Source organism: Streptococcus sp. 9903, assembly GCF_013276625.1.
Taxonomy (GTDB): domain Bacteria; phylum Bacillota; class Bacilli; order Lactobacillales; family Streptococcaceae; genus Streptococcus.
Map to the genome: position 1 here is coordinate 1 of NZ_VMLI01000016.1, position 57,671 is coordinate 57,671.

Genomic DNA, 57,671 nt, shown 5'->3' on the forward strand with positions numbered 1-57,671 from the left:
TACTTTGAGAAGTTAGCACTCAAAAAATGGCTGGGAAATTTAGGAAAAAACTAAGCACAATTAGATTTTTTGTGTTATAATATTCTGTGAATAGCTATGCCTATGTTTAGCTATGGAATAATACGAAGTGCGAAACTTGGAAGATAGAGAGGATGCGATGTAATGGCTAGAGAAGGCTTTTTTACAGGTCTAGATATTGGAACAAGCTCTGTCAAGGTGCTTGTAGCCGAGCAGAGAAATGGTGAATTAAATGTAATTGGCGTGAGTAATGCCAAAAGTAAAGGTGTAAAGGATGGAATTATTGTTGATATTGATGCAGCAGCAACTGCTATCAAATCAGCTATTTCCCAAGCAGAAGAAAAGGCAGGCATTTCGATTAAATCAGTGAATGTCGGCTTGCCTGGTAATCTTTTGCAGGTAGAACCAACTCAAGGGATGATTCCAGTAACATCTGATACCAAGGAAATTACGGATCAAGATGTTGAAAATGTTGTCAAATCAGCTTTGACAAAGAGTATGACACCTGACCGTGAAGTCATTACCTTTATTCCTGAAGAATTTATTGTGGATGGTTTCCAAGGGATTCGTGACCCACGTGGCATGATGGGGGTTCGCCTTGAAATGCGTGGCTTGCTTTATACAGGCCCTCGTACTATCTTGCACAATCTGCGTAAGACAGTTGAACGTACAGGTGTTCAGGTTGAAAATATTATCATTTCACCACTAGCAATGGTTCAATCAGTTTTGAATGAAGGTGAACGTGAATTTGGTGCTACAGTGATTGATATGGGGGCAGGTCAAACGACTGTCGCTACAATCCGTAACCAAGAACTCCAGTTTACCAATATTCTCCAAGAAGGCGGAGATTATGTAACTAAGGATATCTCTAAAGTCTTGAAAACTTCTCAGAAGTTGGCTGAAGGTTTGAAATTAAACTATGGAGAGGCTTACCCTCCTCTTGCAAGTAAAGAAACCTTCCAAGTAGAGGTTATTGGGGAAGTAGAACCTGTTGAAGTGACAGAAGATTACTTGTCAGAGATTATTTCTGCACGAATCAAGCATATCTTTGAACAAATCAAACAAGACTTGGAGAGAAGACATTTATTGGATCTTCCTGGTGGAATTGTTTTGATCGGTGGAAATGCTATTTTACCGGGTATGGTAGAATTGGCTCAAGAAGTCTTTGACGTTCGTGTCAAACTCTATGTTCCAAACCAAGTTGGTATTCGCAATCCAGCCTTTGCGCATGTGATTAGTCTATCGGAATTCGCTGGACAATTGACAGAAGTCAATCTTTTGGCTCAAAGAGCAGTCAAGGGTGAAGTTGCTCTGGCTCATCAACCAATTAGTTTTGGGGGAATGATTCAGAAAACAGCTCAGTTTGTACAATCAACGCCTGTTCAACCAGCTCCTGCTCCAGAAGTAGAGCCGGTGGCTCCTACAGAACCAATGGCGGATTTCCAACAAGCTTCACAAAATAAACCGAAATTAGCAGATCGTTTCCGTGGCTTGATCGGAAGCATGTTTGACGAATAAAGAGGAAAAATAAATTATGACATTTTCATTTGATACAGCTGCTGCTCAAGGTGCAGTGATTAAGGTAATTGGTGTCGGTGGAGGCGGTGGCAATGCCATCAACCGTATGGTCGACGAAGGTGTTACAGGCGTAGAATTTATCGCAGCAAACACAGATGTACAAGCTTTGAGTAGTACAAAAGCTGAGACTGTAATTCAGTTGGGCCCTAAATTGACTCGTGGTTTGGGTGCTGGAGGTCAACCTGAAGTTGGTCGAAAAGCTGCTGAAGAGAGCGAAGAAACATTGACAGCTGCTATCAGTGGAGCGGATATGGTCTTCATTACTGCTGGTATGGGAGGAGGATCTGGAACTGGAGCTGCTCCTGTTATTGCTCGTATCGCCAAAGATTTAGGTGCTCTTACAGTTGGCGTTGTAACACGTCCGTTTGGTTTTGAAGGAAGCAAGCGTGGACAATTTGCTGTAGAAGGAATCAATCAACTTCGTGAGCATGTAGATACTCTATTGATTATTTCAAACAATAATTTGCTTGAAATTGTTGATAAGAAAACTCCACTTCTTGAAGCTCTTAGCGAAGCGGATAACGTTCTCCGTCAAGGTGTTCAAGGAATTACCGATTTGATTACCAATCCAGGATTGATTAACCTTGACTTTGCCGATGTGAAAACAGTTATGGCAAACAAAGGGAACGCCCTCATGGGCATTGGTATCGGTAGTGGAGAAGAACGTGTGGTAGAAGCAGCTCGTAAAGCAATCTACTCTCCACTTCTTGAAACAACAATTGATGGAGCAGAAGATGTAATTGTCAACGTTACTGGTGGTCTTGACTTAACCTTGATTGAGGCAGAAGAGGCGTCACAAATTGTGAATCAAGCAGCTGGTCAAGGAGTGAACATCTGGCTCGGAACATCTATTGATGAAAGCATGCGTGATGAAATTCGTGTAACAGTTGTCGCAACAGGTGTTCGTCAAGATCGCGTAGAGAAGGTAGTAGCTCCACAAGCTAGACCGACTACTAACTACCGTGAGACAGTGAAACCAGCTCATTCACATGGCTTTGATCGTCATTTTGATATGGCAGAAACAGCTGAATTGCCAAAACAAAATCCACGTCGCTCGGAACAAGCTCAAGGATCTGCTTTTGGTGATTGGGATTTACGTCGCGAGACAATTGTTCGTCCGACTGATTCAGTAGTGTCACCGGTAGAACGCTTTGAAGCCCCAATTTCACAAGATGAAGATGAATTGGATACACCTCCATTTTTCAAAAATCGTTAAGTAAATGAATGTAAAAGAAAATACAGAACTTGTTTTTCGAGAAGTTGCAGAGGCGAGTCTGAATGCTCATCGCGAGAGTGGTTCAGTCTCTGTCATTGCAGTCACCAAGTATGTAGATGTACCGACAGCGGAAGCCTTGCTTCCGCTAGGTGTTCATCATATCGGTGAAAATCGTGTCGATAAGTTTCTAGAGAAATATCAAGCTTTAAAAGATCGAGATGTGACTTGGCATTTGATTGGTACCTTGCAAAGACGTAAGGTGAAAGATGTCATTCAATACGTTGATTATTTCCATGCCTTGGATTCCGTCAAGCTAGCAGAGGAAATACAAAAAAGAAGTGACCGAGTCATCAAGTGCTTCCTTCAAGTAAATATTTCTAAAGAAGAAAGCAAACACGGTTTTTCGAGAGAGGAACTGCTGGAAATCTTGCCAGAGTTAGCCAAACTAGATAAGATTGAATGTGTTGGTTTAATGACGATGGCACCTTTTGAGGCTAGCAGTGAGCAGTTGAAAGAGATTTTCAAGGCAACCCAAGATTTACAAAAAGAAATCCAAGAAAAACAAATTCCAAATATGCCTATGACCGAGTTAAGTATGGGAATGAGTCGTGATTATAAAGAAGCGATTCAATTCGGTTCCACCTTTGTTCGTATAGGTACAGCATTTTTTAAGTAGGAGAGAACCATGTCTTTAAAAGATAGATTCGATAGATTTATAGATTATTTTACGGAGGATGAGGATTCAAGTCTCCCTTATGAAAAAAGAGATGAGCCTGTGTTTACTCCAGTAAATTCTTCACAGGAACCGGCTCTCCCAATGAATCTACCTTCACAGTCTGCTGGTGCAAAAGATAGCAATATCACCAGACTTCATGCAAGACAACAGGAATTGGCAAATCAGAGTCAGCGTGCAACGGATAAGGTCATTATAGATGTTCGTTATCCTAGAAAATATGAAGACGCAACAGAAATTGTTGATTTATTGGCAGGAAACGAAAGTATCTTGATTGATTTTCAATATATGACAGAAGTGCAAGCTCGTCGTTGTTTGGACTATTTGGATGGAGCTTGTCATGTTTTAGCTGGAAATTTGAAAAAGGTAGCTTCTACCATGTATCTGTTGACACCAGTGAATGTTATTGTGAATGTAGAAGATATTCGTTTACCAGATGAAGAACAAAATGGTGAGTTTGGCTTTGATATGAAGCGAAATAGAGTACGATAATGATTTTTTTAATTCGTCTGATTTATAATGCAGTGGATATTTACTCCCTGATTTTGGTAGCCTTTGCTGTCATGTCTTGGTTTCCAGGCGCCTACGAATCAAGTTTGGGTCGTTGGATTGTAGCATTGGTAAAACCAGTGCTTGCTCCTTTGCAACGCCTGCCTTTACAGATAGCAGGTCTTGATTTATCTGTTTGGGTTGCGATTGTTTTGATTCGATTTTTAGGAGAAAACCTAGTCCGTTTTCTGGCGATGATAGGATGATAGGATGAATAAAGGGATTTACCAGCATTTCTCCATAGAAGATCGTCCATTTCTTGACAAGGGAATGGAATGGATAAAGAAGGTAGAAGATAGCTATGCTCCTTTTTTAACTCCTTTTATCAATCCTCATCAGGAGAAACTATTAAAGATTTTGGCCAAAACTTATGGTCTTGCTTGTAGCAGTAGTGGGGAATTCGTCTCGAGTGAGTATGTTCGAGTTTTATTATACCCAGATTATTTCCAGCCAGAGTTTTCAGATTTTGAAATATCTCTCCAAGAAATTGTGTATTCCAATAAATTTGAACACTTAACGCATGCTAAGATTTTAGGGACAGTCATCAATCAATTAGGGATTGAACGGAAACTTTTTGGAGATATCCTAGTAGATGAAGAACGGGCGCAGATTATGATTAATCAGCAGTTTCTTCTTCTATTTCAAGATGGATTAAAGAAAATTGGCCGTATACCCGTTTCGCTGGAGGAACGTCCTTTCACCGATAAAATAGATAAGCTAGAACAGTATCGAGAGCTGGATTTATGTGTGTCTAGCTTTAGATTAGATGTTCTTTTATCAAATGTTTTGAAACTATCTAGGAATCAAGCAAACCAGTTGATTGAAAAGAAACTTGTCCAAGTAAATTATCATGTGGTAGACAAATCAGATTATATTGTTCAAGTTGGAGACTTGATTAGTGTAAGAAAATTTGGGCGCTTGAGATTGCTTCAAGATAAGGGACAAACAAAAAAAGAGAAGAAAAAAATAACCGTCCAGTTATTATTAAGTAAGTGAGGAATAGAATGCCAATTACATCATTAGAAATAAAGGACAAAACCTTTGGAACTCGATTCAGAGGTTTTGATCCAGAAGAAGTCGATGAATTTTTAGATATTGTGGTTCGTGATTACGAAGATCTTGTTCGTGCGAATCATGATAAAGATTTGCGTATTAAGAGTTTAGAAGAGCGTTTGTCTTACTTTGACGAAATGAAAGATTCATTGAGCCAGTCTGTATTGATTGCCCAAGATACAGCTGAGCGAGTGAAACAGGCGGCGCATGAACGTTCAAACAATATCATTCATCAAGCAGAGCAGGATGCGCAACGCTTGTTGGAAGAAGCTAAATATAAGGCAAACGAGATTCTTCGTCAAGCAACTGATAATGCTAAGAAAGTTGCTGTTGAAACCGAAGAATTGAAGAACAAGAGTCGTGTCTTCCACCAACGTCTTAAATCTACAATTGAGAGCCAGTTAGCTATTGTTGAATCTTCAGATTGGGAAGATATTCTCCGTCCAACAGCTACTTATCTTCAAACCAGTGATGAAGCCTTTAAAGAAGTTGTTAGTGAAGTACTTGGAGAACCGATTCCAGCTCCAATTGAGGAAGAACCAATTGATATGACACGTCAGTTCTCTCAAGCAGAAATGGCAGAGTTACAAGCTCGTATTGAGGCAGCCAATAAAGAATTGGCTGAATTTGAAGCTCAGGCTAAACAGGGAGTGGAAAATCCAACTCCTGTAGTGAGTCCTCAAATTGAAGAAGAGCCTGCTCATCCAGTTGGTCCAATGTATGAAGAGCCAGAAGTAGCTCCAGTACATCCTTCGGCTCCAACACCAGCTACAGAAACATTTGATTCAGCACCAGGATTTGAAGCACCGCAAGAATCCGTTACAATTTTATAAGAAATATTCTGAGAACAATATCTTATCCTTATATTTCCAGCGAGCAGGAGATGGTGTGAGTCCTGTAATCCCTATTGATAAGATTATCCTCTCAAAAACTCAAGTCTGAATGGAGTAAGATTTGACGTTCCCCACGTTACGGGATAAGAGGGAGAAAGACTAAATCTTTTTCCGAATAAAGGTGGTACCACGATTTTCGTCCTTTTTGGCAGTCGTGGTTTTTAATTTGTTATTATTTATAAAGGAGATACCATGAAACTCAAAGATACCCTTAACCTTGGGAAAACAGCCTTCCCAATGCGTGCAGGCCTTCCTACTAAAGAGCCAGTTTGGCAAAAGGAATGGGAAGATGCAAAACTTTACCAACGTCGTCAAGAATTGAACCAAGGAAAACCTCATTTCACCTTGCATGATGGCCCTCCATACGCGAACGGAAATATTCACGTTGGACACGCTATGAACAAGATTTCAAAAGATATCATTGTTCGTTCAAAATCAATGTCAGGTTTTTACGCACCATTTATCCCAGGTTGGGATACTCATGGTCTGCCAATCGAGCAAGTTTTGGCAAAACAAGGTGTCAAACGTAAAGAAATGGACTTGGTTGAGTACTTGAAACTTTGTCGTGAATACGCTCTTTCTCAAGTAGATAAACAACGTGAAGACTTTAAACGTTTGGGTGTTTCTGGTGACTGGGAAAATCCATATGTGACTTTGACTCCTGACTATGAGGCAGCTCAAATTCGTGTATTTGGTGAGATGGCTAATAAAGGTTATATCTACCGTGGTGCAAAACCAGTTTACTGGTCTTGGTCATCTGAGTCAGCCCTTGCTGAAGCGGAGATTGAATACCATGATTTGGTTTCAACTTCTCTTTACTATGCCAACAAGGTAAAAGATGGCAAAGGTGTTCTAGATACAGATACTTACATCGTAGTCTGGACAACAACTCCATTTACCATCACAGCTTCTCGTGGTTTGACTGTTGGTGCAGATATTGATTACGTTTTGGTTCAACCTGCTGGTGAAGCTCGTAAGTTTGTGGTTGCTGCAGAATTGTTGACTAGCTTGTCTGAGAAATTTGGTTGGGCTGATGTTCAAGTCTTGGCAACTTACCGTGGTCAAGAACTCAACCACATCGTAACAGAACACCCATGGGATACAGCTGTAGATGAGTTGGTTATCCTTGGTGACCACGTTACCACTGACTCTGGTACTGGTATTGTCCATACAGCCCCTGGTTTTGGTGAGGATGACTACAATGTTGGTATTGCTAATGGTCTTGAAGTCGCAGTCACTGTTGACGAGCGTGGTATCATGATGAAGAATGCTGGTCCTGAGTTTGAAGGTCAATTCTATGACAAGGTAGTTCCAACTGTTATTGAAAAACTTGGTAACCTCCTTCTTGCCCAAGAAGAAATTTCTCACTCATACCCATTTGACTGGCGTACCAAGAAACCAATCATCTGGCGTGCAGTTCCACAATGGTTTGCCTCAGTTTCTAAATTCCGTCAAGAAATCTTGGATGAAATTGAAAAAGTGAAATTCCACTCAGAATGGGGTAAAGTCCGTCTTTACAACATGATTCGTGACCGTGGCGACTGGGTTATCTCTCGTCAACGTGCTTGGGGTGTTCCACTTCCAATCTTCTACGCTGAAGATGGTACAGCGATCATGACAGCTGAAACGATTGAGCACGTGGCTCAACTCTTTGAGGAACACGGTTCTATCATCTGGTGGGAACGTGATGCTAAGGACCTCTTGCCAGAAGGATTTACGCATCCAGGTTCACCAAACGGCGAGTTCAAAAAAGAAACTGATATCATGGACGTTTGGTTTGACTCAGGTTCATCATGGAATGGAGTGGTAGTAAACCGTCCTGAGTTGACTTACCCAGCAGACCTTTACCTTGAAGGTTCTGACCAGTACCGTGGTTGGTTCAACTCATCACTTATCACATCTGTTGCCAACCATGGTGTAGCACCTTACAAACAAATTCTGTCACAAGGATTTGCCCTTGATGGTAAAGGTGAGAAGATGTCTAAATCTCTTGGAAATACCATTGCTCCAAGTGATGTTGAAAAACAATTTGGTGCGGAAATCTTGCGTCTCTGGGTAACAAGTGTTGACTCAAGCAACGACGTGCGTATCTCTATGGATATCTTGAGCCAAGTCTCTGAAACTTACCGTAAAATCCGTAACACCCTTCGATTCTTGATTGCTAACACATCTGACTTTAACCCAGCTCAAGACGCAGTAGCTTACGATGAACTTCGTTCAGTTGATAAGTACATGACGATTCGCTTTAACCAGCTTGTCAAGACCATTCGTGATGCTTATGCAAACTTTGAATTCTTGACAATCTATAAGGCATTGGTGAACTTTATCAACGTTGACTTGTCAGCCTTCTACCTTGATTTTGCCAAAGATGTTGTCTACATCGAAGGTGCCAAATCATTGGAACGCCGTCAAATGCAGACTGTTTTCTATGACATTCTTGTCAAAATCACCAAACTCTTGACACCAATCCTTCCTCACACAGCAGAGGAAATCTGGTCATATCTAGAGTTTGAAGCTGAAGACTTTGTTCAATTGTCAGAATTACCAGAAGCAGAAACTTTTACTAATCAAGAAGAAATCTTGGATACATGGGCAGCCTTTATGGATTTTCGTGGACAAGCTCAAAAAGCCTTGGAAGAAGCGCGTAATGCAAAAGTTATCGGGAAATCTCTTGAAGCTCACTTGACAGTTTATCCAAATGAAGTTGTGAAAACTTTACTAGAAGCAGTAAACAGCAATGTAGCTCAACTTTTGATTGTGTCAGACTTGACCATCGCAGAAGGAACAGCTCCAGAAACTGCCGTTAGCTTCGAAGATGTAGCCTTTACAGTTGAACGTGCTGCAGGCCAAGTATGTGACCGTTGCCGTCGTATCGACCCAACAACAGCAGAACGTAGCTACCAGGCAGTCATCTGTGACCACTGTGCAAGCATCGTAGAAGAAAACTTTGCGGACGCTGTCGCAGAAGGATTTGAAGAGAAATAAGACTGAAAAGTCTCTATGCGTCTAGTATATAAAAATCAGTTATTCCAAGTTTATAATCTCTCTTGTGAGAGGCTAAAGTTTGATGAGAATTGGTTTTGCTAATACTAGAAGAAAGTAAGTATGCTAAAATTGCAAGATTGTTTTTCTTGCGATTTCTTAAACTAGTGAGGAAAAATAAACATTATGAGACAAACAAATGTTAGAGGAAACTTGTCCCTCCGTGGCTTTAGAAAATTAAGAACTGGTGCAATTGTTGCGACAGGTGTGATTCTACTGGGGCTAGGCTTTTTAGCTCCAACTGTATCAGCCAGTGAACAAGATGGTGTTTGGGTAGCCAGAACAGTTGAGGAAGTGAAAGCTGACCTTCAAAAAGAAGGTGATTTATTTAAGTATGTCATCAAGTGGGGAGATACATTAAGTGTTATCAGCGAAGCAAGCAATATCCCTGTAGATGTACTCCAAGAAATGAATCAAGCTTCAGGCAAGAATTTATTCTTACCGCACAATGAATTGTACTTTACCGAAGCTGAAACGGTTTCAGATACAGTCACAAAACACAAGATTGTCATCAAAGAAAGTGGTGCCAGTGGCGAAGTTCGCACTTACGAAGTCTTGCTCAAGAAAGATCAGGAAACAAAAGCTGTTACCTTTGAATTAACAGATGTTACTGAGAAAGTTGAAAAAATGGCTGTGAACTATAGCCCAGTCTATCAGCCTGTATCAGCACCAGTAGCACCAAAAGCAGAAGAGTCAACGACACTAGCACCGAAAGAAACCGCACCAGAGGTGGTAACACCAGCTAATCCAAAAGTAGAAGCTTCAACAGAACCAGCAGAACCAAAAGTAACAGAGCCAGAGGCAGCGAAACCAACTGAACCAAAAGTAGAAGCTCCAACAGAATCTTCTGAAGCTTCAGGAACTTCAGTAGAATCAACACCTGAAGGAACAGTGGAATCAGAATCAACTCCAAAAGAAACAGGTGAAGAAGAGAAACTAGCACCTAAAGAAGATGCATCAGAAGGAACAGTTTCAGAAGGAGCTACACTAGGTGCAACAGCAGCGGAAGGAAGTTCAGAAGCGACTCCAGGTTCAACAGAAGAAGCTTCAGGAACAACACCAAAAGCAGAAGAAAAAGACGAAGCGCCAGTAGACGATACAACTTCAAGTGAAGTAGGCAATGCAGCTGAAACTTCTGTTGAGGAGACAGGAAAACAAGATAGCATAACAAATGTACCGTCAGAAGAATCATCAGAATCAAGTTCAGCAGGAACAGATTCAACATCGGAAGCTGAAGAACTTGCAACTACGGAAACAGCATCAACCTCTACAAATGAGGATACTAACGAGGGTGAATCAGAAAAACCAGTAGCAGAAGAAACAACAGTCACAGAAGGACAACCGGCTACAGATAGTACGGATTCATCAAGTGCAACAAGTAATTCAGCTGACTCAAGTCCATCAACTGAATCAACAGCTCCAGAAGAAACACTTGCTACAACGGGAAATACTTCAAATTCATCAACAGACGTTACAACTAGCGCTGATTCAGGTGACTCAACTCCGTCAACATTGACCTCTGATGAAACAAAACCAGAAGAGGTAGCAAGTGAAGCTGAAGGAACAGAAGGGGGAGCTGAAGGAAAAGAACCGAAAGTAGAAGGGCAACCATCAGGTACAGAGTCGGCAACTCCAGAACAGTCTACAAATATTGAGGAAACAACAGAAAAGCAATCGGGGGATACATCAGAAAATTCAGGTGATAGTCTAGTATCAGATGAGCCAGCTGAGAGCTCAGGTATTTCAACATCTTCAGGAACAGAAGGGGCAGAAACGATAGATACAGAAACGACTTCAGATAAATCAGAAACACCGTCTCCAGCAGAAGAATCTGTTAAAGAAGAAAAGCAAGTTGATAAAAAACTAGAGCTTAGAAATATATCTTCTGTAGAACTATATTCTAAAGAAGGCGATAAGTATCGTCATGTACCTTCACTTGATTCTTTACCAAGTAATCCAGAAACTTACTTCATGAAAGTAAAATCAGAGAACTTTAAAGACGTGATGCTTCCAGTTAAAACCATTACTAATGATACTAAAGATAATAGAGCTGTTTATAAAATAGTAGCAAGTGCAAATAATCTGATACAGCATGAAAATAGTAATGTATTAGAAAATTATACTTATTATTTACCAAAAACTCAGCAAAGTGAAACTGGGGTATATACATCGTTTAAAAATTTAGTTGATGCAATGAATAGTAATCCTTATGGAGAGTTCCGTTTAGGTGCAACTATGGATGCTCGTGAAGTTGAACTTTCAGATGGTCAAGAAAGTTATGTGAAAAATGAATTTCATGGAACATTAGTAGGTACAAATAATGAGAAATATTATGCTATTTATAATTTGAAAAAACCATTATTTGGAGGATTAAATGGTGCTACAGTAGAAAATCTTTCACTAAAAGATGCCAATATTTCAGCAAAAGAAGATGCTGCAACAGTAGCTAAAGAAGCGAAAAATAGAACTGCAATCAGTAATGTTCATGCTGACGGAGCAATAGCTGGGGAACATGCAATAGGAGGATTAGTATCGCAAGTTAATAATTCTACTATTTCTAACAGTAGCTATACAGGTAGAATAACTAATACATATAACACAGTTGCTAGTTATCAAATCGGAGGTTTAGTAGGTAAACTTTCTGGTTCGAGAGGATTAATAGATAAGTCGTTCGCATCAATTGATTTAGCATCAAACGCAACTAAAGGGGATCAATCTATTGGTGGAATAGTTGGTGCAGTAGAAGATAGTGCGCTAATTAGTAATAGTTATGCTGAAGGAAATCTTAATAATGTGCAACGTTTTGCAAACGTTGGTGGAGTAGTTGGTAATCTTTGGGACCCAGTAGGCGGATTAGAAAAATCTGGTCGACTTTCTAATGTACTAAGCGACGTTAATGTTACGAACGGTAATGCAATAACTGGAAAAGATTTCACTAACATGCAAGCAAGTCATGTATATAGTAATAAAAATAATAAGGTTGTGAACGTAGTACAAGAAGATGATGAAATCTTAACTAAGGATTCTGATGTTCAAAGAGGAGAAGTATTAGAAGACGCACAAATAAAAGAGAAAAAAGCTGTTTTTGCATCTAAAAATACTATTAAAACAGAAGATTTTAATTTCTCTTCTAGATATGTAACTGACTATAAAAATCTTGAGAATGCTGATTCATCAAAAGAAAAAGTATATAAAAATATAGAAAAACTATTACCATTCTACAATAGAGAGACAATAGTTAAGTACGGAAATTTAGTAGAATCAAGTAGTAATCTTTATAATAAAGAATTATTGTCAGTAGTTCCTATGAAAGATAAAGAAGTGATTAGTGATATTAACAAAAATAAATCAAGTATAAATAAACTATTACTATATTACGCGGATAATACATCAGAGACCCTTAATGTAAATTATCAAACTGATTTTTCAAATGTAGCAGAGTATAGAATAGGTGATACAAACTTAATTTACACACCGAATACATTGCTTCACAATTATAAAAATATTTTAGATGAAGTATTACCAGCATTAAATAGTGTAGAATATAAATCAGACGCAATTAGAAAAGTGCTAGATGTTTCTAATAAAGTTAGTTTAACAGAGTTATATTTAGAAGAACAATTTAAGACTACTAAACGTGATTTGAGAGACAGTTTAACAAAACTTCTTACTGCAGATGCTGCAATAGCGGAAAATAACAATAAGGTAATAGATAATTATGTAATCGAGAAAATTAAAAATAATAAGGAAGCATTACTTTTAGGATTAACATATTTAGAGCGTTGGTACAATTTTAAATATGGTGAAACAAAAGCAAAAGATTTAGTTATGTACCACTTGGATTTCTTTGGTAAATCAAATAGTTCAGCGTTAGATAATGTTATTGAACTAGGTAAATCTGGATATAATAATCTATTAGCTAAAAATAATGTTATAACTTATAACGTATTATTAGCGAAAAATTATAAAACTAATAATTTATTTGATGCATTAGAAAAATATAGAAAAGTTTTTGTGCCAGATAAAACAAATAACGAATGGTTTAAAGAACAAACTAAAGCCTATATTGTAGAAGAAAAATCTACGATTAAAGAGGTAAGTGATAAACAATCAATAGCTGGTAGTCCGCAATCTATAGGCGTATATGATAGATTAACTAGCCCATCATGGAAATACCCAAGTATGGTATTGCCGCTATTAACATTACCTGAAAAATCGGTGTTTATTATAGCGAATATTTCGACAATAGGATTTGGAGCTTATGACAGATATAGAAGTAACGAACATCCAGCAGGAACTAATTTAAATAACTATGTTGAGACAAAAGCAAGAGAAGCGGCTGCTAGATTTAGAGATCATTATGATTACTGGTATAAAATCTTAGATGATAAAAATAAAGAAAAATTATATAGAAGTGTTCTAGTCTATGATGCGTTTAGATTTGGTGCAGATGATAAAGGAGAAAAAGATACATACCAAGCAACTTTTGAAACTGATCATCCAGCAATAAAACACTTCTTCGGTCCAGCAGGAAATAATGTTGTTCATAATTCTAATGGAGCATATGCTACAGGTGACGCATTCTACTATATGGCATATCGTATGCTTGATAAAGATGGTGCGGTAACTTATACACACGAAATGACACATAACTCAGATAGAGAAATTTATCTTGGAGGTTATGGAAGAAGAAATGGACTTGGACCAGAGTTTTATGCTAAAGGATTGTTACAAGCACCTGATCATCCATATGATCCTACTATTACGATTAACTCGATATTGAAATATGAAGAACCAGAAAATCCAACTAGACTTCAGGTAAAAAATCCTACGGAACGATTTAAAAATGCTGCAGACTTACAAAAATATATGCATAATATGTTTGACGTAATTTATATGCTAGAATATCTAGAAGGAAATGCTGTTGTTAACTTAGAGATTGATAAGAAAAATGAGTTGTTGAGAAAAATAGAAAATAAATTTGAAACAGATCCAGATGGAAGTAACACTTATGCAACTAATGTTATTCGTTATTTAACAGGTGAAGAGCTTAATAAGTTAAATTCATTTGAAAGTCTAATTGAAAATGATGTTATTACAAGAAGAGGATATGAAAACGGAAATGATAATACCTTTAAACGAAATGGCTATTATACAATTAAACTATTTTCACCAATATACGCAGCTTTAAGTAATAATAAGGGGACACCGGGTGATTTAATGGGACGTCGTATGGCGTTTGAATTGTTAGCTGCAAAAGGATTTAAAGATGGAATGGTACCATATATTTCTAATCAATATGCAGAAGAAGCAAAAGCAAATGGTCATGTTATTACATCATATGGTAAAGTAATTGGTAATGTAACTGATGATTTAGTACTTAAAAAAGTGTTTAATAATGAATATAAATCATGGGTTGATTTTAAAAAAGCAATGTATAATGAGCGAAAAGCTAAATTTAATAATCTAATAAGTATTAGCTTTTATAATCCAAATGTAAGTTTTTCAAGAAATAGTAAGGTAACAATAACAAATATTGACATGCTTCGTAATATGATAACTGATGCAGTTAAAGCTGATGCAGAGGATGAACTAGCGAAAATGTATCTTGAACATAATAGAGTTCATAAACTTAAACAAGCGATTTTTAAAGCTTATCTAGATCAAACTAATGATTTTAGAAGTTCAATTTTTGATGAGGAAAAATAAATTTACTAATTAGGGGTAGCACATGAAGATAGGTTTCGTTTCTTCATGTGTGAAACTCTTTCCTTTTTGGTTTTGACTAGCTTTTTTGTGAAAAATTGTGTAGAATAGAATAGATAAACGAGGGGAAACCTCGGAAAATTTAAAGGAGAATCCATCTAATGGTAAAATTGGTTTTTGCTCGCCACGGTGAGTCTGAATGGAACAAAGCTAACCTTTTCACTGGTTGGGCTGATGTTGATTTGTCTGAAAAAGGTACACAACAAGCGATTGACGCTGGTAAATTGATCAAAGAAGCTGGTATCGAATTTGACCAAGCTTACACTTCAGTATTGAAACGTGCGATCAAAACAACTAACTTGGCTCTTGAAGCTTCTGACCAATTGTGGGTTCCAGTTGAAAAATCATGGCGCTTGAACGAACGTCACTACGGTGGTTTGACTGGTAAAAACAAAGCTGAAGCTGCTGAACAATTTGGTGATGAGCAAGTTCACATCTGGCGTCGTTCATACGATGTATTGCCTCCAAACATGGACCGTGATGATGAGCACTCAGCTCACACTGACCGTCGTTACGCTTCACTTGACGACTCAGTTATCCCAGATGCTGAAAACTTGAAAGTGACTTTGGAACGTGCCCTTCCATTCTGGGAAGATAAAATCGCTCCAGCTCTTAAAGATGGTAAAAACGTATTCGTAGGAGCTCACGGTAACTCAATCCGTGCCCTTGTAAAACATATCAAAGGTTTGTCAGATGACGAAATCATGGACGTGGAAATCCCTAACTTCCCACCATTGGTATTCGAATTTGACGAAAAATTGAACGTAGTTTCTGAATACTACCTTGGAAAATAAAAAATTGTAAGTCTAGAATTGATTTCTAGGCTTTTTATGTTAGTATGGTAGTATGATAAGGAATAAAAAACAAGATTATGTACTGGCCTACAAGCAACCAGCGTCAACAACATATAAGGGCTGGGAAGAAGAGGCCTTACCGATAGGAAATGGTTCTTTAGGGGCAAAAGTATTTGGGCTTATAGGGGCTGAGCGGATTCAATTCAATGAAAAAAGTCTCTGGTCTGGAGGTCCACTTCCTGATAGTTCAGATTATCAGGGTGGAAATCTTCAAGAACAGCATAACTTTTTAGCTGAGATTCGGCAGGCTTTGGAAAAGAGAGATTACAATCGGGCTAAGGAACTGGCTGAACAGCACCTGGTCGGGCCCAAAACGAGTCAATATGGGACCTATCTGTCCTTTGGGGATATTTTCATTGAGTTCAGCCAGCAAGGTACGACTTTGTCTCAGGTGACGAACTATCAGAGACAGCTGAATATTAGTAAGGCACTTGCGACGACTTCTTATGTCTATAAGGGAACGAAATTTGAACGTGAAGCCTTTGCCAGTTTTCCAGATGATCTCTTGGTTCAGCGCTTTACTCAGGAAGGGTTGGAAACTCTAGATTTTACTATAGAACTATCCTTGACCCGTGATTTGGCTTCTGATGGAAAGTATGAACAGGAAAAATCTGATTACAAGGAATGCAAGTTGGATATTACTGATTCTCATATTTTGATGAAGGGGAGGGTTAAGGACAATGACCTGCGGTTTGCTAGCTGTTTAGCTTGGGAAACGGATGGAGACATTAGAGTCTGGTCAGATAAGATTCAGATATCAGGAGCCAGTTATGCCAATCTCTTCTTGGCGGCTAAGACAGATTTTGCCCAAAATCCTGCTAGTAATTATCGCAAGAAACTAGATTTAGAGCAACAGGTGATAGACTTGGTGGACACAGCTAAAGAAAAGGGCTATGCCCAATTGAAATCAAGGCATATTGAGGACTACCAAGCCTTATTCCAGCGTGTTCAATTGGATTTGGGAGCTGATGTAGACACATCCACTACAGATGATTTGTTAAAAAATTATAAGCCACAAGAGGGGCAGGCTTTGGAGGAGTTGTTCTTCCAGTATGGACGGTATTTATTGATTAGTTCTTCTAGAGACTGTCCGGATGCTCTACCAGCTAACCTACAGGGAGTCTGGAATGCGGTCGATAATCCTCCTTGGAATTCGGACTATCACCTGAATATCAACCTGCAGATGAATTATTGGCCAGCCTATGTTACCAATCTCCTAGAGACGGCCTTTCCGGTTATCAACTATATCGATGTTTTGCGTGTCTATGGTCGCATAGCGGCTGCAAGGTATGCAGGAATCGTCTCTCGGGAAGGAGAGGAGAATGGTTGGTTGGTTCATACTCAAGCGACTCCTTTTGGCTGGACGGCACCTGGTTGGGATTACTATTGGGGTTGGTCACCAGCTGCCAATGCGTGGATGATGCAAACTGTTTATGAAGCCTATTCATTTTATAGGGACCAAGACTATCTCAGGGAGAAAATTTATCCCATGTTGAGGGAAACGGTTCGTTTTTGGAATGCCTTTTTACATAAGGATCAGCAGGCGCAGCGTTGGGTGTCTTCTCCGTCTTATTCGCCAGAACATGGGCCGATTTCGATTGGCAATACCTATGACCAATCTCTGATTTGGCAGTTATTTCATGATTTTATTCAGGCTGCTCAAGAATTGGGACTGGATGGGGCTTTGTTGACTGAGGTCAAGCAGAAGTTTGACTTGCTTAATCCTCTTCAAATCAATCAATCTAGTCGAATCAGGGAGTGGTATGAGGAGGAAGAGCAGTATTTTCAAAATGAGAAAGTGGAGGCCCAACATCGGCATGCTTCCCATCTGGTGGGACTCTATCCTGGCAATCTCTTTAGCTATAAGGGGCAGGAGTATCTTGAAGCCGCGCGTGCTAGTCTCAATGATCGTGGAGATGGGGGCACAGGTTGGTCCAAGGCTAATAAGATCAATCTCTGGGCGCGTTTGGGAGATGGCAATCGAGCCCATAAATTATTAGCAGAGCAGTTAAAGTCATCCACCTTGCCAAATCTTTGGTGTAGCCATCCTCCTTTTCAGATAGATGGTAATTTTGGTGCTACTAGTGGCATGGCAGAAATGTTACTCCAGTCTCATACAGCTTATCTGGTACCTCTAGCTGCCCTACCTGATGCATGGTCAACAGGTTCCGTTTCAGACTTAATGGCACGTGGACATTTTGAAGTGAGCATGAGGTGGGAGGATAAAAAACTCTTACAGATGACCATTTTATCAAGAAGTGGAGGAGAATTGAGAGTCTCTTATCCAGGTATTGAGAAGAGTGTGATTAAATTGGATAAAGAAACAATAAAAGCGAAATGCATAGAGAAAGATTGTATTTCGGTAGCAACAGCAGAAGGCAATCTGGTTCAATTTTATTTTTAAGAAGATGTTAGAAGGCAGTGGTTTGAGACTGCCTTTTAATAAGGATTTGAGAATGTAAGCAGTTTCCAACTAGTTGAAAAAGCGTTATAATGGTAATAGGAAGTAATACTCAATGAAAATCAAAGAGCAAACTAGAAAGCTAACCGCAGGTTGCTCAAAACAGTGTTTTGAAGAGATTTTCGAGGAGTATAATTTGTTTAAGAGAGGGTGGGTCTGATGGCTTATATTGAGATGAAACACTGTTACAAGCGTTATCAGGTTGGGGACACGGAGATTGTGGCCAATCGTGATGTGAATTTTGAGATTGAGAAGGGTGAATTGGTTATTATCCTTGGTGCATCTGGTGCAGGTAAGTCAACAGTTCTCAATCTCCTAGGGGGAATGGATACCAATGATGAGGGGGAAATCTGGATTGATGGTGCCAATATTGCAGACTATAGTTCCCACCAGCGAACCAATTACCGCCGCAATGATGTCGGTTTTGTTTTTCAGTTTTATAACCTAGTTTCCAATTTGACTGCTAAGGAAAATGTGGAACTGGCTTCTGAAATCGTGACGGATGCCTTGGATCCTGAACAGGTCTTGACAGATGTAGGTCTGGCTCATCGTCTCAATAACTTTCCAGCTCAGCTTTCTGGAGGGGAGCAACAGCGAGTCTCCATTGCACGCGCGGTAGCCAAAAATCCTAAAATTCTCCTTTGTGACGAACCGACAGGTGCCTTGGATTATCAGACGGGCAAGCAGGTTTTGAAAATCCTCCAAGATATGTCTCGTCAAAAGGGAGCGACGGTGATCATCGTGACTCATAATGGAGCTTTGGCGCCCATTGCTGATCGCGTGATTCATATGCACGATGCCAGTGTTAAGGATGTGGTGCTCAACCAGCATCCTCAGGATATTGACAGTTTGGAGTACTAGCATGATCAAGCGAAAAACCTATTGGAAGGACTTGATTCAGTCCTTCACAGGCTCCAAGGGGCGTTTTTTATCCATCTTGACCTTGATGATGTTGGGTTCTTTAGCCCTAGTAGGCCTCAAAGTGACTAGCCCCAACATGGAGGCGACAGCTAATGCTTATTTAAGAACTGCTCAAACCCTGGATTTGGCAGTCATGTCTAACTATGGCTTGGATCAAACAGATCAAGAAGAACTAGAACAGATAGAGGGCGCAGAGGTTGAGTTTGGCTATTTGACAGATGTGACTATGGATAATGGGCAGGATGCCATTCGGCTGTACTCCAAACCAGAGCGAATTTCAACCTTTCAGCTAAGAGAGGGACGACTTCCTCAGTCAGACAAGGAAATCGCTTTGGCAAGTCATCTGCAGGGTCAATACAGCGTGGGACAGGAGATTAGTTTTAAAGAAAAAGAAGAGGGTCATTCCTCTTTAAAAGACCATACTTATACCATTACTGGTTTTGTGGATTCAGCTGAAATCCTCTCCCAGCGAGATATGGGCTACGCAGGAAGTGGAAGTGGGACTCTGACAGCTTACGGGGTGATTTTGCCTAACCAGTTTGATCAAAAAGTCTATAATATAGCACGCTTGAAATATCAAGATTTAGCAGGTTTAAATGCTTTTTCAGCAGCTTATGAAGAAAAATCCAAGCAACATCAGGAAGACCTTGAACAAGCTTTGTCAGATAATGGTAAGGCACGTCTGCAACTCTTGAAAAAAGAAGGACAAGAGTCTCTAGACAAGGGCCAAGAGACCCTTGACAAGGCTGAGACTAATTTGCAGGAAGGCAAGCGTCGTTTAGCAGCTGCTCAAGCTCGTATACAGGCTCAAGAAAGTCAACTAGCCTTGCTTCCTCAAGCCCAGGGAGAGCAGGCCCTTGCTCAACTTACCCAAGCCAAGCAAGAATTGAGTAAGGAAGAGAACAAACTAAAGCAGGCTGAACAAAATCTAGCCCAAGAAAAAGAAAAATTAGAAAAACATCAGCAAGTCTTGGATGATTTAGCTGAGCCCAAGTATCAAGTCTATAATCGTCAGACCATGCCTGGCGGTCAAGGTTATCTCATGTACAATAATGCTTCAGCCAGTATTCGGGCAGTGGGCACTATCTTTCCTGTAGTGCTTTATGCCGTAGCAGCCATGGTGACCTTTACAACCATGACTCGCTTTGTGGATGAAGAGCGAACACATGCAGGAATTTTTAAGGCCTTGGGCTATCGTAGCAAGGATATTATCGCCAAGTTTCTCCTCTACGGCCTAGTAGCTGGGACTGTCGGAACAGCTCTAGGTAGTATACTTGGCCATTATTTACTAGCCGGTGTGATTTCAAGTGTCATTACAAAAGGCATGGTGGTAGGAGAAACCCAGATTCAGTTCTATTGGACCTATAGCTTACTGGCTCTTGTCTTGAGTTGGTTGGCGAGTGTGTTACCAGCCTACTTGGTAGCTCGTAGGGAACTTCATGATGAAGCAGCCCAGCTTTTACTGCCTAAACCTCCTGTTAAAGGAGCTAAAATCTTACTGGAACGCATCGGTTTTATCTGGCGCCGTCTCAGTTTTACTCATAAGGTAACTGCTCGCAATATCTTCCGTTATAAGCAGCGGATGTTGATGACGATCTTTGGTGTGGCAGGTTCTGTAGCCCTGCTCTTTGCAGGCTTGGGAATACAATCCTCTGTGGCAGGAGTTCCGTCTAGACAGTTTCAACAAATCCAACAGTATCAGATGATTGTTTCTGAAAATCCTAGTGCGACCAATCAGGACAAGGCAAATCTAGAAGAAGTGTTGAAAGGGAAGGACATCAAAGCCTATCAGAAAATCTATTCTAAAACGCTAGACAAGGATTTCAAAGGCAAGGCTGGTCTTCAGACCATTACCCTTATGATGACAGAGAAGGAGGATTTGATTCCCTTTATTCATCTGCAACATCATCAGCAAGAGTTGACATTAAAAGATGGCGTCGTTATTACAGCTAAACTTGCCCAGCTGGCAGGTGTCAAGGTTGGGCAGACTCTAGAAATTGAAGGTAAGAAGCTAAAGGTCGCTGCTATTGCTGAGAACTACGTTGGTCATTTTATTTATATGAGTCAGACTGACTATGAGCAACTTTACGGACAGCTACCCCAAGCCAACACTTATCTGATCTCGCTAAAGGATTCTAGTGCTACTAGTATTGAAAGGCAGGCAGGTTTGCTTATGAATCAGGTTGCGGTGTCCAGCGTCGTTCAAAATGCTTCAGCCATTCGACTCTTTGACTCCGTTGCTAGCTCACTCAATCAGACCATGACCATCTTGGTCATCGTATCGGTTCTGTTGGCTATTGTTATCCTCTACAATTTGACCAATATCAATGTGGCTGAGAGAATCCGTGAACTCTCCACTATCAAGGTTCTCGGTTTTTATAATAATGAAGTCACCCTCTACATTTATCGTGAGACGATTGTGCTGTCCCTTGTGGGAATCGTACTTGGTTTGGTATCTGGTTTTTATTTACACCAATTTTTGATTCAAATGATTTCGCCTGCGACTATTCTCTTTTATCCGCGGGTAGGCTGGGAAGTCTATGTAATTCCAGTGGCAGCAGTAAGCATCATTTTGACCTTGCTTGGTTTCTTTGTCAATTATCATCTGAGAAAGGTTGATATGCTTGAAGCCTTGAAATCTGTAGAGTAAGGTAGTTATTTTTAGCTGATTGACCTTGTATTTACTCGTAAACAAAAATCCTCTGTCACAAANNTTTGTGACAGAGGATTTTTTCTATAGGGCTTTAGCAGCTGCAATTGCGGCTTCGAAGTTTGGTTCAGAGTTGATATTGTCCACGTATTCAACGTAGCGAATAGTATTGTCGGTATCGAGGACAAAGACTGCGCGTGCCAATAGGTGCCACTCATTGATTAAGAGGGCGTAATCACGTCCAAAGGAATGGTCGAAATAGTCTGAAAGCATGATGGCATTTTCAATACCTTCAGCCCCACACCAACGTTTTTGGGCAAATGGTAGGTCCATTGAAACAGTCAAGACAACCGTATTATCCAGTCCAGCCAGTTCTTCATTAAAACGACGCGTTTGAGTTGAGCAGATGCCTGTATCGATAGAAGGCACGACACTCAAGACTTTTTTCTTGCCATCAAAATCTGCTAGAGTTTTTTTAGAAAGGTCTGTTGTAGTGAGTGAAAAATCAAGTGCCTTGTCACCGACTTGTAGTTGTTTACCTGTAAAGCTCACAGGATTTCCGAGAAAAGTTACCATAGGATACTCCAATCTTTTTTCTTCCATTTTAGCTGAAACAGTCGGAATTTTCCAATGATTTGACCGGAAATATGGGCATAGAAAAAAACGCCAGCTCATGTGAGAATGACGTTTTTCAGATTTTTTATCTATTTGATATTTCTCGAAGGTAGTGCGGACGGGAGCAACTTCCTTCGGAATTTCATCCCTAATTTTTGAGCCCTAGGTCTCAAAAATTCCGTCCTAGATAAGATCAAAGTTCTTATCTAGGATACCACTACAGTGAGAAATATCTGGTAAAAACTCACTTCGTTCGTACTGATTTAAGAAATCTTTATTCTTATAAACGCTGTTTTGTAGCTAGAGATAGAACTAACAAAGCTAATATTAGAAGTAATGTAAAGAGAGACAAGAACCTAGTAATAGATAAACTAATATCTAGATTATTTAGCCAATCCTTCAGCAATCTTGTCAAGGTTGTATTTCATCATGCTGTAGTAGCTGTCGCCTTCTTTACCTTGTTCTGCGATAGAGTCAGTAAAGATTTGTGCGTAGATTGGGATGTTTGTGTCTTGAGAAACAGTTTTCATTGGACGGTCATCCACACTTGATTCTACAAAGAGTGATGGAACTTTTGTTTGGCGAAGTTTTTCAACCAAGGTCTTGATTTGTTCAGGTGTTCCTTCTTCTTCAGTGTTGATTTCCCAGATGTAAGCACTTGGGACACCATAGGCTTTAGAGAAGTATTTGAATGCTCCTTCGCTGGTTACAATGAGTTTCTTTTCAGCAGGGATATTATTAAATTTATCCTTACTTTCTTTATCAAGTTTGTCTAACTTATCAGTATATTCTTTGAGATTTTTTTCATAGAATTCCTTGTTGTTAGGATCTTTAGCGCTCAATTGTTTGGCGATATTTTTAGCAAAGATAATTCCATTTTCAAGGTTAAGCCAAGCGTGTGGGTCTTCTTTACCTTTTTCATTTTTTCCTTCAAGGTAGATAACTTCAACACCTTCACTGACTGCAAAGTAGTCTTTGTTTTCAGTTTTCTTAGCATTTTCTACCAATTTGGTGAACCAAGCATTACCACCTGTTTCAAGGTTGATACCGTTATAGAAAATGAGGTCTGCCTCAGAAGTTTTCTTAACATCTTCAGGAAGTGGTTCGTATTCGTGTGGGTCTTGTCCAATCGGAACGATACTGTGAAGATCAATCTTGTCACCAGCAATATTTTTAGTAATATCAGCGATGATTGAGTTTGTAGCAACAACTTTTAGTTTTTGACCAGAAGCTGTATCTTTTTTTCCGCTAGCACATGCTACAAGAGCAATGACGGAAAGAAAGAGAACGAGTAATGTACCTAATTTTTTCATTAGATCCTCCAATTTATTGGGGCTTTGCCCCTTATTTTAACAAATGTTTATTTTTTAGTTTCAAATATCGTTGTTTTGGAGCGATAAAGAAGCTAATGAGAAAGAAACTAGCAGCTGTAAGCACGATACTAGAACCTGCCGCAACGTTAAAGCTATAGCCGATAAAGAGTCCCAAAACTGAAGCAGTCGCTCCAAAGGTTGAGGAAAGGAAAATCATACTTTTCAGGCTATTAGCATACAGATAAGCAGTTGCAGCTGGGGTAATCAGCATGGCTACAATCAGGATAGTTCCGACACTTTGCATGGCTGTCACAGACACGAGAGTCAAGAGTACCATGAGAAGGTAGTGATAGAAATTGACAGGCATTCCCATGGCTTTGGCCAAGAGTTCATCAAAGGAAGTTATCAAGAGTTGCTTGAAGAAAATCCAGATTAACAAGAGAATGACTGCCCCAACACCCATAGTAATAAACATATCCGTATCTTGGACGGCTAGGATATTACCAAAAAGGATATGGAAAAGATCAGTTGAACTTTTAGCGACACTAATCAAGATGATACCGAGGGCTAAGAAAGAAGAAAAGGTAATGCCGATGGCGGTATCGCTTTTGATAATCGAGTTTCCCTTGATGTAGGTAATGATGATGGCAGCTAGCAGTCCAAAGACAATGGCTCCGATAAAGAAGTCAAGGCCCAAGATGAAGGAGAGGGCTACACCTGGTAAGACAGCATGTGAAATGGCATCTCCCATGAGTGACATCCCGCGTAGAATGATGAAACATCCTACAGCTCCAGCTACGACCCCGACGACAATAGCTGTTATCAAGGCATTTTGTAGGAAATGGAATTTTTGCAATCCATCGATAAATTCTGCAATCATAGGTCACCTCCATTGAAAAAGAGTCGATTACCGTAAGCTTCTTTGAGATTGGCTTCGGTAAAGGTTTCTTTGGTTGGACCAAAGGCAATCACTTCTCGATTGACAAGCAAGACTTGATCGAAGTAGAGGGGAACCTTGCTGAGGTCGTGGTGAACGATTAGAACCGTCTTCCCAGCTTTTTTCAGATCTCTCAACGTATTCATGATGATTTCCTCACTGACAGAGTCAATCCCAACAAAGGGTTCATCCAAGAGGATATAGTCGGCTTCCTGTACCAAACATCTAGCAATCAAGACCCGCTGGAATTGACCTCCAGACAGTTGACTGATTTGCCGTTCTGCGTAGTCAGCTAGACCGACGATTTCAAGGGCTTCTTTCACTTTCTTCCAATGTTTAGCCTTTAAACTGTGAAAGAGAGGGATAGAAGGAAAGAGTCCTAGCGAGACGCATTCCTTGACCTTGATGGGAAAGTTGTAGTCGATATTGATTTTTTGTTCGACATAGGCGATTCGATGTAAGGATTTTTTAACTTCCTTGTCATCGAGAAATGCCTGACCTTGCTGTGGGATAATTCCCAGCATCCCTTTTAATAATGTTGATTTCCCAGCACCGTTTGGACCAATGATACCGGTAATTGTTGGTCCATGGAGCACTAGTGAAATATCCTTAAGTGCCAACGTTTCTTTGTAGGAGACACTGAGGTTTTCGATACGTATCATAAGCTTGTATTCCTCCTGTCTCTTAATATACATTAAAAAAAAAATTAAGTCAAGTTAATTTTTAAAAAAATTAAAATAATAACTGAAAAATGATGGAAAGAGAAAGTTCATTTTTAATTGCATTCCCAAGCAATTTTTGTTAAGCTAAAAACAAGTACAAATGAAAGCGAGAACAAGATGACACGTTATCAAGATGATTTTTATGATGCAATCAATGGAGAATGGCAACAGACAGCTGAAATCCCAGCAGATAAGTCTCAAACGGGAGGTTTTGTGGATTTAGACCAGGAAATTGAAGACCTGATGCTGGCGACAACAGACAAGTGGTTGGCAGGAGAAGAGGTGCTTGAGGATGCTATCTTGGCAAACTTTGTCAAATACCACCGCCTAGTTCGTGATTTTGACAAGAGAGAAGCTGATGGTATCACACCTGTCTTACCACTTCTTAAAGAGTTCCAAGAATTAGAGACTTTTGCGGATTTTACAGCTAGACTAGCAGAGTTTGAACTTGCAGGAAAACCTAACTTCCTTCCTTTTGGTGTATCGCCAGACTTTATGGATGCTAGAATCAATGTTCTATGGGCTAGCGCTCCAAGCACGATCCTGCCAGACACAACCTACTATGCAGAAGACCATCCTCAGCGAGAAGAGCTCTTGACTCTTTGGAAAGAAAGCAGCGCAAATCTTCTCAAGGCTTATGATTTCTCTGATGAAGAAATTGAAGACTTGTTAGAGAAAAGACTAGAATTGGACCGTCGAGTTGCGTCAGTAGTGCTCTCTAATGAAGAAAGTTCAGAGTATGCTAAACTCTACCATCCATATTCTTATGAAGATTTCAAGAAATTTGCGCCTGCCTTACCCCTGGATGACTTCTTCCAAGCTGTTCTTGGACAAATACCAGACAAGGTTATCGTAGACGAGGAACGTTTTTGGCAAGCAGCAGAGCAATTCTATAGTGAAGAAGCTTGGCCTCTCCTCAAGGCAACCTTGATTTTAAGTGTTGTCAATCTCTCAACCAGCTATTTAACAGAAGAAATCCGTGTCTTGTCAGGTGCCTATAGCCGTGCGCTTTCAGGAGTTCCAGAAGCTAAAGACAAGGTCAAGGCAGCCTACCAGCTAGCACAAGGTCCTTTCAAACAAGCCTTGGGTCTCTGGTATGCCCATGAAAAATTCTCTCCAGAGGCCAAGGCAGACGTAGAGAAAAAAGTGGCAACCATGATTGATGTCTATAAGGAACGCTTGGCTAAAAATGACTGGCTGACTCCTGAAACTCGTGACAAGGCCATCGTCAAACTCAATGTCATCAAGCCTTATATCGGTTACCCAGAAGAATTACCAGAACGCTATAAGGACAAGGTAGTGGATGAAAATGCTAGTCTTTTTGACAATGCTCTAGCCTTTGCGCGTGTGGAAATCAAGCACAGTTGGAGTAAGTGGAATCAGCCTGTAGACTACAAGGAGTGGGGCATGCCTGCTCACATGGTCAATGCCTATTACAATCCACAGAAGAATCTGATTGTCTTCCCAGCGGCTATTTTACAGGCGCCTTTCTATGACTTGCATCAGTCATCTTCTGCTAACTACGGTGGTATTGGTGCAGTTATTGCCCATGAAATTTCTCACGCCTTTGATACCAACGGAGCTTCCTTTGATGAAAATGGTAGCCTCAAGGATTGGTGGACAGAGAGCGACTATGCTGCTTTCAAGGAGAAAACACAAAAAGTTATTGACCAGTTTGATGGACAGGATTCTTATGGAGCAACCATCAACGGTAAATTGACTGTATCAGAAAATGTGGCTGACTTGGGAGGAATCGCTGCAGCGCTTGAAGCTGCTAAGAGAGAACCAGACTTCTCAGCAGAAGAATTCTTCTACAACTTCGGTCGCATCTGGCGCATGAAAGGTCGTCCAGAATTTATGAAACTTTTGGCTAGCGTCGATGTGCACGCGCCAGCCAAACTCCGTGTCAATGTACAAGTACCAAACTTCGATGATTTCTTTACAACCTATGATGTCAAAGAAGGAGACGGTATGTGGCGTTCACCAGAAGCGCGCGTGATTATTTGGTAAGGCAAAAAATTTAGTCATCAGAAAAAAGGCATCCAATCAGGTGTGAAAACCTTGATAGGATGCCTTTTATAGTGGAAAGACTGCTGGATAATGTACTTAAAATGCGATAGTCATTGTCACCATCTTACTAGAAAAAGGGATTGAAGGTCTTTTCATGGGCGATGGTCGTAGCTGGACCATGTCCTGGATAGACATCGTAGTTTGGTAGGGTGAAGAGTTGAGTCTGGATACTATGGAGGAGTTGTTCCATGCTACCAGTTGGAAGGTCGGTCCGTCCGATTGTTTCACGGAAAAGAGCATCACCTGTCAAGACTAGGTGAGCATTAGGAAAGACGATAGAAACACCGCCGATGGAGTGACCTGGTGTTGGCAAGACAGTGAAACGAAATTCCTCCAGTTGGTATTCTTCGTGAAAGACAAAGGTGCGTTCAGCCGGTTTTGCGACCACATCTGCCATATCATCGTGGCGGGGAAGTCCAGAGAGATTGTCGACAGGAGTATAGAGCCAGCTGGCTTCGCTCTCTGCGATATAGACAGGAGGATTGCCAAAAGTCTCGCGAACCAAGTCCAGACTCATGATATGGTCATAATGGGCGTGGGTCAGGAGAATAGCGCAGATCGGTTTGTTGAGGTTCTCGATTGTCTGACGAATGGCTTCCCAATGACTACCAGGATCTACTACGATAAGGTGATTTTCGCCTTCCAGGTAATAGGTGTTTTCATAGGCAACAGGATTGACGGTTTTATGGATTTTCATATTAGCTCCAATCTCAAAGAATGTACTAAATAAGTATAGCACAGTTAGGGAGAATAGGTAAGGATTTAGGATGAACTTAAAAACCAGCATGACTAGATGAAGACAGGCTGGTTATCAATTTATCAATATTGGAGAGGTGTCAATTGCCCTTCATAGGTTGCATAAACTCCGTCATTAGCTTGTTTGATAGATGTGATGTTTAGAGTGCCACCGTAGTTGGCTTCTCGTTTGTCACTATATTCACTATAAGTTATTCTATTGGGCAGGTTCTGGTCGTTAGCATAGTATTGAACGACTGTTTTTTTATAGCCTTGCTGGCTGAATAGGAACAGGCAGCAAACTCCTAACACTAGGAGAGAAAAGATAGAAATAGCAGTTTTTTTCATAGGCGTTCTCCTTATAAACTAAAGGATAAAAGAAAGCATCTTGAGGATTTTTAATTCCAAAATCCAGTCAAGGTACCAGTGTATGTGACACGAGTCCCACCGTTTGATCTTCGTACACTGTCTATTTCAAGTGTTCCTTTGAAGGTTGAATGGAAACTATCATTATATTCTGAATAGTAGATAGTTGGTGGGATGTAACCATCATCGTTATAGTATTTTGTTACTGTTTTACTATAACGATGAGAATATATACGCTCATAACGAGGACCTTCAAAGTTATTTGTTGTACTAGTTTCAGCAGCAGTGATTGGAACGGTAATAGATAGAGCAGTAGCTCCTAATAGTGTTAGTACAGTTTTTTTCATAGAATACTCCTTTGTAAAACGACGTCATTCAACTATATTGACTTGAATGAAAAGGTGATAAGGATAGGGAGTTAAATTATATTTAGGTTACAATATGGTTTCCGTTCTTCTATCTCTCCTTCTATCACCTAAATAGAAAATCTAACTGTACAATGTATTATAAAAAAATATTTCAGAATTGTCAAGCAATTCTGAAATATTTTTTTCCTATTCTGTTCCAATCTAGTTTTCATATTCTTAAAAAAGTGATAAAATGGTAGGAAGAATTGGAGAGTAGAGATGCCAAAAGAAGTGAATTTAACAGGCGAAGAAGTTGTCGCTTTAACCAAAGAATATTTAACAGAAGAGGATGTCCATTTTGTCCATAAGGCCTTGGTCTATGCGGTGGATTGCCACAGTGGTCAGTATCGCAAATCAGGCGAGCCTTATATCATTCACCCTATCCAAGTGGCAGGTATTTTAGCCAAACTCAAGCTAGATGCTGTAACGGTAGCTTGTGGTTTCTTGCACGATGTGGTGGAGGATACAGATGCGACCTTGGACGATTTGGAAAGAGAGTTTGGTCCTGATGTGCGGGTAATCGTAGATGGGGTTACCAAGCTTGGTAAGGTCGAGTACAAATCAATCGAGGAGCAATTAGCGGAAAATCATCGTAAGATGCTCATGGCCATGTCTGAGGACATCCGTGTTATCTTGGTTAAACTGTCTGACCGTTTGCACAATATGCGGACCCTAAAGCACCTTCGAAAAGACAAGCAGGAGCGCATTTCCAAAGAAACCATGGAAATCTATGCCCCACTTGCCCACCGTCTGGGGATTTCCAGTGTCAAATGGGAATTGGAAGACCTGTCTTTCCGTTATCTCAATCCAACGGAGTTTTACAAGATTACCCATATGATGAAGGAAAAGCGCAGGGAGCGTGAAGCCTTGGTGGATGAGGTGGTCACAAAATTAGAGGAATATACGACAGATCGTCACCTAAAAGGGAAGATTTACGGTCGTCCCAAGCATATTTACTCGATTTTCCGCAAAATGCAGGACAAGAGAAAACGGTTTGAGGAAATCTATGACCTGATTGCCATTCGTTGTATTTTAGACACTCAAAGTGATGTTTACGCCATGTTGGGTTATGTGCATGAACTTTGGAAACCGATGCCTGGTCGTTTCAAAGACTATATCGCTAACCGCAAGGCCAATGGTTACCAGTCTATCCATACGACAGTTTATGGGCCAAAAGGACCGATTGAGTTCCAAATTCGGACCAAGGCCATGCACGAGGTGGCTGAGTACGGGGTTGCGGCTCACTGGGCTTATAAGAAAGGCGTTAAGGGGCAGGTTAACAGCAAGGAATCTGCTATTGGGATGAACTGGATCAAGGAGATGATGGAGCTCCAAGACCAGGCTGATGATGCCAAGGAATTTGTGGACTCTGTCAAGGAAAACTATCTGGCTGAGGAGATTTACGTCTTTACCCCAGATGGAGCTGTCCGTTCTCTTCCCAAAGATTCAGGACCGATTGACTTTGCCTATGAAATCCATACCAAGGTTGGTGAAAAAGCGACTGGTGCCAAGGTCAATGGTCGTATGGTTCCTCTGACAACCAAGTTAAAAACTGGGGATCAGGTTGAAATTGTCACCAACCCGAATTCATTTGGTCCTAGCCGTGACTGGCTCAATATGGTCAAGACCAGCAAGGCGCGTAACAAGATTCGTCAGTTCTTTAAAAACCAAGATAAGGAACTGTCAGTCAACAAGGGTCGTGAAATGCTGATGGCTCAGTTCCAAGAAAATGGCTATGTGGCCAATAAATTCATGGACAAGCGCCACATGGACCAAGTTCTACAAAAGACTAGCTACAAGACAGAAGAATCCCTCTTTGCGGCCATCGGTTTTGGAGAAATCGGTGCTATTACCGTCTTTAACCGTCTGACTGAAAAGGAACGCCGTGAAGAAGAGCGTGCCAAGGCTAAGGCGGAAGCAGAAGAACTTGTCAAAGGTGGCGAGATCAAGGTTGAAAACAAAGAAACCCTCAAGGTCAAGCATGAGGGTGGTGTGGTCATTGAAGGAGCCTCTGGTCTCCTAGTGCGGATTGCCAAGTGTTGTAATCCTGTTCCGGGTGACGATATTGTTGGCTACATTACCAAGGGGCGTGGTGTGGCTATTCACCGTGTGGACTGTATGAACCTGCGTGCCCAAGAAAACTATGAGCAACGTCTCCTTGATGTGGAATGGGAAGACCAGTACTCTAGCTCAAATAAGGAGTATATGGCCCATATCGATATTTACGGCCTCAACCGTACAGGATTATTGAACGATGTACTGCAAGTTCTTTCAAACACAACCAAGAATATTTCAACGGTCAACGCCCAACCAACCAAGGATATGAAATTTGCTAATATCCATGTGTCCTTCGGCATTGCCAACCTCTCTACACTGACTACTGTCGTAGATAAGATTAAGAGTGTGCCAGAAGTCTATTCTGTCAAACGGACTAACGGTTAATTGCCCTAGCTCTTACTAGAAAGGCTATTATGAAAATCATTATCCAACGGGTTACAAAAGCCCAAGTAAGTATCGAAGGTCAGATTCAGGGGAAAATCAACCAAGGCCTCTTATTGCTGGTTGGTGTTGGACCAGAGGACCAAGAGGAAGATTTGGACTATGCTGTGAGAAAGCTTGTCAATATGCGGATTTTTTCAGACGCAGAAGGCAAGATGAACCTGTCTGTCAAAGATATTGAAGGAGAACTCCTTTCTATTTCTCAGTTTACCCTCTTTGCGGATACTAAGAAAGGCAATCGTCCAGCCTTTACAGGTGCAGCCAAGCCTGATATGGCATCAGACTTCTATGACGCTTTCAATCAAAAATTAGCGCAAGAAGTACCCGTTCAGACAGGTATCTTTGGAGCGGATATGCAAGTTGAGCTGGTCAATGACGGACCAGTTACCATTATCCTAGATACTAAAAATAGATAAGAAAGACCAAGCCCAGTCGGCTTGGTTTTTCTCATCTATCATAAAATACTCCAAAATGAAATCGTTTCTTGATAGGCTTTTGGGAAGTCTCTTTTCAGTTTTTGGCTTATGCGATAGGAAGAGATGAGATGTCCTAGGATTAGGAGAGTTCCCTGAAGGAGAAGTGGCACACCACTCAAACATATCAAGGAGAGAATCATCAGGCTATCCCATAGAAGGATTTGTAAGGCAAAATGCCAGAATTTTGGTCTAATCTGGGAATAGAGGTGACTAAAGTGGTCACAAAGCTGGTTTGAAAGATAGGCCAATAGCACAGGGTGAAAGAAAATGAGCCAACCACTATAAATTAAAATCCAATCCCAAGTGAGCCCCTCTTTAAATGTCAAAAATGCCAGCATAATTCCATCGATGGCAAGGAGCTCAATGGTTTTGATGAAGATGATTTTTTTCATGCTAAAACCTCCTTTTTTCATCTGTTAGTGACGTAATATTGAATATAATTATTATACAATATTTAGTTGGAGTGTGAAAGCGTTTACTATCTTTTTTGATATAAAAAATAGATAAGAAAACCCTGAAAATCAAACTTTCAGGGTTGGTAGGGGATTGGAGAAATTAGTTGATTTTCTCGACATAGAGTTGTTTTGCAATGTCCATACTTACTTGTAAGTCCTCGTCTTTACTAAGGATAGTGAAGGTGTTGCTGAAGCCATCAAACTGCTTGACTTGGAGCTGATCACCGATGTGAAGTGAGTGCTTGTCCAGATAATGGAGAATGTCAAAACTATCATGCACCCGAGTCAGGCGGTAGGAGCCAGCTTCCTTGATGTCAGCTAGTGGGAGGTTATTGATTTCAACTAGGAGTTCTCCCTTGGCAGGAATGGTTCCTCCGTGAGGGCAGGTCTTGGGAAATCCAAGCAATTTATCCAGTCTTTCCACGAAGAGGTCAGAGACAGTATGTTCCAATACCTCAGCTTCCTCGTGAATCTGGTCACTCGTATAGTTTAAATGATGAACCAGAAAAACTTCAATCAAGCGGTGTTTACGATAGAGCTCAGAGACCAATTTGAGGCCGAGGTCAGTCAGTAGATAGCCACATTCCTTGTCCTTGAGGATGAGATTTTCGCTCTTCATCCGTTTAATCATTTCAGTTACGGCAGGGGGAGAGACTTGCATGCGGGCAGCAATTTCCTTGTTGGTAATCTTATGCAAATCTATGCTAATTTCATAAATACATTTTAGATAGTCTTCTTTATTCGGGGTCATTCGCTTCCTCTTGTCTAATATCTTTATCTAGTATATCAAAAAAAGCTAGATTTCTCTAGCTGTGACTTTTTATGTTATACTTATTGCAAGAGAAAAAACGAGGAGATGGATATGACGAAAATAGCTCTTCTTTCAGATATTCATGGAAATACCACCGCCTTGGAGGCTGTTTTGGCAGATGCTCGGCAGCGAGGAGTGGATGAATACTGGCTTTTGGGAGATATTCTCATGCCAGGGACAGGGCGTAGAAGGATTTTGGACTTGTTGGCTCAACTACCGATTACGGTTAGAGTTTTGGGAAACTGGGAAGACAGTCTGTGGCATGGTATCCGTAAGGAATTGGATAGTACTCGTCCCAGCCAACGCTATCTCTTGCGCCAGTGCCAGTATGTTCTAGAGGAGATTTCCCTAGAAGAAATTGAACTGCTCCATAATCAACCACTCCAGATCCATCGTCAGTTTGGGGATTTGACGGTAGGAATTAGCCACCATCTTCCTGATAAGAATTGGGGACGAGAGTTGATTCATACTGGAGCGCAAGAGGATTTTGATCGCTTGGTGACCAATCCGCCTTGCGATATTGCTGTTTATGGTCATATTCACCAGCAGTTGCTTCGTTACGGGACTGGTGGACAATTGATTGTCAATCCTGGTTCGATTGGGCAACCTTTCTTTCTAGATGCCCAGTTGAGGAAGGACTTGCGAGCCCAGTATATGATTTTAGAATTTGATGACAAGGGCTTGGTAGATATGGACTTCCGACGGGTGGACTACGATGTGGCAGCTGAATTGCAGCTGGCTAAAGACCTCAAACTCCCTTATTTTGAGGTTTACTATGAAAGTCTGGTCAATGGGATCCACCATACTCATCATCAGGAATTTCTGAGTGAATTGGCCCAGAAAGAGGGTTATGATAGGGAGTTAGATGCCTGGTTGAAAAGTGGTAACGATTGACATTACAACTAAAAAGGGTATAATAAAAGAAAAAGAAGAGTAGAGGCAGGCTAGCCTCGTAAAAAGGAGAAGAGGATGCAAATTCCAAGTAGATTTACCATTGCGACTCATATGCTAATAATCATTGTCCTCAAGGGGAAGGAAAGCAAGGTGACCAGTGATTTTCTGGCTGCTAGTGTCGGGGTCAATCCTGTCATTATCAGAAAGACCTTGTCCCAGTTGAAGAAGGCAGAGCTGATTTCAGTAGCGCGCGGAACGGGCGGAACAGAGATTGTTAAGGATCTCAAAGACATTAGTCTATTAGATGTTTATCAAGCGGTTGAGTGTCTTGGTAAGACTGGTCAACTCTTCAGTTTCCATGACAATCCGAATCCAAATTGTCCAGTTGGAGCTCATATTCATGAGGTTTTGGATCAAAAATTGGAGAGAATTCAGTTGGCTATGGAGGCTGAACTTGGTCAGACCAGTTTAGAACAAGTCGTGGCCGATGCAGAGAGTCAGATGAAGGATTGAATTCTTCTTTAAAACAAAAAAGCTTATGAGAAGTTTTTTACCTTTTCATAAGTTTTTTTATCTATTTTTCCAAGCCTGGTAACGGGTATCAATCAATAATTGAGTAAGGCGTCCCAAGGTTTCTCTTTCTTCTGGAGTGAGGGATTGAGCTTGGACGAAGAGATGACGAATGTGTTCGATAGCTTTTAAGGAAGCCAAGTCATTGATAGAAGTAATACCAGAATCAAGAATGGTGCCAAAGAAAAGGTCGAAGTAAAGTTGAAGTTCCTCGTCAGGGACTGTGGCTACCCACTCCTTGAAGGTTATATCTACTTGTTGACTATCGCTGTTGGTCTTATCCAGTTGGATGAAGTGCTTGTCCTCAATCTGCCAACTAAAGGTATCGTGCTGGGCAATACCACCCAGGGCAGTACTTTGAACGATGATTTGGTGAGCAGGGATTTCCATCATCATACCGATGATGGAACCTTGTGGGATAAAGACCTTGGTTCTATCCATTATCCTTTGATAGCCCTCGGTTTGTGTCAGTTCTTTGTGGAGACCAGGCGCATCAAAGGTATAAACTGCTGTAATCTGATTTTGCAAGCTTTGCTCAATTTGACTAGCCGCATAGATGGCTAGATTTCCTCCCTTGGAATGCCCAGCCAGAATGACCTTCTGCTTAGGATAGTGGGCAAAAAAGTTCTTTAAATAGCGGAGGGCGTGCTTTTGAGCAGGAATTTCCTTCATATAGGTTAGGTGGAAATCTTCCTTCCAGCCAATGATACTGTCATCAGTCCCACGAAAGACAATCAGATAGGTATCGAGAGTGAGGCGGTAGGTTATAGCCGCAAATTGTTTTTGCAATTCAGGATCGATGTCATTGATAAAATGGGAGAGTTTGCAATTTTTGAAGCGTTTGTGTTGAGCTAGTTCATCTAATAGCTGGAGGCGATTTTTGCTGGTCAACATGTTAGGCTCCCTTGGAACCTGAGTTGCCAGGTCTAAAAGTCGCAGAGGAGTTGTGGAGACCAGATTATCAAAGGAGAGGTAGGTGATTTCTGTTAGGGCTAAAATGTCTAATTCATTCAAAGGTAAGTCGTAAAAGGAATCGTGTGCGACATCTTTCAGATAGTCAAAAATATTGGCCATAAGAGCTCCTTTCTTTTTGTTTATCTTATCAAATTTCCCTCAAATTAGCTAGTAGGGTTGCCTCATTTTGTTGGCTAAAAACAAGCTCTTTCAAATTCAGTTTCAGACCTTCCAGCATGGAAAAATCTGTTATAATAATAGAAAAGGAGAAGCGCATGCACAAGATTTTACTAGTAGAAGATGATCAGGTCATTCGTCAACAAGTCGGAAAAATGCTCTCTGAATGGGGATTTGAAGTGGTGCTGGTAGAAGATTTTATGGAAGTTTTGAGTCTTTTTGTTCAGTCGGAGCCTCATCTGGTCCTCATGGATATTGGTTTGCCCTTGTTTAATGGCTATCACTGGTGTCAGGAAATTCGCAAGATTTCCAAGGTGCCTATCATGTTTCTGTCTTCGAGAGACCAGGCTATGGATATTGTCATGGCAATCAATATGGGCGCGGATGACTTTGTGACCAAGCCTTTTGACCAGCAGGTTCTTTTAGCCAAGGTTCAGGGCTTGTTGCGCCGTTCCTATGAGTTTGGGCGTGACGAGAGTTTACTGGAATATGCTGGTGTTATTCTCAATACCAAATCAATGGATTTACATTATCAAGGTCAAGTCTTGAATTTGACCAAGAACGAATTTCAGATTTTACACGTGTTGTTTGAGCATGCGGGCAATATTGTAGCGCGTGACGACCTCATGCGGGAACTTTGGAACAGCGACTTTTTTATTGATGATAATACGCTCTCTGTCAATGTGGCTCGATTGCGTAAAAAGTTGGAAGAGCAGGGCTTGGTAGGATTTATCGAGACCAAGAAAGGGATAGGGTACGGACTGAAGCATGCTTGATTGGAAACAATTTTTTCTAGCCTATCTGCGTTCCCGTAGTCGTCTGTTTGTCTATCTGCTTGCTTTGGCATTTCTGGTTTTGCTCTTTCAGTTTTTATTTGCCAGTTTGGGAATTTACTTTCTCTACTTTTTCCTCTTGTGTTGCTTTGTAACCATCTTATTTTTCACTTGGGACATATTGGTGGAGATGCAGATCTATCGTCAGGAACTTCTCTACGGTGAGAGGGAAGCCAAATCTCCTTTGGAAATAGCCTTGGCTGAAAAATTAGAAGCGCGTGAGATGGAACTTTATCAGCAGAGGTCAGACGCAGAAAGAAAACTGAAGGATTTGCTGGATTACTATACCTTGTGGGTCCATCAGATAAAGACTCCCATTGCAGCTAGTCAACTCTTAGTTGCAGAAGTAGCCGACCGCCAACTGAAGCAGCAATTAGAACAGGAAATTTTCAAGATTGACTCCTATACCAATTTAGTTTTACAGTACCTGCGTTTAGAAAGTTTTCATGATGATTTGGTCTTGAAGCAGGTGCAAATCGAGGATTTGGTCAAGGAAATAATTCGTAAATACGCTCTTTTCTTTATTCAAAAAGGCTTAAATGTCAACCTACATGACCTTGATAAAGAAATCGTGACGGATAAAAAGTGGCTGCTAGTGGTCATTGAGCAAATTATCTCAAACAGTCTCAAGTACACCAAGGAAGGTGGTCTGGAGATTTATATGGAGGGGCAAGAGCTTTGTATCAAGGATACAGGAATCGGGATAAAAAACAGTGATGTCCTCCGAGTCTTTGAACGAGGTTTCTCAGGCTATAATGGTCGTCTGACCCAGCAGTCATCTGGACTTGGCCTCTATCTATCTAAGAAGATTTCTGAAGAACTGGGTCACCAGATTCGTATCGAGTCTGAGGTTGGAAAAGGAACGACAGTGCGGATTCAGTTTGCTCAAGTGAACTTAGTCCTTGAGTGAGAAGAGACGAAAAAGCCTCCGGACTGGAGGCTTTTGTGCTAGGTTCTTATTTCTCAACGCGTGATTTGTTGGCGATATCAGCTAGGATAGCTTGAACAAAATCATCTACTGAGACAGTTTGTGTTTCTTTTTGACCGTAGCGACGAACGTTAACAGTTCCGTCTTCCATTTCCTTGTCCCCAACAATCAATTGGTAAGGAATCTTGCTTGTTTGTGAAGCACGGATCTTGAACTGCATTTTTTCATTGCGCTCATCTACGTCTGCACGAACACCACGGTCACGGAGTTTCTTCGCTACTTCCCATGCGTAGTCCACGTGTTTTTCGTTAGATACTGGGATGAGGGTTACTTGGTGTGGTGCAAGCCATGTTGGGAAAGCACCTTTGTAGTTCTCAATCAAGATAGCTGTGAAGCGTTCCATAGTTGAGATAACTCCACGGTGAATCATAACTGGACGGTGCTCTTCGCCATCAGCTCCGATGTATTTAAGGTCGAAGCGTTCTGGAAGCAAGAAGTCAAGTTGGATAGTAGAAAGGGTTTCTTCTTTTCCAAGAGCGGTCTTAACTTGAATATCCAATTTTGGTCCGTAGAAGGCTGCTTCACCTTCGGCTTCAAAGTAGTCCACGCCCATTTCATCAAGGGCTGCACGAAGCATGGTTTGAGCATTTTCCCACATTTCATCGTTATCAAAGTACTTGTGAGTATCTTGAGGGTCACGAAGAGAGAGGCGGAAGCGGTATTCAGTCAAGTTGAAGTCTTCATAAACATCGATAATCAACTGAAGAGCACGTTGGAATTCTTCTTGGATTTGTTCTGGAGTCACAAAGAGGTGACCGTCGTTAAGAGACATTTCACGCACACGTTGAAGACCAGTGAGGGCACCAGATTTTTCATAACGGTGCATCATACCGATTTCGGCGATACGGATTGGCAATTCACGGTATGAGTGAACATGGTGTTTGAAGACTTGGATGTGGTGCGGGCAGTTCATTGGACGAAGGACAAATTCTTCCCCGTCACCCATATCCATAGTTGGGAACATGTCTTCTTGGTAATGATCCCAGTGACCAGAAGTCTTGTAAAGTTCAACAGAAGCAAGTGGTGGAGTGTATACGTGTTGGTAGCCAGAAGCTAGCTCTTTGTCTACGATGTAGCGTTCCAACTCACGACGAATAGTCGCACCATTTGGCAACCAGAATGGAAGTCCTTGACCCACCTCTTGAGAAATCATGAATAAATCAAGCTCTTTACCAAGTTTACGGTGGTCACGTTCTTTGGCTTCTTCACGCATTTGAAGGTAGTTTTTCAAGTCTTTCTTGTCAAACCAAGCTGTACCATAGATACGTTGCATCATAGCGTTGTCGCTATTTCCACGCCAGTAAGCACCTGCTACATGGAGAAGGTGGAAGATTTGGATACGACCTGTTGAAGGGACGTGTGGGCCACGGCAAAGGTCTACATATTCACCCTGACGGTAGATAGTCAAACCACCTTCGTCTTCTGAGTGTTCTTCAATCAATTCCAACTTGTAAGGGTCATTTTTGAAGATTTCACGTGCCTCGTCTTTAGTAACTTCTTCACGGATTGATGGGAAGTTTTCTTTGACAATTTTTTGCATTTCTTCTTCGATACGAGGAAGGTCTTCGTTAGAGATTTGACCAGCTGTGTTGTCTGTATCGTAGTAGAAGCCGTCTTCGATGGCTGGACCAACTCCCAAGTGAATGTCTGGGAAAAGACGACGAGCTGCTTGGGCGAACAAGTGAGCAGCTGAGTGACGTAGGATTGGAAGGGCATCTTCGTGATCAGGTGTCACAATTTCGATGCTTCCATCTTCAGTGATAGCACGAGTAGTGTCGATGAGTTTGCCGTTGAATTTACCAGCCAAGGCCTTTTTAGCTAGAGAATTGCTGATAGATTGAGCAATTTCAAAAGTTGTAACGCCAGATTCGAATTCACGAACAGCGCCGTCTGGGAAAGTAATGTTAATCATGATGTTCTCCTTACTTATATTATTGACGAATGTGTTAATCCTATTCTGAAAACAGGGATAGAGAATTGTGAAAGCTAGAAAAACAAAAAGCGACATCCTAGAAAGGACGTCGTAACGTGGTTCCACCTTCATTTATGTACCTCAAAAGAGAGGGACACCTCTGATTGGCTCTAACGTGGCCACCGTTTTATGTTTTCATAAAAACTCAAGAGTAGTATCAGTTTAGACTTCCTATGCGTTTCCAGCAACCACGCACTCTCTAGTAGAAAGGGGCTAAGTGACTTGTCTCTATGGATTATTATAGCATGATTGTGAGATTTTTCAAGGATTTTGTGAAAGTTTTTTGTTTTTCATTTTTGTAGAATATGCTTGATGCCAATACCGGAAACCATGCCCACCAGAGCCAAGGTTTCATAGATTAGCAAGTAAATTAGTATAAACTCACCAAAAGTTATGATAGTAAAGCAAAAGAGCAGTCCGTTACCAATTAACCACCAAAGTGAGAAACGGAAACGGTAGCTATAGAGTAGCGATATAATCAAGATTACCAGAGGTGTAAAGAAGAGAATATTATTTACGTAGAGACTCTTGAGAAAAAGGGGGTCAGAAATGATTAGTGATAACAACTCATAAAGTGGCCAGTAAAAGAAAAAGATGACCAGATAGTAGGGGAGATGGGAATAGAATCTAGGCATGATAATCACCTCGTTTAAAAACAGACAACTTGGATTTCTTACTATGATTATTATAGCATATTTAAAACAAGAAAGTAAATCTGTTGACAAAGAAGTTAGTTATTGGTAGAATAGGGATTGTCGTAAAGACAAATAACTTCTTCTTGGTTACAGGCATGCCAACCTGTCACTCGGATGAAGCCAAATAAAAAGGAGAAACATCATGGCAATCTCAAAAGAGAAAAAAAATGAAATCATCGCACAATATGCACGTCACGAAGGTGATACAGGTTCAGTAGAGGTTCAAGTTGCTGTCCTTACTTGGGAAATCAACCACCTTAACGAACACATCAAACAACACAAAAAAGACCACGCTACTTACCGTGGATTGATGAAGAAAATCGGTCGCCGTCGTAACTTGCTTGCATACTTGCGTAAAAACGACGTTAACCGTTACCGTGAGTTGATCAACTCTCTAGGACTTCGTCGTTAATTCAAGATACAAAGGCCGTCAAAAGCACAAAGCAAAAATAGGAAAATTGACGAAGAAACTTCAGTTTCTAGGAGATTTTATCTTTTTTGCCAGGTGCTTAGGCCGTGTTCAATTGAGCATATCTTGATAATGAAGCTACTCTAAATTGGGTAGCTTTTTTACTTTTGTCACCTTACCTCGATATACTCAAGTATAATCTTCGGTTACGGTTCCTAGCACTGTAAGGTAAAATAAACCAGAATGATCTCCCTTCGGGGAGATTTTTTTGTTTCACTGAAAGTTTCGTACATTCTTCGCCTCGTCGTCTAGTCTATAAACGGTTTATCCAGCAAGAATTATGATGCTAAGGGCGTAAGAAATCCGTATGAAAATAGGGAAATGACACAGTGTTCGATGAACACAAGGAGTTTCATCTTTTTCACTAGGATTTTAGCCCGAGCTCAAATCAGCTCTCTGATTTTCAGAGGGCTCTTTTATTGAGGTTTTATAGGTCACAATTTTGGAGACTACAAAAACCGGACTTGAAAGATGCTCAACTACAAGAGTGTTTTATCGGTCACAATTTTGGAGACTACAAAAACATCGTCAGCTTAATTTAACCCAACTAGTAAGTTTTATCGGTCACAATTTTGGAGACTACAAAAACGGACATCCAGTGAAAAAGAACCAACATTCTGTTTTATCGGTCACAATTTTGGAGACTACAAAAACCTCAAATGGTATCAGCTAATGACACCATAAAGGTGCGTAGCTACTCGGCTTGAAAAGCCGAGTAGCTGTCTGCAAGCCCCTTCGGAGAGCCCACACTTTACGAAGTAAAGTATAGTATGTTATACTTTACATGGAAGTAGTCACCGAATTCCAGTTAGAAATTACTTTGTAACTACGTTTTGAGGAGGAGTAAAATGCTTTCCTATGTTCGACATTACCCACTAGCGATAGCTAAATTAATGTGTCTGTGCTCTCCTAAAATCTGCTGATTTATTACTGACCAATACAGGAGGTTTTTTATGGGACAGACAATCATATCTGCTATTGGTGTTTATATTTCCACCAGTATCGATTATTTAATTATTTTATTTATTTTATTTGCACAGCTATCACAGAATAAACAAAAATGGCATATTTATGCGGGGCAATATCTAGGCACAGGCTTACTTGTAGGGGCGAGTTTAGTCGCTGCTTATGTCGTTAATTTCGTGCCTGAAGAATGGATGGTTGGATTGCTTGGTTTAATCCCTATCTATTTAGGGATTCGCTTTGCAATTGTTGGAGAAGGTGAGGAAGAAGAGGAAGAAGAGGAAGAAATTATTGAAAGATTAGAACAAAGCAAGGCAAATCAACTGTTTTGGACAGTTACATTGCTAACAATTGCGTCTGGCGGAGATAATTTAGGTATCTATATACCTTATTTTGCTTCGTTAGATTGGTCACAGACCCTCGTGGCCTTGCTTGTGTTTGTAATCGGCATAATTATCTTATGCGAGATTAGTCGGGTGTTATCCTCTATTCCGTTAATATTCGAGACAATTGAAAAATACGAGCGAATCATTGTGCCCTTAGTATTCATTCTACTTGGACTATACATCATGTATGAAAATGGCACGATAGAGACTTTTCTGACCGTGTAGATTTTTTTGTTTCACTAGGATTTTATCCCGAGCTCAAATTGGCTCTCTGATTTTCAGAGGGCTTTTTATGTTGTCACTTTACCTCGATATACTCAAGTATAATCTTCGGTTACGATTATTAGCACTGTAAGACCAACTATATTTATTTTTCTCATCTTGTTCCATTGTTGAAAATATGGTATACTTTTCATGAGAATTTTCTAAATTTTTAAGATTCTATCAAAGGAGGTTTGCATGCTTTCCAAATTTTCTGGAAGCCGACAAGACCAGCAATTTGTGTTACTTTTAGTTATTTTGCTAGGTATTTTAGGGATTTCTCTCTTTCTAGCAGTTTCAATGGGATCTGTTGCGATTGATCTAGGAGATACCTATCGGATTATTTTGAGCAGGTTAGGATTTCCTCTTGAGATAGGAGAGGTTTCCAAGTCCACTCTTGCCATTGTATGGAACATGAGATTCCCTCGAATATTGTTAGGTCTGATAGTAGGAGCAGGACTTTCTATGTGTGGAAGCGTGATGCAGTCTACAGTGAACAATCCCATAGCAGAGCCTTATGTCTTAGGAATATCTGCGGGTGCAACTCTAGGGGCAACCTTGAGCATCATTCTTGGTTTAAAAGTGATGATTAGCCTTGGAGCTTTTCTTGGAGCTATCTTGGCAACAATTGCTGTCCTCATCATTGCCTCTATGCAGGGAAGGATGACAACTTCCAGTCTGATCTTATCGGGAACGGTGGTCAACGCTCTCTTTCTGGCTTTTTCAAACTTTATTATCTCAGTCGGCGCTAATGCGGACAGTGTGATGACCATTAAGTTTTGGACCATGGGTTCGCTTGCCGGGACTACTTGGTCTGACTTAGTCCTGCCAACTATAGTAGTAGGATTGGCCTTTCTATTTTTCGCTACCCAGTATCGTGTTTTTAATGCGATGATGATGGGAGATGAGGCTGCTTTAACTTTAGGAATCCCTTTACGCTTTTATTGGTATCTTTATGTGACAATGGTGGCTGTGCTGACAGCAGTCTTAGTGGCAACCTGTGGGATTATTGGATTTGTCGGTCTGATTACTCCTCACTTAGCACGAGGGTTAGTAGGAACGAATTACAAGAGACTTTTTCCTGTTGCGACCATACTGGGTGCCCTCTTTGTCATTTGGGCAGACGTACTCTCTCGTATCATCATTCCAAACGCAGAGCTTCCTATTGGTATTTTCACAGCCTTAGTAGGTGCTCCCTTCTTTATCTACATTGTTGGAGGTAGGCGAAGGGAGGTGAGGACCTGATATGGACTTGATTTGTCAGGATGTCCACTTTGGACTGGGAGAGAAAAAAATCCTCAAAGGAGTCTCTTTTAAGGTTGAAGGAAATCAATTTCACACGATATTAGGACCAAATGGAAGCGGGAAAACCAGTCTACTTAAACTCCTCTATCGTCAGGAAAAGGTGGACAAAGGCTTGATAAGCCTAGATGGAAAGCCTCTGGAACAATGGACGCTCAAAGAAACAGCCAAGCAAATGGCAGTTGTGACCCAGTTTAACCAACTGCAGTTTGATTCTACAGTTGAGGAAATCGTCTTGCTGGGAAGAACTCCCCACCTCTCTTTTTTACAGAAGGAAAAGGAAAGAGATTATACCCTCGTTCAAGATGCCCTCGTTAAGGTGGATATGCTTGAGAAGAAAACTCGTCTCTATTCGTCCCTGTCAGGAGGAGAGAAACAGCGAGTTTTGTTAGCCCGCGCCTTGGCGCAAGAACCGACTCTCTTGCTCCTGGACGAACCAACCAATCACCTGGATATCAAGTATCAGTTAGACTTGTTGGCCATTGTGAAGGAGCTCAAGGTCAATGTTTTAGCTGTCCTGCATGATATTCAACTTGCTTGTCGCTATTCGGATTATCTCTATCTAATGAAAGAGGGAGAAATCCTTTACCAAGGGACTCCAAAGGAGACCATCACCCCTGAGTCATTGCAAACTGTATATGGAGTTCAAAGTCAGGTGACTTGGACCGAGGATCAGCAAGCCATGATTCACTATTTATAAGAATGAAAAGGAAAACAAGATGAAAAAAACACTCAGCATTTTACTGGTAACAGTAGCTACCCTAACCATGGCAGCTTGTGGCAATACTACTACAGAAAAAGCTACCACTCAATCTAGCTCAGAAACAAGTCAAAAGGCGAGCACAGAGACGACTTATCCGTTAACGGTTAAGACCTATGACGCGAAAGGGAATGAAGTCGAACAAGTTTTTGACAAGACACCTGAAAAAGTTATTACAAATAATCTTTCAACCACTGAAATTTTATTGGAGTTGGGGTTGAAGGATAAAATTGTTGGCATGCTCAATCCAGACAATGCTGTGACGGACAAATACAAGGACGCGATTGCGACTATTCCTCAAATTGGGGATAAAAAAACAGTCTCACAAGAGACAGTCCTTTCTTATGAGCCAGACGCTGTGATGGGTCGAAACATGATGTTTTCTGAAAAATCCTTGGGGACAGTTAGCACTTGGAATGAAAACAAAATCCCAGTTTATACTCAAAAAGCTTCTCTCTCAACAATTCAGCAAGATTTGGGGAATATCGTAGAAGATGTCAAAAATCTTGGAATGATTTTTAATGTTCAGGACAAGGCCAATGAATACGCGGCCCAATTACAAACTAAAATTGACGCTGTTAAGAAAGCAAATCCAGCAAGTCAAGGTGAAAAGAAAAAGGCTTTGATTATGGTTGCTTATAATGATGAAACCTTCGGTGCCTACAAGTCTGCTTTGCAAGAAAGTTTGCTGAACCAACTTGGTTATACAAACGTTGCTACGGGGACATCAGGCTTGACCTTGGAAAACCTCGTGTCAATGGATCCTGAATTGATTATCTATGTAACCAGCGATCGTAATAAAAAATTGGATGAAAAAGCAGTAGAGTTGATGAAGGCAAATGCTGTTTTGGAAAGCGTTCCTGCTATTAAGAATCAAAAAATCATGACCATCTCTTACGATGAATTGATGGACTATGGTCCAGCAGTGATTGATTCCCTTGAGAAAATCAATGACTTTATCAATAAATAATAAGTTTGATTGGGAAGGAATTCAAGTCAAAATCAGCCTTCCTTCTAACTACGACCCCAATCAAACCTATCCGGCTATTTTATTGAATGATGGAAACTTGGATTTCCTATCGTTTCTTTCCGAATCTGTGATTTTAGTGGGCTTAACCTCTAAAAATCGCCTAGACGACTACACTCCATGGGCGACATCTGCTCTGAGAGATGGGGCTCCAGATTTTGGCGGTCAGGCAAATGCCTATCATAGTCATTTATTTGGAGGTCTTTTGGACAAGTTGCAGTCGCTTTATCGCTTGGATAAAAATCGCCTTGCTTATGGAGGTTACTCACTAGGTGGTTTGGTGGCAGTCTACAGTCTTTTCAGCTTTGACAATGTTTCCTGTGTCTTCTCCATCTGCGGTTCCTTTTGGTATCCTGATTTTGTGACTTACTGCAAGGCAGAGACAGTGAAAAATCTAGACTGTTTGCTGTATTTACAGAATGGTCAAACAGAAGGAGCACACCATACTAATCGCTTGGCTCAAGCACCAGCCTATGCTGAGCAGATCCATACTAGTCTTGAGAAACGCTATCCGAATGGTCAGTTTGTCTTTGATCCTTATGGACACCATGAACAAGTAGCTGAGCGATTTCTAGTTTTTTCCAGCTGGTTGGCCAAAAAATGGAAAATCGAATAAAAGATTTATCCCTTGGCTTTTGCCAAGGGATTGTTGTATTTATTTAACCAAGGTTTTCTCTCTTTTTATCTGGATTCCATACGAAGCTTGCGATAAAGCTAAAGATGATAGTTAGGATAGCGAGGATAACCGCAAGGATAAGGGCAGGGATGCGGATAAGCCACCAGAGTGGGTTTGGTTTTTTATCATTGTGCCATTGTTTCGTTTCTTGGTCCAAACGTTGGAATTCTGTTTGAATGCGATTGGCGACTGTTTCAATGCCTTCATCATTCATTTTCTTGATATCTGAGATATCGATTGGATTTCCGAAGTTCATATCAACACGCTCACGGCTAACCAAGCCCTTCAAAGTCATGGGACCTGTGTAGGTAACCGGCATGATACGGACCTTGGCCATTTTGGCAATCAAGGCTACGCCACCCTTAACATCATTTGAGTGACGGCTCCCACTTGGAAACATGATAAGAGAGCGATCACTTTTTTTGAGGACATTGATAGGGTATTTGATGGCAGAAGCGCTAGGATTTTCACGGTCGATAGGAAAAGCGCCACACATACGAATCCACCAACCAAAGATACGGTTGGTAAAGAGTTCTTTTTTGGCCATAAAGATGAACTGTTTTGGCTTGGTCGCAAAGGCCATGTAAACAGGATCCCACCAGGTGCGGTGAGGTGCAACCAGAATATAATTTTCATCTTGATTAGGAATTTTATCAGTATTATGATAGTGGGCATTGCCATTGATGGACCATAGGAGCAAGACAACCAATCCACGTAAATAAGTATAAAACATGCGATCTCCTTCGATTATTTTCTTGTTATTATTATACCTTATCAAAGGAGGGCTGGCAAACTTTTCCCTTGACTAGGTGCATATTTGGGATGAGATTAGAATTCTGTTAAAAAAAATGATATGATAGAATTTATGGATAAAAATAAGATTATGGGATTAACCCAAAGAGAAGTCAAGGAAAGACAGGCTAAGGGCTTGGTCAATGATTTTACTGCATCGGCCAGTACTAGCACTTGGCAAATCGTTAAACGAAATGTCTTTACCCTTTTTAACGCTTTGAACTTTGCCATTGCTTTGGCCCTTGCCTTTGTGCAGGCTTGGAGCAATTTGGTCTTTTTTGCTGTTATCTGCTTTAACGCTTTTTCTGGGATTGTGACCGAGCTGCGGGCTAAACACATGGTGGACAAGCTCAATCTCATGACCAAGGAAAAGGTCAAAACCATTCGTGATGGCCAAGAAGTGGCTCTGAATCCTGAAGAATTGGTGTTAGGAGATGTCATTCGTTTGTCTGCAGGAGAGCAGATTCCCAGTGATGCCTTGGTTTTGGAAGGTTTTGCGGAAGTCAATGAAGCCATGCTAACGGGAGAGAGTGATTTGGTGCAAAAGGAAGTTGACGCCTTGCTTTTGTCTGGAAGTTTCCTAGCCAGTGGGTCAGTTTTAGCTCAAGTTCACCATGTCGGTGCAGACAACTATGCTGCCAAACTCATGCTGGAAGCCAAGACCGTTAAACCAATCAACTCTCGTATCATGAAATCGCTGGACAGGTTAGCTGGTTTTACTGGGAAGATTATCATTCCCTTTGGTCTGGCTCTCTTGCTAGAAGCCTTGCTTTTAAAAGGCCTGCCTCTCAAGTCATCCGTTGTAAATTCGTCGACAGCCCTACTGGGAATGTTGCCCAAGGGAATCGCCCTTTTGACCATTACTTCGCTCTTGACTGCAGTGATCAAGCTAGGTTTGAAAAAGGTCTTGGTGCAGGAGATGTACTCTGTTGAGACCTTGGCGCGCGTGGACATGCTCTGTCTGGACAAGACGGGTACCATCACCCAAGGAAAGATGCAGGTGGAAGCCGTTCTTCCTTTGACCGAACAGTATGGAGAGTCAGCGCTTGCTAGCATCCTGACAAGCTACATAGCCCATAGTGAGGATAAAAATCCAACTGCCCAAGCTATTCGCCAGCGTTTCCAAGGTCTAGTAGCCTATCCTATGATTTCCAATCTCCCCTTCTCTAGCGACCGCAAGTGGGGAGCAATGGAATTGGAAGGTTTGGGAACAGTTTTCTTAGGGGCGCCTGAGATGTTGCTGGATTCTGAGGTCCCAGAAGCCAGAGAGGCCTTGGAGAGAGGTTCACGTGTCTTGGTCTTAGCCCTCAGTCAGGAAAAACTAGACCATCACAAACCACAGAAACCATCTGATATTCAGGCTCAAGCCTTGCTGGAAATCTTGGATCCCATTCGAGAAGGAGCAGCAGAGACGCTGGACTATCTCCGTTCTCAGGAAGTGGGCCTCAAGATTATCTCTGGTGATAATCCGGTCACTGTGTCCAGTATTGCCCAGAAGGCTGGCTTTGCAGACTATCACAGTTATGTAGATTGCTCAAAAATCACGGATGAGGAATTGGTTGATATGGCTGAGGAAACAGCCATTTTCGGTCGTGTTTCCCCTCATCAAAAGAAACTCATCATCCAAACGTTGAAAAAAGCAGGCCATACAACAGCTATGACTGGGGATGGAGTTAATGATATCCTGGCCCTTCGTGAGGCGGATTGTTCTATCGTGATGGCTGAGGGAGATCCGGCGACTCGTCAGATTGCTAATCTAGTTCTCTTGAACTCTGACTTTAATGATGTTCCTGAGATTCTCTTTGAAGGCCGTCGTGTAGTCAATAACATTGCCCATATCGCCCCTATTTTCTTGATAAAGACCATCTATTCTTTCTTGCTCGCAGTCATCTGTATTGCCAGTGCTCTTCTGGGGCGGTCTGAATGGATCTTGATTTTCCCCTTCATTCCGATCCAGATTACTATGATTGACCAGTTTGTGGAAGGTTTCCCGCCATTCGTTCTGACTTTTGAGAGAAATATCAAACCTGTTGAGCCAAATTTCCTTAGAAGATCCATGCTTCGTGCCCTACCAAGTGCTCTCATGGTTGTGTTCAGCGTTCTGTTTGTGAAAATATTTGGAAGTAGCCAAGGTTGGTCTGAGTTAGAAATCTCAACTCTACTCTATTATCTCTTGGGGTCAATTGGTTTCTTATCCGTATTTAGAGCCTGCATGCCATTTACCCTATGGCGTGTCCTCTTGATTGTTTGGTCAGTAGGAGGCTTCTTAGCAACAGCTCTCTTCCCAAGAATTCAAAAATTGCTTGAAATTTCAACCTTAACAGGACAAACTTTACCTGTTTATGGTGTCATGATGTTGGTCTTTACCGTGATATTTATCTTAACCAGTCGTTACCAAGCGAAAAAATAAAGAAAGGCTGCAATCTGTGGATTGCGGTCTTTTTAGGTGGAGGAGTGCTAGCTGAAATGTGGTATAATAAGAGGTAATAGAGTTTGGAAAGTGAGAGAGAATGATTTCAAAGAGATTAGAATTAGTGGCTTCCTTTGTGCCACAGGGAGCCATTTTATTAGATGTGGGAAGTGACCATGCTTATCTGCCTATCGACTTGGTCGAGAGAGGCCAAATTAAAAGTGCTATTGCAGGTGAGGTGGTGGAAGGTCCCTACCAGTCCGCAGTCAAAAACGTTGAAGCTCATGGTCTAAAGGAGAAAATCCAAGTCCGTTTAGCCAATGGGCTGGCAGCTTTTGAAGAGGCAGACCAAGTGTCTGTCATTACCATTGCTGGTATGGGTGGTCGTTTGATTACTAGGATCTTAGAAGAAGGCTTGGACAAGTTAGCTAATGTAGAACGATTGATCCTCCAGCCTAATAATCGTGAAGACGATTTGCGTATCTGGTTACAAGAGAACGGATTTCAGATTGTGGCTGAAAGCATCTTAGAAGAAGCTGGCAAGTTTTATGAGATTTTGGTGGTGGAAGTAGGACAAATGAAGCTATCAGCCAGTGATGTTCGCTTTGGACCTTTCTTGTGCAAAGAGGTCAGTCCAGTCTTTGTCCAAAAATGGCAAAAAGAATCTGTTAAGCTAGAGTTTGCCCTTGGACAAATCCCTGAAAAAAATTTGGAAGAACGTCAAGTTCTAGTAGATAAGATTCAAGCCATCAAGGAGGTTCTTCATGCTAGCAAGTGAAGTAATTAACGCATATGAAGCCTTTTGCCCTCAGGAATTTTCCATGGAGGGAGACAGTCGTGGTCTGCAAATTGGCACTTTAGACAAGGATATCCAAAGGGTCATGGTGGCTCTGGATATTCGTGAAGAAACAGTGGCTGAAGCTATTGAAAAGGGTGTGGACTTGATTATCGTCAAGCACGCGCCGATTTTCCGTCCCATCAAGGATTTGGTAGCTAGCCGTCCGCAAAATCAGATTTACATCGACCTGATCAAGCATGACATCGCAGTTTATGTTAGCCATACCAATATTGACATCGTTGAAAATGGTCTCAATGACTGGTTCTGCCAGATGCTAGGTATCGAGGAAACGACTTATCTGCAGGAAACAGGTGCTGAACGTGGGATTGGACGTATTGGGAATGTTCAGCCTCAGACCTTTAGGGATTTTGCTCAACATGTCAAGCAAGTCTTTGGTCTAGATAGTCTTCGAATGGTGCATTATCAAGAGGGTGATTTGCAGAAGTCTATTTCAAGAGTGGCCATCTGTGGTGGTAGCGGGCAGTCATTCTATAAGGATGCCTTAGCTAAGGGAGCAGATGTCTATATTACTGGTGATATCTACTATCACACTGCCCAAGATATGCTGTCTGATGGTTTGCTAGCATTGGACCCAGGTCACTATATTGAAGTGCTTTTTGTGGAAAAAATTGCAGAGCTTCTTAATCAATGGAAAGGAGAAAAGGGCTGGACAATCGATATTGTACCTAGTCAAGCATCGACCAATCCTTTCCACCATATCTAGTTAGAAAGTGAAAACAATGAAAAAAGTTGCTATTATCGGAGCAGGAATTGTGGGAGCAACAGCTGCCTACTACCTCTCGAAAGAAAGTGACCTAGAGGTGACCGTTTTTGACCATGGACAGGGTCAGGCAACCAAGGCTGCAGCAGGAATTATCAGTCCTTGGTTTTCCAAACGCCGCAATAAAGCTTGGTACAAGATGGCGCGCTTGGGGGCTGATTTTTATGTGGATTTATTGGCTGATTTAGAGAAGTCAGGACAAGAGATCGACTTTTACCAGCGTTCGGGAGTCTTTCTCCTGAAAAAGGATGAAACTAAGTTGGAAGAACTCTATCAACTAGCCCTCCAGCGCAGAGAAGAATCTCCCTTGATAGGGCAATTAGCCATTCTGGACCCAGCATCAGCTAATGAATTATTCCCTGGCTTACAGGGATTTGACCGCTTGCTCTATGCTTCTGGTGGAGCGAGAGTAGATGGTCAACTCTTAGTGACTCGTTTGCTGGAAGCCAGTCAGGTCAAGCTGGTCAAAGAAAAAGTGAGTCTGACACCGTTAGCATCAGGCTACCAGATTGGCGAAGAGGTGTTTGATCAGGTTATTTTGGCGACTGGAGCTTGGTTGGGGGATATGTTAGAACCCTTGGGTTATGAAGTGGATGTTCGTCCCCAAAAAGGACAACTCCGAGATTATTGGCTTGCCCAAGACATGGAATCTTATCCTGTGATTATGCCAGAAGGGGAGTGGGATCTGATTCCTTTTGTAGGTGGGAAATTATCTTTAGGCGCTACTCATGAAAATGATATGGGTTTTGATTTGACGGTGGATGAAACCTTGCTCCAGCAAATGGAGGAGGCGGCCCTGCCTTGCTATCCTAGTTTAGTAGAAGCTACCAGAGCTGGTGAGCGTGTGGGAATCCGTGCCTACACTAGTGATTTCTCACCTTTCTTTGGGCAGGTGCCAGAATTGGCAGGTGTCTATGCTGCTAGTGGACTAGGTTCATCAGGCCTCACAACTGGTCCTATCATTGGTTACCATCTAGCTCAACTGATCCAAGACAAGGAGTTGACTTTGGACCCTCTAAACTACCCAATTGAAAACTATGTCAAACGAGTAAAAAGCGAATAATACTCAATGAAAATCAAAGAACAAACTAGGAAACTAGCCGCGGGCTGGTCAAAGCACTGCTTTGAGGTTGTGGATAGAACTGACGAAGTCAGTAACATATATATGACAAGGCGACGTTGACGCGGTTTGAAGAGATTTTCGAAGAGTATAAGAATTTTACTGAAATTTTATCCTCCCCTCTAGGATGGCAAATGACATTCCCTATCAAAAATGGTAAAATAAGAAAAAATAATCCAAGAATCGAGGAAAAAAGATGCAAGAAAAGATTTTGGTGACGGGTGGAGCTGGTTTTATCGGAACTCACACTGTTATTGAGTTAATCCAAGCTGGTCATCAGATTGTTGTGGTGGATAACCTTGTTAACAGCAACCGTAAAAGTTTAGAAGTTGTTGAGAGAATTACAGGAGTTGAGATTCCTTTCTATGAGGCAGATATCCGTGATACAGATACTCTTCGTGACATTTTCAAACAAGAAGAACCAACAGGGGTCATTCACTTTGCTGGTTTGAAGGCTGTTGGCGAATCAACACGTATCCCTCTTGCCTACTATGACAACAATATCGCTGGAACTGTTAGTCTTTTGAAAGCCATGGAAGAAAACAACTGTAAAAACATCATTTTTAGTTCTTCTGCGACAGTTTACGGAGATCCGCATACAGTGCCCATCTTGGAAGATTTCCCACTTTCAGTGACCAATCCATACGGTCGTACCAAACTCATGTTAGAGGAAATTTTGACGGATATCTACAAGGCAGACTCAGAATGGAATGTTGTCTTGCTTCGTTACTTTAACCCAATCGGAGCCCATGAGAGTGGAGATTTGGGAGAAAATCCAAACGGTATTCCAAACAATCTCTTGCCATATGTGACTCAAGTAGCCGTTGGAAAATTAGAGCAAGTACAAGTGTTTGGAGATGATTACGATACCGAAGACGGAACTGGTGTTCGTGACTATATCCACGTTGTTGACTTGGCTAAAGGTCACGTTGCAGCTCTGAAAAAAATCCAAAAAGGCTCAGGTCTAAACGTTTATAACCTTGGCACAGGTAAAGGCTACTCAGTTCTTGAAATTATCCAAAATATGGAAAAAGCAGTGGGACGCTCAATTCCTTACCGCATCGTAGACCGTCGCCCAGGGGACATCGCAGCCTGCTATTCAGATCCTGCAAAAGCCAAAGCAGAACTTGGCTGGGAAGCAGAGTTAGGCATCACCCAAATGTGTGAAGACGCATGGCGTTGGCAAAGCAAGCATCCAAATGGATTTGAATACTAAGATGGTGATGTCAATCATTGTCCCCTGTTTAAACGAAGAGGAAGTGCTTCCTCTTTTTTATCAGGCTTTGGAAACTTTACTCCCGGATTTGGAAACAGAAATCGAGTATGTCTTTGTTGACGATGGATCAAGTGATGGGACTTTGGAACTCTTAAAGTCCTATCGGGAACAAAATCCGGCAGTGCATTATATTTCTTTTTCACGAAACTTTGGCAAAGAAGCAGCTCTGTATGCAGGCTTACAATATGCGACAGGAGACCTAGTGGTGGTGATGGATGCGGACCTCCAAGATCCTCCTAGTATGCTGCTTGAGATGAAAAATTTACTAGACCAGAATGCAGATTTAGACTGTGTAGGAACACGGAGAACTAGTCGGGAGGGAGAGCCCTTCTTTCGCAGTTTCTGTGCTGATCTCTTTTACCGCCTCATGCAAAAAATTAGCCCAGTAGCCCTGCCCTCAGGTGTTCGTGATTTTCGTATGATGAGAAGGTCTGTAGTCGATGCCATTTTAAGTTTGACCGAGTCCAATCGTTTTTCTAAGGGACTCTTTGCCTGGGTCGGCTTTAAAACCCACTATCTGGACTATCCAAATGTCGAAAGGCAGGCTGGCAAGACCAGTTGGAGTTTTAGGCAACTTTTTTTCTACTCCATTGAAGGGATTGTTAATTTTTCAGATTTTCCCTTGATTATCGCCTTTGTTGCAGGTCTCTTATCTTGCTTTGTTTCTCTAATAATGACCTTTTTTGTTGTGGTGCGGACTCTCATTTTGGGCAATCCGACATCAGGTTGGACCTCTCTGATGGCTGTCATTCTCTTTCTTGGAGGCATTCAACTCTTGACCATTGGGATTCTCGGCAAGTACATCAGTAAAATTTATTTGGAGACTAAAAAAAGACCACTTTATCTTATCAAAGAAAAAAGTGACCTTCCTGATTTTACAGAAAAAAATAAAGTGAAAAGACTATAATTTTACATGGAAATGTGCTAAACTAGAGGGAGTGGATTATCGCCATTGATTTAGGCTTCCTGGTTTCCAATCAGGGCGCGAGTTGGGCAATTTTTAACAGCCTCTAAGACATCCTGACTAGGAGAAATTTCTTTTTCCAGCTGGTCAAGATCATCGTAAAAACGCACGATTCCATTATCGTGGTAATCAAATAAATCAGAATAAGTTTGGCAAAGTCCACAGGCGATACATCGTTCAGGTATAAGTGTGATTTTCATGTTCATATTTATATTGTAATAAGAAAAGTAAAAAAAAACAAGGAGTAGGGTATGGAAAAAGAACCGTGGCAAGAAGATATTTATGATCAAGAAGAATCAAGAGCAGAGCGTCGGCATCGAAACCACGGAGGGGCTGATAGGATGGCTAATCGTATTTTGACGATCCTAGCTAGTATTTTCTTTGTAATTGTGGTGGTGATGGTCATCGTTCTCATCTATCTATCATCGGGGGGGAGTAATCGCACAGCAGCCTTAAAAGACTTTCATGATTCTGATGCAAGTGTAGCACAAGTCTCATCTTCAAGCAGTTCCCAGCCTGAGCAAAGTTCAGAGCCAGAATCTACTTCTAGTAGTTCAGAAGAAGCTACTAATCCTGAAGGAACGATTAAAGTTCTCGCAGGAGAAGGGGAAGCAGCTATTGCCGCTCGTGCAGGAATCTCCATTGCTCAGTTAGAGGCCTTGAATCCTGGGCATATGGCTACAGGGTCTTGGTTTGCTAATCCAGGTGATGTTATAAAAATAAAATAGGAGCCGATATGAAAACAATTCAAATTGCTATTGACGGTCCTGCTTCAAGTGGTAAGAGTACGGTCGCAAAGATTATTGCCAAGGATTTTGGATACACCTACCTAGATACAGGTGCCATGTATCGTGCGGCAACCTATATGGCTCTCAAGAACCAGTTAGGAGTGGAAGAGATTGAGGAGCTTTTAGCCTTATTGGACCAGCATCCAATCAGTTTTGGACGCTCAGAAACTGGAGAACAGCTTGTCTTTGTAGGAGATGTGGATATTACCCATCCTATCCGTGAAAATGAAGTGACCAATCATGTTTCTGCTATTGCAGCAATTCCTGAAGTGCGTGAGAAACTGGTTTCCCTCCAACAAGAAATTGCCCAACAAGGCGGGATTGTCATGGATGGTCGCGATATTGGAACTGTTGTATTGCCACAAGCAGAATTAAAAATTTTCCTAGTAGCTTCTGTTGATGAGAGAGCAGAGCGCCGTTACAAGGAAAATATCGCCAAGGGAATTGAAACAGACCTTGAAACTTTAAAAGAGGAAATTGCTGCGCGTGACTACAAGGATAGTCATCGTGAGACTTCGCCTCTCAAACAAGCAGAGGATGCAGTTTACCTTGATACAACTGGATTGAACATTCAAGAAGTAGTTGAAAAAATCAAAGCAGAAGCTGAAAAAAGAATGTAGATATAGAAAAGCCGATAGATGGATATCGGTTTTTTTCTATATTTGTCAAAATGCTGATTTTAGGGTATAATAGTTGCTGTTCGAGAAATTTTGATTTTCAAAGAATAGTGAATGATGATAAGGAGAAACCATGAACAACTTACCAAATTGCCCACAATGTAACTCAGAGTATGTTTACGAAGACGGTGTCCTACTGGTTTGCCCAGAGTGTGCTTATGAGTGGAATCCTACTGAAGTTGCAGATGTAGAAGAGGGTCTTGTCGCTATCGATGCCAACGGAAATAAATTGGCTGACGGTGATACAGTAACTCTCATCAAGGACTTGAAAGTAAAAGGTGCGCCAAAAGATTTGAAACAAGGGACGCGCGTGAAAAATATCCGCATCGTAGAAGGCGACCACAATATCGACTGTAAGATTGATGGCTTTGGTGCCATGAAACTCAAATCAGAGTTTGTGAAGAAGATTTAAGTATGTCAAAACACTATAAATTTGTATTTTATAGCCGTATCTTCTTGTTTCTAGCGGCTTTTACGGGAGTTTATCTTGAAATTACCAAGCATGGTGGATTTGGGATGCTGCTCTATTATACGGTTCTGTCCAACCTCTTGGTAACTATTTTTACCCTTTATCTCCTAAAGGTGATGAGCCGTGTAGGTGAAAATTGGCAAAGGCCAAGTCTCTTGCGCTTAAAAGGTGGAGTCACCATGAGTATCATGATTACCTGTGTGATTTACCATTTCCTCTTAGCGCCTATTGCGACTAATTTCTATACCCTAGAAAATTTCCTTTGCCACTATATCGTTCCCCTCTGGTTTTTTGCAGATACCCTCTTTTTTGACAAACAGGGTCAATACAAGATTTGGGATCCAATTGTGTGGACGATTTTACCCTTGCTGTATATGATGTTTGCTCTCTTTAATGGTTTGGTTTTAAAACTCAATATTCCAAATGCCAAGGATAATCCTTTCCCTTACTTCTTTTTGAATGTGAACAAGGGTTGGGATGTCGTATTCAAGTGGTGTCTGATTATCTTTGTTGCCTATATGGTGGCGGGATTTATCTTCTACTTTATTAAGCAAATCAAGAGAAAGTCATCATAATACACAAGGAAGGGATTCATTTTCGAGTTTAAGAAGGAGTCTATACATCAAAGAGACTTCTTCTTTTCTTGCTTTTTTGATAACTATCAAAAAATAGAAGATTAAGAGAAAGATAGAAAGAGATTTCATGAAACAATTTTTAGAACGGGCCAGTATTTTGGCTCTCTCCCTCGTTTTGATTACGTCCTTTTCGATTTCAAGTGCCCTGCCAGCCATGTTTGACTATTATCAAGGTTATCCTAAGGAACAAATTGAGCTCTTGGCGAGCTTACCTTCCTTTGGAATCATGATGATGTTATTACTAAATGGTTTCTTAGAAAAAATATTTCCTGAGCGCTTACAAATTAGTTTGGGATTGCTGATTTTATCACTGAGTGGAACAGCACCCTTTTGGTATCAAGCCTATCCTTTTGTATTTGGAACACGGATTCTTTTTGGTTTGGGAGTTGGGATGATTAATGCCAAGGCTATTTCTATCATCAGTGAGCGTTATCAAGGGAAAACGCGAATTCAGATGTTAGGGCTACGCGGTTCTGCAGAGGTTGTTGGGGCTTCTCTCATCACTTTGGCAGTCGGTCAGTTGTTGGCCTTTGGTTGGAAAGCTACTTTCTTAGCTTATAGTGCTGGATTTTTGGTACTGATCCTTTATCTGCTCTTTGTCCCTTATGGAAAGGAAAAGAAAGAAGTCAAGAAAAAAACGAAGGAAGCAAGTTGCTTAACTCGGGAAATGAAGGGCTTGATTTTTACCTTAGCTATTGAAGCGGCAGTTGTAGTTTGTACCAATACGGCTATTACTATTCGTATTCCAAGTTTGATGGTGGAAAGAGGGCTTGGAGATGCCCAGTTATCTAGTTTTGTTCTTAGTGTCATGCAGTTGATTGGGATTGTGGCTGGTGTGAGTTTCTCTTTCTTGA

The 57,671-nt window shown here is 41.2% G+C and carries 51 protein-coding genes and 1 CRISPR repeat array (1 of these 52 running past the window's edge); of the genes, 37 read left to right on the forward strand and 14 right to left on the reverse strand.

The window, feature by feature from the left end:
• Nucleotides 1–162 precede the first annotated feature (162 nt).
• From ftsA to HT696_RS07200, 13 genes are all read left to right on the forward strand, one after another.
• Nucleotides 163–1,536 (forward strand): cell division protein FtsA, encoded by a 1,374-nt coding sequence (gene ftsA / locus HT696_RS07140; RefSeq protein ID WP_173282492.1) that lies wholly within the window; start codon nucleotides 163–165, stop codon nucleotides 1,534–1,536.
• 16 nt (nucleotides 1,537–1,552) lie between these two features.
• Nucleotides 1,553–2,812 (forward strand): cell division protein FtsZ, encoded by a 1,260-nt coding sequence (gene ftsZ, locus HT696_RS07145; protein WP_173282493.1) that lies wholly within the window; start codon nucleotides 1,553–1,555, stop codon nucleotides 2,810–2,812.
• Nucleotides 2,813–2,816: 4 nt separating this feature from the next.
• On the forward strand, nucleotides 2,817–3,488 hold the full coding sequence (locus HT696_RS07150; protein WP_173234618.1) for a YggS family pyridoxal phosphate-dependent enzyme: 672 nt from the start codon (nucleotides 2,817–2,819) through the stop codon (nucleotides 3,486–3,488).
• A 9-nt stretch (nucleotides 3,489–3,497) separates the two neighbouring features.
• Entirely contained in the window at nucleotides 3,498–4,037 is a 540-nt protein-coding gene (locus HT696_RS07155; RefSeq protein WP_173234620.1) for a cell division protein SepF, read from the forward strand.
• Nucleotides 4,037–4,300, forward strand: coding sequence for a YggT family protein (locus HT696_RS07160; protein WP_101776779.1), 264 nt, complete (start codon nucleotides 4,037–4,039; stop codon nucleotides 4,298–4,300). Before HT696_RS07155 ends, HT696_RS07160 begins: the two co-directional genes overlap by 1 nt.
• 4 nt (nucleotides 4,301–4,304) lie before the next feature.
• The gene (locus HT696_RS07165; protein ID WP_173234622.1) at nucleotides 4,305–5,090 is read left to right on the forward strand and encodes an RNA-binding protein; all 786 of its coding nucleotides are present in this window, start codon (nucleotides 4,305–4,307) and stop codon (nucleotides 5,088–5,090) included.
• A gap of 8 nt (nucleotides 5,091–5,098) precedes the next feature.
• Nucleotides 5,099–5,980: a DivIVA domain-containing protein gene (locus tag HT696_RS07170; RefSeq protein WP_345789491.1), complete on the forward strand. Its 882-nt coding sequence runs from the start codon at nucleotides 5,099–5,101 to the stop codon at nucleotides 5,978–5,980.
• 252 nt (nucleotides 5,981–6,232) lie between these two features.
• Entirely contained in the window at nucleotides 6,233–9,025 is a 2,793-nt protein-coding gene (ileS, locus tag HT696_RS07175) for an isoleucine--tRNA ligase (protein ID WP_173282494.1), read from the forward strand.
• Nucleotides 9,026–9,208: 183 nt separating this feature from the next.
• Nucleotides 9,209–14,791: a ZmpA/ZmpB/ZmpC family metallo-endopeptidase gene (locus tag HT696_RS07180; protein ID WP_173283478.1), complete on the forward strand. Its 5,583-nt coding sequence runs from the start codon at nucleotides 9,209–9,211 to the stop codon at nucleotides 14,789–14,791.
• Between the two features lie 158 nt (nucleotides 14,792–14,949).
• Nucleotides 14,950–15,642, forward strand: a complete 693-nt coding sequence (locus tag HT696_RS07185; RefSeq protein WP_000240129.1) for a phosphoglycerate mutase — start codon at nucleotides 14,950–14,952, stop codon at nucleotides 15,640–15,642.
• A 52-nt stretch (nucleotides 15,643–15,694) separates the two neighbouring features.
• Complete coding sequence (locus tag HT696_RS07190; protein WP_173282496.1) at nucleotides 15,695–18,106, forward strand: glycoside hydrolase family 95 protein; 2,412 nt, start codon at nucleotides 15,695–15,697, stop codon at nucleotides 18,104–18,106.
• A 216-nt stretch (nucleotides 18,107–18,322) separates the two neighbouring features.
• Complete coding sequence (locus tag HT696_RS07195) at nucleotides 18,323–19,024, forward strand: ABC transporter ATP-binding protein (protein ID WP_061439708.1); 702 nt, start codon at nucleotides 18,323–18,325, stop codon at nucleotides 19,022–19,024.
• A gap of 1 nt (nucleotide 19,025) precedes the next feature.
• Complete coding sequence (locus HT696_RS07200) at nucleotides 19,026–21,734, forward strand: ABC transporter permease (protein ID WP_173282497.1); 2,709 nt, start codon at nucleotides 19,026–19,028, stop codon at nucleotides 21,732–21,734.
• Nucleotides 21,735–21,818: 84 nt separating this feature from the next.
• Here the strand turns inward: HT696_RS07200 and tpx are convergent, their stop codons facing one another.
• The 4 genes from tpx to HT696_RS07220 form a co-directional block, all read right to left on the reverse strand.
• Nucleotides 21,819–22,310, reverse strand: coding sequence for a thiol peroxidase (gene tpx, locus HT696_RS07205; RefSeq protein WP_173282498.1), 492 nt, complete (start codon nucleotides 22,308–22,310; stop codon nucleotides 21,819–21,821).
• 422 nt (nucleotides 22,311–22,732) lie between these two features.
• Nucleotides 22,733–23,662 (reverse strand): metal ABC transporter substrate-binding lipoprotein/adhesin PsaA, encoded by a 930-nt coding sequence (gene psaA, locus HT696_RS07210; RefSeq protein WP_138704798.1) that lies wholly within the window; start codon nucleotides 23,660–23,662, stop codon nucleotides 22,733–22,735.
• A gap of 31 nt (nucleotides 23,663–23,693) precedes the next feature.
• Nucleotides 23,694–24,542 carry a metal ABC transporter permease gene (locus HT696_RS07215; protein WP_000559787.1) on the reverse strand — a complete coding sequence of 283 codons (849 nt, stop codon included), beginning with the start codon at nucleotides 24,540–24,542 and terminating at the stop codon, nucleotides 23,694–23,696.
• Entirely contained in the window at nucleotides 24,539–25,261 is a 723-nt protein-coding gene (locus HT696_RS07220; protein ID WP_000619154.1) for a metal ABC transporter ATP-binding protein, read from the reverse strand. Before HT696_RS07220 ends, HT696_RS07215 begins: the two co-directional genes overlap by 4 nt.
• Before the next feature lie 177 nt (nucleotides 25,262–25,438).
• Between HT696_RS07220 and pepO the strand changes: the two genes are divergently transcribed.
• A complete protein-coding gene (pepO, locus tag HT696_RS07225) occupies nucleotides 25,439–27,331 on the forward strand; it encodes an endopeptidase PepO (protein ID WP_173282500.1) in 1,893 nt (630 codons plus the stop codon).
• Nucleotides 27,332–27,458: 127 nt separating this feature from the next.
• On the opposite strand, the gene HT696_RS07230 is transcribed toward pepO, so the two are convergent.
• From HT696_RS07230 to HT696_RS07240, 3 genes are all read right to left on the reverse strand, one after another.
• On the reverse strand, nucleotides 27,459–28,088 hold the full coding sequence (locus tag HT696_RS07230; protein ID WP_173219873.1) for an MBL fold metallo-hydrolase: 630 nt from the start codon (nucleotides 28,086–28,088) through the stop codon (nucleotides 27,459–27,461).
• A 122-nt stretch (nucleotides 28,089–28,210) separates the two neighbouring features.
• Nucleotides 28,211–28,438 (reverse strand): hypothetical protein, encoded by a 228-nt coding sequence (locus tag HT696_RS07235; RefSeq protein WP_316043872.1) that lies wholly within the window; start codon nucleotides 28,436–28,438, stop codon nucleotides 28,211–28,213.
• Nucleotides 28,439–28,524: 86 nt separating this feature from the next.
• A complete protein-coding gene (locus tag HT696_RS07240; protein ID WP_016397434.1) occupies nucleotides 28,525–28,839 on the reverse strand; it encodes a hypothetical protein in 315 nt (104 codons plus the stop codon).
• A 279-nt stretch (nucleotides 28,840–29,118) separates the two neighbouring features.
• On the opposite strand from HT696_RS07240, the gene HT696_RS07245 reads away from it, so the two are divergent.
• Together HT696_RS07245 and dtd are read left to right on the forward strand one after the other, a co-directional pair.
• Nucleotides 29,119–31,341 (forward strand): bifunctional (p)ppGpp synthetase/guanosine-3',5'-bis(diphosphate) 3'-pyrophosphohydrolase, encoded by a 2,223-nt coding sequence (locus HT696_RS07245; protein WP_173282501.1) that lies wholly within the window; start codon nucleotides 29,119–29,121, stop codon nucleotides 31,339–31,341.
• Between the two features lie 29 nt (nucleotides 31,342–31,370).
• Nucleotides 31,371–31,814, forward strand: coding sequence for a D-aminoacyl-tRNA deacylase (gene dtd, locus HT696_RS07250; protein ID WP_173219879.1), 444 nt, complete (start codon nucleotides 31,371–31,373; stop codon nucleotides 31,812–31,814).
• Nucleotides 31,815–31,852: 38 nt separating this feature from the next.
• Here the strand turns inward: dtd and HT696_RS07255 are convergent, their stop codons facing one another.
• Both HT696_RS07255 and HT696_RS07260 read right to left on the reverse strand, forming a co-directional pair.
• Nucleotides 31,853–32,266: a hypothetical protein gene (locus HT696_RS07255; protein ID WP_173283479.1), complete on the reverse strand. Its 414-nt coding sequence runs from the start codon at nucleotides 32,264–32,266 to the stop codon at nucleotides 31,853–31,855.
• A 163-nt stretch (nucleotides 32,267–32,429) separates the two neighbouring features.
• Nucleotides 32,430–33,080 carry a metal-dependent transcriptional regulator gene (locus HT696_RS07260; RefSeq protein WP_054384446.1) on the reverse strand — a complete coding sequence of 217 codons (651 nt, stop codon included), beginning with the start codon at nucleotides 33,078–33,080 and terminating at the stop codon, nucleotides 32,430–32,432.
• Between the two features lie 111 nt (nucleotides 33,081–33,191).
• On the opposite strand from HT696_RS07260, the gene HT696_RS07265 reads away from it, so the two are divergent.
• Both HT696_RS07265 and HT696_RS07270 read left to right on the forward strand, forming a co-directional pair.
• Nucleotides 33,192–34,034 carry a metallophosphoesterase family protein gene (locus tag HT696_RS07265; protein WP_054384445.1) on the forward strand — a complete coding sequence of 281 codons (843 nt, stop codon included), beginning with the start codon at nucleotides 33,192–33,194 and terminating at the stop codon, nucleotides 34,032–34,034.
• Between the two features lie 75 nt (nucleotides 34,035–34,109).
• Nucleotides 34,110–34,547 (forward strand): Rrf2 family transcriptional regulator, encoded by a 438-nt coding sequence (locus HT696_RS07270; RefSeq protein WP_054384444.1) that lies wholly within the window; start codon nucleotides 34,110–34,112, stop codon nucleotides 34,545–34,547.
• Nucleotides 34,548–34,604: 57 nt separating this feature from the next.
• Here the strand turns inward: HT696_RS07270 and HT696_RS07275 are convergent, their stop codons facing one another.
• Nucleotides 34,605–35,678 (reverse strand): DUF2974 domain-containing protein, encoded by a 1,074-nt coding sequence (locus HT696_RS07275; RefSeq protein WP_173282502.1) that lies wholly within the window; start codon nucleotides 35,676–35,678, stop codon nucleotides 34,605–34,607.
• 155 nt (nucleotides 35,679–35,833) lie between these two features.
• On the opposite strand from HT696_RS07275, the gene HT696_RS07280 reads away from it, so the two are divergent.
• A complete protein-coding gene (locus HT696_RS07280; protein ID WP_000548989.1) occupies nucleotides 35,834–36,511 on the forward strand; it encodes a response regulator transcription factor in 678 nt (225 codons plus the stop codon).
• A complete protein-coding gene (locus HT696_RS07285) occupies nucleotides 36,504–37,478 on the forward strand; it encodes a HAMP domain-containing histidine kinase (protein WP_173283480.1) in 975 nt (324 codons plus the stop codon). The genes HT696_RS07280 and HT696_RS07285 overlap by 8 nt, the downstream gene beginning before the upstream one ends.
• Nucleotides 37,479–37,524: 46 nt before the next feature.
• On the opposite strand, the gene thrS is transcribed toward HT696_RS07285, so the two are convergent.
• Nucleotides 37,525–39,468, reverse strand: coding sequence for a threonine--tRNA ligase (gene thrS, locus HT696_RS07290; RefSeq protein WP_000608345.1), 1,944 nt, complete (start codon nucleotides 39,466–39,468; stop codon nucleotides 37,525–37,527).
• Nucleotides 39,469–39,818: 350 nt separating this feature from the next.
• The gene (locus HT696_RS07295) at nucleotides 39,819–40,163 is read right to left on the reverse strand and encodes a hypothetical protein (RefSeq protein WP_173282504.1); all 345 of its coding nucleotides are present in this window, start codon (nucleotides 40,161–40,163) and stop codon (nucleotides 39,819–39,821) included.
• A gap of 202 nt (nucleotides 40,164–40,365) precedes the next feature.
• Between HT696_RS07295 and rpsO the strand changes: the two genes are divergently transcribed.
• From rpsO to HT696_RS07325, 6 genes are all read left to right on the forward strand, one after another.
• On the forward strand, nucleotides 40,366–40,635 hold the full coding sequence (gene rpsO, locus HT696_RS07300; RefSeq protein ID WP_001018251.1) for a 30S ribosomal protein S15: 270 nt from the start codon (nucleotides 40,366–40,368) through the stop codon (nucleotides 40,633–40,635).
• Between the two features lie 481 nt (nucleotides 40,636–41,116).
• A CRISPR array of direct repeats spans nucleotides 41,117–41,346; the repeat unit is 35 nt; unit sequence GTTTTATCGGTCACAATTTTGGAGACTACAAAAAC.
• A gap of 299 nt (nucleotides 41,347–41,645) precedes the next feature.
• Nucleotides 41,646–42,266 (forward strand): CadD family cadmium resistance transporter, encoded by a 621-nt coding sequence (locus HT696_RS07305; RefSeq protein WP_000531713.1) that lies wholly within the window; start codon nucleotides 41,646–41,648, stop codon nucleotides 42,264–42,266.
• 234 nt (nucleotides 42,267–42,500) lie between these two features.
• Nucleotides 42,501–43,547, forward strand: coding sequence for an iron ABC transporter permease (locus tag HT696_RS07310; RefSeq protein WP_173282505.1), 1,047 nt, complete (start codon nucleotides 42,501–42,503; stop codon nucleotides 43,545–43,547).
• A gap of 1 nt (nucleotide 43,548) precedes the next feature.
• The gene (locus HT696_RS07315; protein WP_173218545.1) at nucleotides 43,549–44,304 is read left to right on the forward strand and encodes an ABC transporter ATP-binding protein; all 756 of its coding nucleotides are present in this window, start codon (nucleotides 43,549–43,551) and stop codon (nucleotides 44,302–44,304) included.
• 19 nt (nucleotides 44,305–44,323) lie between these two features.
• A complete protein-coding gene (locus HT696_RS07320; RefSeq protein ID WP_173262086.1) occupies nucleotides 44,324–45,334 on the forward strand; it encodes an ABC transporter substrate-binding protein in 1,011 nt (336 codons plus the stop codon).
• Nucleotides 45,315–46,007 (forward strand): alpha/beta hydrolase-fold protein, encoded by a 693-nt coding sequence (locus HT696_RS07325; protein ID WP_173262089.1) that lies wholly within the window; start codon nucleotides 45,315–45,317, stop codon nucleotides 46,005–46,007. The genes HT696_RS07320 and HT696_RS07325 overlap by 20 nt, the downstream gene beginning before the upstream one ends.
• A 43-nt stretch (nucleotides 46,008–46,050) precedes the next feature.
• Here HT696_RS07325 and HT696_RS07330 read toward each other — a convergent pair whose 3' ends face one another.
• Nucleotides 46,051–46,800, reverse strand: coding sequence for a 1-acyl-sn-glycerol-3-phosphate acyltransferase (locus HT696_RS07330; protein ID WP_173218551.1), 750 nt, complete (start codon nucleotides 46,798–46,800; stop codon nucleotides 46,051–46,053).
• A gap of 132 nt (nucleotides 46,801–46,932) precedes the next feature.
• Between HT696_RS07330 and HT696_RS07335 the strand changes: the two genes are divergently transcribed.
• The 6 genes from HT696_RS07335 (at nucleotide 46,933) to HT696_RS07360 (ending at nucleotide 54,191) form a co-directional block, all read left to right on the forward strand.
• On the forward strand, nucleotides 46,933–49,269 hold the full coding sequence (locus HT696_RS07335; RefSeq protein ID WP_173218553.1) for a cation-translocating P-type ATPase: 2,337 nt from the start codon (nucleotides 46,933–46,935) through the stop codon (nucleotides 49,267–49,269).
• A gap of 100 nt (nucleotides 49,270–49,369) precedes the next feature.
• Nucleotides 49,370–50,047: a tRNA (adenine(22)-N(1))-methyltransferase TrmK gene (locus tag HT696_RS07340; protein WP_173283481.1), complete on the forward strand. Its 678-nt coding sequence runs from the start codon at nucleotides 49,370–49,372 to the stop codon at nucleotides 50,045–50,047.
• Complete coding sequence (locus HT696_RS07345) at nucleotides 50,034–50,831, forward strand: Nif3-like dinuclear metal center hexameric protein (protein WP_173283482.1); 798 nt, start codon at nucleotides 50,034–50,036, stop codon at nucleotides 50,829–50,831. Before HT696_RS07340 ends, HT696_RS07345 begins: the two co-directional genes overlap by 14 nt.
• 16 nt (nucleotides 50,832–50,847) lie before the next feature.
• Nucleotides 50,848–51,951 (forward strand): FAD-dependent oxidoreductase, encoded by a 1,104-nt coding sequence (locus HT696_RS07350; RefSeq protein ID WP_173283483.1) that lies wholly within the window; start codon nucleotides 50,848–50,850, stop codon nucleotides 51,949–51,951.
• Between the two features lie 253 nt (nucleotides 51,952–52,204).
• Nucleotides 52,205–53,224 carry a UDP-glucose 4-epimerase GalE gene (gene galE / locus HT696_RS07355; protein ID WP_173283484.1) on the forward strand — a complete coding sequence of 340 codons (1,020 nt, stop codon included), beginning with the start codon at nucleotides 52,205–52,207 and terminating at the stop codon, nucleotides 53,222–53,224.
• Nucleotide 53,225: 1 nt separating this feature from the next.
• The gene (locus HT696_RS07360; protein WP_173283507.1) at nucleotides 53,226–54,191 is read left to right on the forward strand and encodes a glycosyltransferase family 2 protein; all 966 of its coding nucleotides are present in this window, start codon (nucleotides 53,226–53,228) and stop codon (nucleotides 54,189–54,191) included.
• Nucleotides 54,192–54,241: 50 nt separating this feature from the next.
• On the opposite strand, the gene HT696_RS07365 is transcribed toward HT696_RS07360, so the two are convergent.
• Nucleotides 54,242–54,448 (reverse strand): ferredoxin, encoded by a 207-nt coding sequence (locus HT696_RS07365; RefSeq protein WP_173283485.1) that lies wholly within the window; start codon nucleotides 54,446–54,448, stop codon nucleotides 54,242–54,244.
• A 51-nt stretch (nucleotides 54,449–54,499) separates the two neighbouring features.
• Between HT696_RS07365 and HT696_RS07370 the strand changes: the two genes are divergently transcribed.
• The 5 genes from HT696_RS07370 to HT696_RS07390 form a co-directional block, all read left to right on the forward strand.
• Entirely contained in the window at nucleotides 54,500–54,976 is a 477-nt protein-coding gene (locus HT696_RS07370; RefSeq protein WP_173283486.1) for an SAG1386/EF1546 family surface-associated protein, read from the forward strand.
• A gap of 8 nt (nucleotides 54,977–54,984) precedes the next feature.
• On the forward strand, nucleotides 54,985–55,656 hold the full coding sequence (cmk, locus tag HT696_RS07375) for a (d)CMP kinase (RefSeq protein WP_153193213.1): 672 nt from the start codon (nucleotides 54,985–54,987) through the stop codon (nucleotides 55,654–55,656).
• 130 nt (nucleotides 55,657–55,786) lie between these two features.
• Nucleotides 55,787–56,125: a zinc ribbon domain-containing protein YjdM gene (locus tag HT696_RS07380; protein ID WP_173283487.1), complete on the forward strand. Its 339-nt coding sequence runs from the start codon at nucleotides 55,787–55,789 to the stop codon at nucleotides 56,123–56,125.
• A gap of 2 nt (nucleotides 56,126–56,127) precedes the next feature.
• On the forward strand, nucleotides 56,128–56,757 hold the full coding sequence (locus HT696_RS07385) for a Pr6Pr family membrane protein (protein WP_173218579.1): 630 nt from the start codon (nucleotides 56,128–56,130) through the stop codon (nucleotides 56,755–56,757).
• 127 nt (nucleotides 56,758–56,884) lie between these two features.
• A protein-coding gene (locus HT696_RS07390; RefSeq protein ID WP_173283488.1) for an MFS transporter crosses the window boundary here: on the forward strand, nucleotides 56,885–57,671 show its 5' portion. 365 nt of this gene lie beyond the right edge of the window; 787 of the gene's 1,152 nt are visible here — the first part of the coding sequence; it begins with the start codon at nucleotides 56,885–56,887; its stop codon lies off the right edge, out of view.

Bases quoted from the DNA above. Each gene is read 5' to 3' on its own strand.
- galE (WP_173283484.1), top strand. From the start codon at position 52,205: ATGCAAGAAAAGATTTTGGTGACGGGTGGAGCTGGTTTTATCGGAACT.
- pepO (WP_173282500.1), top strand. From the start codon at position 25,439: ATGACACGTTATCAAGATGATTTTTATGATGCAATCAATGGAGAATGG.
- HT696_RS07190 (WP_173282496.1), top strand. From the start codon at position 15,695: ATGATAAGGAATAAAAAACAAGATTATGTACTGGCCTACAAGCAACCA.
- HT696_RS07155 (WP_173234620.1), top strand. From the start codon at position 3,498: ATGTCTTTAAAAGATAGATTCGATAGATTTATAGATTATTTTACGGAG.
- psaA (WP_138704798.1), bottom strand. From the start codon at position 23,662: ATGAAAAAATTAGGTACATTACTCGTTCTCTTTCTTTCCGTCATTGCT.
- HT696_RS07340 (WP_173283481.1), top strand. From the start codon at position 49,370: ATGATTTCAAAGAGATTAGAATTAGTGGCTTCCTTTGTGCCACAGGGA.
- HT696_RS07170 (WP_345789491.1), top strand. From the start codon at position 5,099: ATGCCAATTACATCATTAGAAATAAAGGACAAAACCTTTGGAACTCGA.
- HT696_RS07325 (WP_173262089.1), top strand. From the start codon at position 45,315: ATGACTTTATCAATAAATAATAAGTTTGATTGGGAAGGAATTCAAGTC.
- HT696_RS07295 (WP_173282504.1), bottom strand. From the start codon at position 40,163: ATGCCTAGATTCTATTCCCATCTCCCCTACTATCTGGTCATCTTTTTC.
- HT696_RS07260 (WP_054384446.1), bottom strand. From the start codon at position 33,080: ATGACCCCGAATAAAGAAGACTATCTAAAATGTATTTATGAAATTAGC.
- HT696_RS07270 (WP_054384444.1), top strand. From the start codon at position 34,110: ATGCAAATTCCAAGTAGATTTACCATTGCGACTCATATGCTAATAATC.
- HT696_RS07335 (WP_173218553.1), top strand. From the start codon at position 46,933: ATGGATAAAAATAAGATTATGGGATTAACCCAAAGAGAAGTCAAGGAA.
- HT696_RS07195 (WP_061439708.1), top strand. From the start codon at position 18,323: ATGGCTTATATTGAGATGAAACACTGTTACAAGCGTTATCAGGTTGGG.
- HT696_RS07220 (WP_000619154.1), bottom strand. From the start codon at position 25,261: ATGATACGTATCGAAAACCTCAGTGTCTCCTACAAAGAAACGTTGGCA.
- HT696_RS07365 (WP_173283485.1), bottom strand. From the start codon at position 54,448: ATGAAAATCACACTTATACCTGAACGATGTATCGCCTGTGGACTTTGC.
- HT696_RS07165 (WP_173234622.1), top strand. From the start codon at position 4,305: ATGAATAAAGGGATTTACCAGCATTTCTCCATAGAAGATCGTCCATTT.
- HT696_RS07245 (WP_173282501.1), top strand. From the start codon at position 29,119: ATGCCAAAAGAAGTGAATTTAACAGGCGAAGAAGTTGTCGCTTTAACC.
- dtd (WP_173219879.1), top strand. From the start codon at position 31,371: ATGAAAATCATTATCCAACGGGTTACAAAAGCCCAAGTAAGTATCGAA.
- thrS (WP_000608345.1), bottom strand. From the start codon at position 39,468: ATGATTAACATTACTTTCCCAGACGGCGCTGTTCGTGAATTCGAATCT.
- HT696_RS07255 (WP_173283479.1), bottom strand. From the start codon at position 32,266: ATGAAAAAAATCATCTTCATCAAAACCATTGAGCTCCTTGCCATCGAT.
- HT696_RS07380 (WP_173283487.1), top strand. From the start codon at position 55,787: ATGAACAACTTACCAAATTGCCCACAATGTAACTCAGAGTATGTTTAC.
- HT696_RS07240 (WP_016397434.1), bottom strand. From the start codon at position 28,839: ATGAAAAAAACTGTACTAACACTATTAGGAGCTACTGCTCTATCTATT.
- HT696_RS07285 (WP_173283480.1), top strand. From the start codon at position 36,504: ATGCTTGATTGGAAACAATTTTTTCTAGCCTATCTGCGTTCCCGTAGT.
- cmk (WP_153193213.1), top strand. From the start codon at position 54,985: ATGAAAACAATTCAAATTGCTATTGACGGTCCTGCTTCAAGTGGTAAG.
- HT696_RS07305 (WP_000531713.1), top strand. From the start codon at position 41,646: ATGGGACAGACAATCATATCTGCTATTGGTGTTTATATTTCCACCAGT.
- HT696_RS07315 (WP_173218545.1), top strand. From the start codon at position 43,549: ATGGACTTGATTTGTCAGGATGTCCACTTTGGACTGGGAGAGAAAAAA.
- HT696_RS07280 (WP_000548989.1), top strand. From the start codon at position 35,834: ATGCACAAGATTTTACTAGTAGAAGATGATCAGGTCATTCGTCAACAA.
- HT696_RS07265 (WP_054384445.1), top strand. From the start codon at position 33,192: ATGACGAAAATAGCTCTTCTTTCAGATATTCATGGAAATACCACCGCC.
- HT696_RS07160 (WP_101776779.1), top strand. From the start codon at position 4,037: ATGATTTTTTTAATTCGTCTGATTTATAATGCAGTGGATATTTACTCC.
- HT696_RS07350 (WP_173283483.1), top strand. From the start codon at position 50,848: ATGAAAAAAGTTGCTATTATCGGAGCAGGAATTGTGGGAGCAACAGCT.
- HT696_RS07310 (WP_173282505.1), top strand. From the start codon at position 42,501: ATGCTTTCCAAATTTTCTGGAAGCCGACAAGACCAGCAATTTGTGTTA.
- HT696_RS07185 (WP_000240129.1), top strand. From the start codon at position 14,950: ATGGTAAAATTGGTTTTTGCTCGCCACGGTGAGTCTGAATGGAACAAA.
- HT696_RS07320 (WP_173262086.1), top strand. From the start codon at position 44,324: ATGAAAAAAACACTCAGCATTTTACTGGTAACAGTAGCTACCCTAACC.
- HT696_RS07150 (WP_173234618.1), top strand. From the start codon at position 2,817: ATGAATGTAAAAGAAAATACAGAACTTGTTTTTCGAGAAGTTGCAGAG.
- tpx (WP_173282498.1), bottom strand. From the start codon at position 22,310: ATGGTAACTTTTCTCGGAAATCCTGTGAGCTTTACAGGTAAACAACTA.
- HT696_RS07345 (WP_173283482.1), top strand. From the start codon at position 50,034: ATGCTAGCAAGTGAAGTAATTAACGCATATGAAGCCTTTTGCCCTCAG.
- HT696_RS07215 (WP_000559787.1), bottom strand. From the start codon at position 24,542: ATGATTGCAGAATTTATCGATGGATTGCAAAAATTCCATTTCCTACAA.
- HT696_RS07360 (WP_173283507.1), top strand. From the start codon at position 53,226: ATGGTGATGTCAATCATTGTCCCCTGTTTAAACGAAGAGGAAGTGCTT.
- rpsO (WP_001018251.1), top strand. From the start codon at position 40,366: ATGGCAATCTCAAAAGAGAAAAAAAATGAAATCATCGCACAATATGCA.
- HT696_RS07370 (WP_173283486.1), top strand. From the start codon at position 54,500: ATGGAAAAAGAACCGTGGCAAGAAGATATTTATGATCAAGAAGAATCA.
- ftsA (WP_173282492.1), top strand. From the start codon at position 163: ATGGCTAGAGAAGGCTTTTTTACAGGTCTAGATATTGGAACAAGCTCT.
- HT696_RS07330 (WP_173218551.1), bottom strand. From the start codon at position 46,800: ATGTTTTATACTTATTTACGTGGATTGGTTGTCTTGCTCCTATGGTCC.
- HT696_RS07230 (WP_173219873.1), bottom strand. From the start codon at position 28,088: ATGAAAATCCATAAAACCGTCAATCCTGTTGCCTATGAAAACACCTAT.
- HT696_RS07385 (WP_173218579.1), top strand. From the start codon at position 56,128: ATGTCAAAACACTATAAATTTGTATTTTATAGCCGTATCTTCTTGTTT.
- ftsZ (WP_173282493.1), top strand. From the start codon at position 1,553: ATGACATTTTCATTTGATACAGCTGCTGCTCAAGGTGCAGTGATTAAG.
- HT696_RS07200 (WP_173282497.1), top strand. From the start codon at position 19,026: ATGATCAAGCGAAAAACCTATTGGAAGGACTTGATTCAGTCCTTCACA.
- HT696_RS07275 (WP_173282502.1), bottom strand. From the start codon at position 35,678: ATGGCCAATATTTTTGACTATCTGAAAGATGTCGCACACGATTCCTTT.
- ileS (WP_173282494.1), top strand. From the start codon at position 6,233: ATGAAACTCAAAGATACCCTTAACCTTGGGAAAACAGCCTTCCCAATG.
- HT696_RS07180 (WP_173283478.1), top strand. From the start codon at position 9,209: ATGAGACAAACAAATGTTAGAGGAAACTTGTCCCTCCGTGGCTTTAGA.